Source organism: Lysobacter sp. BMK333-48F3 (assembly GCF_019733395.1).
In the GTDB taxonomy this organism is placed as follows: domain Bacteria; phylum Pseudomonadota; class Gammaproteobacteria; order Xanthomonadales; family Xanthomonadaceae; genus Lysobacter.
Map to the genome: position 1 here is coordinate 4337634 of NZ_JAIHOO010000001.1, position 57671 is coordinate 4395304.

Below are 57671 nucleotides of genomic sequence, written 5' to 3' on the forward strand. Positions count from 1 at the left end.
ACGTCCCCTGCCCTGCGATTCGCCGATCAGGCGGCCGTCGAGCAGCCAGCGCACCCGCGCGTCGCTGCCGAGCGCGCGCACCGACAGCCGCAGCGGCGCCTGGCTGCCGGGCGCGCGCGCCAGCGTGGCCTGGTCGTCGATGCCTTCGATGCGCAATTCCTCGACCGCGTCGCGGCCGTCGTCGCTGCAGTCCGGCGCCAGCGCCGGCAGCTGCGAGGCGCGGCGGGTCTGCGCCGGCAGCCAGGGCGAGGCCAGCGCCGGCCAGCGGGCGATTTCGCGCGCTTCGCGACGGTGCGGCCGCGCGCATTCGGCGGACAGGCGCAGGCCGCTGTCGGCGTCGGCTTCGAAACGCTCCACGCCCGCGCTCCACAGCCGCGCATCGCGTTCGGCGAAGGTCGGCGGCACCGAGCCGTCCAGGGTCCAGGCCTGCATCCGGCGCTGGCACAGCCCCGGCGCCTGCGGGTCCGGCGGCAGGCCCAGCGGCCAGCAGACTTCGATCTGCTCGACCCCGCGCGGCGGCGGGCGCAGTGCGGCATCGCCGCGCTGGCGCGGCAGGCTGTCGACCACTTCGAACAGCAACGGCAAAGCGGTGACCGCGCCGTACTGGCCCGGCAGCGGGGTGCCGTCCGGCCGCCCGACCCAGACCCCGACCGTGTAGTGGCGCGTGCTGCCCAGGGCCCAGGCGTCGCGGAAGCCGTAGCTGGTGCCGGTCTTCCACGCCACTCGCGGCCGGCCCTGCGGATCGAAGGTCTGCTCGACGCTGCCGGGGCGCGGATTGGCCTCGAGAATCTCGCGCACGATCCAGGCCGCGCCCGGCGACAGCAGGCGCCGGTCCAGACGCGGCGCATCGGCGCGATAACGCACCCGGCCGGCGACGCCGTTGCGGTTGAACGCGGCATAGGCGCCGACCAGGTCCTCCAGGCGCGCGCCGGTGCCGCCGAGGATCATCGCCAGGTTCGGCGCGGCGCCGCGCGGCCAGTGCAGGTCGATGCCGGCATGGGCCAGGCGCGCGGAAAAACGCGACGGCCCGACCCGTTCCAGCAGATCCACCGCCGGCACGTTCAAGGACAGGCGCAGCGCGGTCGCCGCGCCGACCGGGCCGTTGAAGGCGGCATCGAAATTGCCCGGGCGATAGCCGCCGAAGGCCTGCGGCGCGTCGACGAACAGGCTTTCGGAATGGATCAGTCCGTCGTCCAGGGCCAATCCGTAGAGGAACGGCTTCAGGGTCGAACCCGGCGAGCGCCAGGCCTGGACCATGTCGACGTGGCCCAGCCGCGCCGCGTCGCCGAAGGTCACCGAACCGACGTAGGCGCGCGCTTCCAGGCTGGCGTTGTCGACCACCAGCAGCGCCGCCGACGTGCGCTCGGGCAAGGTCGAGAAGTACGCCGACACCCGGTCCTCGAGGGTGCGCTGCAATTCCAGGTCGACGGTCGAGACGATCCGCGCCGCCTTCGGGTCCTGGCTGCGCAGGCGTTGCGCCAGCAGCGGCGCGTAGCGCGGCGGCTGCAGCGAACGCGCCACCACCGGCTCGACCCTCGCATCGGCGACCTGCGCCGGCGTCCACACGCGCAATGCGGCCATCCGCGCCAGCACCTTGTCGCGGGCGATGCGCGCGCGCTCGGGCTCGCGGTCCGGACGCAGCCGGCTCGGCGACTGCGGCAGCACGGTCAGCAGCGCCGCCTCGGCGTGCGACAGACGCGCCGAGGGCTTGCCCAGATAAGCCCAGCTCGCCGCCTCCACCCCTTCGACGGTGCCGCCGAACGGCGCCCGGTCCAGGTACAAGGCCAGGATCTCGCGCTTGGACAGGTGCGCTTCCAACTGCAGGGCGCGCAGCACCTGACGCAGCTTGGCGCCGAGGCTGCGCCGGCCCTCGCCAGGACGCGCGTCGAGAATGCGCGCGACCTGCATGGTCAGGGTCGAGCCGCCCGACACCACCCGTCCGCTGCGCAGCCACTGTCCGGCCGCGCGCAGCATCGCCAGCGGATTGATGCCCGGGTGCTTCCAGAACCAGCGGTCTTCGTAGTTCAGCAGCGCCTGCAGGTACAGCGGCGACACCTTCGAGGCCTCGACCGGATAGCGCCACACGCCGTCGCGGTCGGCGAACGCGCGCAACGGCGTGCCGTCGGCGGCGACCACCACCGCGCCGGCGTCGCGCGGCTGCGGCAGCGGCAAGGGAAACAGCAGGTCGAGCAGCATCGTCGCGGTCAGTAACGACAGCGCCAGCAACAGCGTCTGCAGCAAACGCCGGCGCAGCCGCGTGCGGCGCGGCACGGCGGCTGCGCAAGCGGTATCGACGGCGGAAGCGGACGGCGCGGACGGCATGGCGAGTACGGCTGGGAGACAGGTCGACAGAGGGCGCGAAGCGAAGCGTACCGCCGAGCGGGACGGCGCGGCGCGCAACGCACGCAGAGCGACGGATTCGATCCGGCGCATCCGTCGGGCGAACGCGCTGCGCAACGACGCTGGAGACGCCGGCCCGCCCTCAGCGCCGGCCGCGCTCTACGGCTGCGCGCCGCACGGCCCGCGGCGAGCGCGCTGGCGGCGGCGATGCCCTGCCGCCTCGCCTGCGCCGGCCGCGGCGCTCAGCCCGCGGTGTTGATCGCGACGATGTCCAGCTTGCCCTCGCTGAGCAACAGCACCAGGTTCTGGCCGCCGTCGCCCTGGCTCTGGGCCACGTCGACGCGGGCATCGATGATCCGGTCGCCATTGCCCTCTTCGCGGTCCTCGTCCGGGTCGAAGACGATGTTCAGGCTGTACTTCTCGCCGTCCGGCGCCGGCGTCACCACCCCGTGGCCGCCGGCGGAATCGCGCTTGAGCGGCTTGGCGACGGTGGCGGCGATCGCCGCGGCGTACAAGTTGGCGCGATCCTTCGGGAACAGATCCTGGTAGTGGGCCTGGGCCGTGGCGCGGTCGATCTTGCCGCCGGTCTTCTTCGCCACCGCCTCCAGCGGGGTGTCGTAGATCGGCCAATAGGTGACGTCGAGCGGGAAGCGCAGCGCGTCCAGCACCACGCCGCGGTCGCCGGACGCGAACGCCGCACCCAGCGGCTTGAGCAGCTTGACCACGCGCTGTTCGACGGTCTCGTGGCCGACCTGGGCCAGGCCCTTGCCGTCCCAGGCATAGACGTAATAGCCGACCGTCTTGGGCCGCGCGGCGCTGCAGATGTCGGGCTCTTCGACGTAGAGCTTGCCGTGTTCGATCTTGCGCGCGAACGCGCAGTAGTCCGGCAGGCCCGCCTGCGGCAGCAACTGCGCGCCCTGCGGACGCGACATCGCCACCGCCAGGCGCCAGTTCGCGGCCATGGTCGCGTCGGGCGTGCCCTCGCCGTAGCCGATCACGACATCGTCGATGCCGTCGCCGTCGAGGTCGCCGAGCAGATGGGTATGGCCCAGGCGTTGGAAATCCGGTTCGGTCTTGCGCAGCGCGGCGAAGGCGCGTTCGGCGATCTGCTGTTGGGTCAAAGCTGGCGCGGCGGCCGCAGCGCCGGTCGCCGTCGCCGCGGTCGCGTTGGCGGCCGCATCGGCTTGCGCCGGTGCGGCGGTCGCGGCCTGTCCGCCGCCCTCACAGGCGCCCAGGCCGAGGATCAGGGCCAATGTCGGAATCAGCGCGGGGGAATGTCGCATGTTCGCTCCTTGCGTTCGTTGCCTTCGTTGCCCGCTCGGGCCGCGGCGACTGGCCGCGGCACGGGCGAAGCGGGAGAAATCCTTACTCGCTTTCGCTGTCGAAACCGCTGTGGTCGAGCAGGTACAGCCGGCCCTGGATCAGCAGGAACCGGACCGAGTAGCCGACCCCGTCGCCCTGCGGCCATTCCAGCGTGGCGACTGCGTCGTTGACCGTGTCGCCGGCGCCGAGTTCGGCCAGTTCGCCTTCCGGTTTCAGGTTCACGTGCAGCTTGCGCTCGCCGCGCGCTCCGCCGGGCGACGCCAGCGCCCGGGTCGCCACGAGCTCGTTGTCGCCGGAGCGCCGGAAGCTCTGCTCCGACAGCGCCTCGACCGCGGCGATGAACTCGGCCCGGCGCGCAGCGTCGTCGAACAGCGGATCCGGCGCGCCCGGCGCTTCTCCGGCCGCGACCGGGCCCGGGCGCAGGAACGCGGCCGCGTCGGCGCTGCGGCCGCTGCGCAGCGCCTGGGCCAGTTCGCCCAACTGGGCCTGGATCTGCTCCTCGTTGGAGCGCTCGGCGACCAGGCGCAGCCCCTGCCCGGTCCATTCGTATTCGTAATGAGCGTCGGTGCGCGGGAACGGAATCATGCAGGCTTCCAGCGAATCGACCTGCAGCCGGCCGCGCTCGATGCCGCGTACGGCCGCGCAGTAGCGGAACAAATCCGGCTCGTCGCGCTGCAGTTCCAGGCCGGCGTCGCGCATCAGCAGCACCCGCACGTTGTTGGCGATGTGGCGCATCGCGCCTTCCTCGCCGATGCCGTATTCGACCGCGACGTCGTCGCGGCCGTCGCGGTCCAGGTCGCCGAAGGCGAACTGGGTGTAGTAGTCGTCGAAGTCCGGATCGTCCTGGCGCAACACCGCTTCGGCGGCCGCCTGCAGCGGCGGCACCGGCGCCGGAGCGACCGCTTCGGCCTGCGCCGGTCCGGGCTGCGGCGGATCGGCGGTGGCCACCGCCTCCGTGGGTTCTGCCGGCGGCGGCACCGGAGCGCTGCCGAGCGCACCGGCATCGGAGCGCGCGCAGGCGCTCAGCCCCAGCGACAAGGCCAACAGGCCGGCCGCGACGCACGCCTGCGGCGCGCGCGACGGCGCGACGGGAAGCGCGCGGCCTCCCGTCGCCGATTTCGCCGCGGTCACGGCTGGCGTACCGTCAGCGCCGACGGCACCGCCTTGCCGACCCCGCGCAGGTCGGGACGGTACATGTCCTCGACCAGCGACGGCGGCACCGTGTAGGTGCCCGGCGTCACCGCGCGCACCAGGTAGAACACCCGCGCGGTCTGGTTCTGCTCCAGCTTCAGCGCGGCCACATAGCGGTCGTCGCGGAACTCCTCGTGGCGCACTTCGGCGGCGCTGCCGCGCTCGGAGATTTCGATCCCGTCCACGACCACGCCGGCCCATTGCTTGGCGTCGCCGAGGTTGAAGTTCTCGATCTCCAGGCCTGCCGGCAGCAGGTCGGTCAGCAGCGCGTCGGGCATGGCGCGGTGGGCCTTGATCGTGACCTGGACGATCAAGGCCTCGCCCTCGACCAGGCTGCCGCCGCTCCAGTCCTTGCCCTCGGTGGTGTAGTACTTGCGCCCGACCTCGATCTGCGAGGCGTCGGGCGCCGGCGCGCTGCGCGGCACGCCGGCCACTTCCATGCTCGCGTACAGCGGCGGCTGGCCGGTCGGGGCGAAGCTGACCCCGCGCGCCAGGGCGGCGTAGTCGAACAGGCGCCCGATCAGCTTGCCCGGATCGGCGTCGGAGCCGACCTCGCCGACGTTCCAGCGGCCGCCGATCTGCTTGCCCTGGTCGGCCATCAAGGCCTTGCCCAGGCGCGCCAGCGCGACCTGCTCCTGGGTGCTCAGCCACAGCCAGCCGCTGTTGCGGCGGGCGTCGAGCTCGCGCCCCATCGCCACGCTGCGCGCGTCGTACTCCGGCCGCGCCAGCTTGTGCTCGTGGACCAGGGCGATCATCAGCGCGTCGTCGCGCAGGCGGCTGCCGTAGTCGCCCAGGTACTCCGGACGATCGCTGGCGTCGCGGGCGAAACCTTCCTTGATCGCCTTGGCGCCGCGGGTCTTGTCGCCCTGCAGGCTCAAAGCCAGGCCCAGGTGGACCAGCGGCAGGCCGGTCAGGCTGTTCTTGCGGTCGTTGTCGTACAGCGCACGCAAGGTGCCCAGCGGCGCCCGGTTGACCCGCGCCAGCACATAACCGGCCTGGGCCTGGTAGGCGAACTTGAGATGCTCGCGGCGATCGTAGCCGTAGAACGAGGCATTGCCCGAGAGCAGGTCCTCATTGAGCACCTTCAGCGCCTTCTGCAGCATGGTCTCCGGCACGGCGAAGCCGCCGTCGCGGGCGTCGAGCAGGAACTCGACGATGTACGGGGTCAGGCCCGGATTGACGTAGTCGCCGTCGCCCCACATCGAGAAGTGGCCGGAGCCGATCTGCATCGCCGCCAGGCGACCGAACGCGCCTTCCATGCGCGCGCGCCGCTGCTTGGCGTCCAGGCCCTTGGCGCCGAGCATCTTGGCTGTGGCTTCGTCGAGCTCGAGCGCGGCGTAACCCTTGCTGGTGGTCTGCTCGGCGCAGCCGTAGGGGTACTCCAGCGCGCCCTGCAGCGCGCTGGCGAACGGAATCGGCGGCAGCGCACTGACCACCATGCGGGCGTTGACCGAGTCCGGCATCAGGCCCTCGGCCAGGTCGGCGCCGAGCTGGACCGCGCCCAGCTCGTCCAGCACCCGGGTGCGCGAGCGCAGCACCGACGGCCAGGCCGGGCGCACCGGCACGTCGTAGCGGCGGTCGACCTGATAGCCGTTGCCGTCGACCCGCACCCGCACCTGGGCGGTGGTATAGCCCTCGCGGGCGACGACCGGGAAAGTCAGGGTCTTCTTCGCCTCGACCCCGAGAGTGAGCTTGCGTTCGCCCTCGCTCAGCGCCAGCGGACCGATGCCTTCGACCTTGACCGAGAACTCGCCCGGCTTGCCGGTGAAGTTCTGCACGTCCAGGGTCACGTTGCTCTTGTCGCCCGGCGCCAGCACCCGCGGCGTGCTCGCCTCGGCCAGCACCGGCGCGCGCACCACGGTTTCGGCGTCGCGGTTGCCGTAGCTGCCGCCGGCATAGACCAGCGCCGACACGCGCAAGGTGCCGTTGAAGTCGGGCACGCGCAGCTTGACCCGCGCGTTGCCCTTGGCGTCGAGCTTGACCGGCCCGGCGAACAGGTCGACGGTCTGCACCCGCGCGGTCGGACGCCGCGCCTGCGGCAAGGCAAGCAGGGCCATGTCGCCGCCGAAGCGGATCTTGGCGGTGTCGCCCTCGTAGCTTTCGATCACCCGGCCGTAGACGTCGTAGCTGTCGACGCCGAGGCGGCGCTGGGCGAAGAAATGCGCGGCCGCGTCCGGCACCGCGAAGCGGGTGATGTTGAGGATGCCCAGGTCGACCGCGGACACGGTGACGTAGGCGTCCTTGCCGGCCAGCTGCGGCGCGCTGACGGTGACCGGCAGGTCCTGCTCGGGCCGCATCAGCTTGGGCACGTTGAGGCCGACCGCGACCTTGCGCGCGCGCCGGTCCATCGGCACGTGGGCGACGCCGACCGCGCGCGCCGGGGTGATCTTGCTCGGCGCGCTGCCGCCGCGGAACACCAGCGCGGTGACGTAGACGTCGTGGCGCTCCCAGTCGGCGGTGACCGGAATCTCGAACTTGCTGCCGGCCTTGGCCTGGATCTCCTGCACGTACAGCATGCGGTCGGTTTCGACCATCAACAGGCCCGGGCCCTCGTGCGGCGGGGTCAGGGTCACCTGCAGGGTGTCGCCGGCCTGGTAGCCGGTCTTGTCCAGGGCCAGCTTGACCTTGTCCGGGCGCGCGTCGAGGCCGCGGTTCTGGTCGTCCCAGCTCCAGCCGGCGCGGAACGGATAGCGCGTGGTCAGGCGCGTCGCCGGGTCGTAGACGTCGAGCCGGTACTCGCCCCATTCGACCGGGAAATCGATCTTCTGCGGCGCGGCGCCGGCGTCGAGGGTGCGCACCTGCACATCCTCGTAGCGGCGGGTGAAGTCGTAGTCCCAGCCGCCGTCGTCGTCGTGGTTCCAGTGGTAATCGCGGTGCTCGCGTACCAGGGTCACGCGCAGGCCCTTGCCCGGGCGCGGCTTGCCGTCGCTGCCGACGCGGGCGATCTCGAAGCCGGCGTTGCTGTCGGTGGCGGCGCCGTCCTTGTCGTCGAACAGCGGGCGCACGCCGACCAGCGCATCGGCCGGCCACAGCACCCGCTTGAGGCTGCGGTTGACGCTGCGGCCGCCGGTCTCGTAGACGCTGCCGGTGACGATCGCGGCGATGGTGCTGACCGGCTTGGCCTCGTCCGGCAGGGCGATGTCCTGCTCCAGCTTGCCGTCCGCGCCGAGGGTGGTGTCGACCACGTCCTTGGCCTCCTTCGGCAGGCTCAGGGTCGGGTCGCCGAAGAAGTAGCCGGGCAGTTGTTCCAGCGGGTGCTGTTCGACCGTCACCGCGAGCTTGGCGGTGAAGCGGTTGCCGGCCGCGGGCGCGCCGTACAGATAGGCCGCATCGACGCCGAGCTTGAAAGGCTGGCCCGGGCGCAGCACCTCCGGCGCCTTCAGGTCGAGCTTGAGCCGCTCGGGCAGGAATTCCTCGATCCGCAGGGTCATGCCCTGCACCGCTTCCTTGCTCGCCGGGTCGGTGCGGAACTCGACCCGCCAGCGGCCGGTGGCGGCGTCGGCCGGAATCGCCTGGGCGTGACGCACATAGCCCTGCGGGTCGGGCTGCAGGCGGGTTTCCAGGAAGGTCTTGCCGTCCGGCTGGACGTAGCGCAGGAACACCGGCTGCAAGGGCTTGCCCTTGGTGTCGACCGGCTTGCCGTCCTGGTCGCGCAACAAGGCCGACAGGCGCACGGTCTCGCCGGGGCGATACAGGTCGCGCCCGGACCAGGCGAACACGTCGAACCAGGCCTGCTCGCGGCCGGCGACGGCGAACTCGGACAGGTCCAGCGCCGGCTGGTTGAACGGCAGCATCGACACGTCGCTGCCGCGCTGGGCGATCAGCACGTGGCCGGCATCAAGCCGGTAGCCGAGCATGGCGTTGCCGTTGCGGTCGGTCTCGCCCTTCAGCGCCGGCTCGCCCTGGGCGTTGAGCACTTTCAGCTCGACCCCGCCGACCGCCTTGCCGGTTTCCAGCGAGGCGACGTGGACGAACAGCTTGTCCTTGTAGGCGCGGGCGTGCAGGCCGAGGTCGCTGACGGTGAAGAACGCGGTCTCGAACTCGTCCTTGAACTGGCCGGCGCGCTTCATCACCGCGAAGTACAGGCCCGGCTCCTGCAGTTCCTTGATGTCCTGCAGCGGCAGGTAGGTCAGCACCCGCTCGTTGGGCTTGCCGCCGAGCACGAAGCGGTTGACGTAGACCGGTTCGGCCAGCTTGGACAGCGGCTTCTTGTCGTCCCAGTCGCGCTCCAGCTCCCAGCTGCCGCGGCGGCCGCCGCGCTGGTACTCGGCGAAGAACTTGGGCAGTTCCTTTTCCTTGACCCGCAGGAACTCGACGTCGACCTCGGGCACGTTGATCGACACCACCGGCAGGCCGCGGCTGTCGCGCGCCGGCAGCACGCTGCCCTGCGAGGCGAAACCGACCACCGGCTCCAGCGGCCCGGTGTAGACCTCCTTGCGAATTTCCTGGCCGATCCGGTCGCCGGCCGCGGCGGTCAGCCCGGCCTTGATCGTGACCACGTAGTCCTTGCTCGCCTCCACGTGCGGGAAGCGCAGGATCTTGCCGTCGTCGTCCAGCACCCAGCTGCCCTGCACCGCCGCGCCGTTCTTGTCGGCGACCGCGATCAGCTCGTCGAAGCTCTGGGTGCCGACCAGCGGCTGGCTGAATTCCAGGGCGATCGCCAGTTCGTCGCGCTTCTGGTCCGGATAGGCGGCGACCAGGCCGAAGCCCTTGACCGCTTCGCGCTTGGCCTGGATCGCCTCGCCGCTGGTTTCCGGCAACTGGCCGGCGCTGTCGCGCTTGCAGCCGGCGACCAGCGCGGTCGCGGCGATCAGCAGCGCGGCCAGGCCGCGGGTGGCGCAGCGCCAGGCGCTGCGGGGCGGCGTCGGCCGCGGGTAAGGTTGCATCGGGGATCCGTCCTGGCCGTGCGAGCGCATCGTGCGTGTCCTTGCAGAAACTGCGACGAGTATAGAGCGGGCTTGGTGATCGACAACCGTCGGCAGCCGTCCGCCCGAACGATCGCTGACGATCGGTTAAGGCCGTCGCGCCCGTTGTCGGTTCGACTGCCGTCACTGAACGCATTCGCGCCCGCACAACGGCCGCCGACTTGGCACCGGCGTCACTGCCGCTCCGATCCGCCCTGCCTAGACTGCGCGCCGTCTTGGCGACCCGGATCGACGTCGCCACCGGGATTCGCGACGCGCAAGGGATTGCCGTACTCGCCCGCTGCCTGTCTGCGAATGGATGCCCGCGCCTCGCGGGACTGCACCATCCACTCAAAGGGATACCACCCATGACCGGCACCACCGTCCGTCGTTCCCTGCACCGCAGCGCCCTCGCCGTCGCCACCGCCGGCGCCTTGTTCCTCAGTCTGCCCGCCGCCGCCGGCCAGGCCGACCTCAGCGGCCTTTCCTCCGGCGAGCGTTACGACCGCTTCATCGTCAAGTACCAGGACGGCGCCGCCGAGCGCCGCGACCCGGCCGCGCGCCAGCGCGGGCTCGACGCCGCCGCCGGATCGGTCGGCGCCAGCATCGGCCGCGGCGTGAAACTGCGTCATCAACGGCGGATGGCCCTGGACTACGACGTGGTCGGCAGCGACCTCGCCCTCGACAGCGTCCAGGCCGCCGCCCTGCTGCGCCGCCTGGCCGCCGACCCGCAGGTCGAATCGGTCCAGGTCGATGCGCGCATGCAGGCCTTCGCCACCCCGAACGACCCGCTCTACCCGCAGCAATGGCACTACCACCACGCCGTCGGCGGCCTGCGCCTGCCCGGCGCCTGGGACCACGCCAACGGCAACGGCGTGGTGGTGGCGGTGATCGACAGCGGCTCGATCAGCCATGGCGACCTCAGCGGCAACCTGGTCGGCGGCTACGACTTCATCACCTCCACCAGCACCGGCGCCGGCGGCTCCGGCGACGGCAACGGCCGCGATCCGGATCCGACCGACGTCTCCAACGTCCAGCACGGCAACCACGTCGCCGGTACCGTCGCGGCGGTCAGCAACAACGGCAACGGCGTCGCCGGCGTCGCCTACGGCGCCAAGGTGCAGCCGCTGCGGGTGCTCGGCAACGGCGGCTACGGCAGCCTGTCGGACATCGCCGACGCCATCGTCTGGGCCTCCGGCGGCGCGGTTCCGGGCGTGCCGGCCAACCCGACCCCGGCCAAGGTCATCAACCTCAGCCTGGGCGGCAGCGGCGTCTGCGACGCGGTCTATCAGAACGCGATCAACGGCGCGGTGTCGCGCGGCACCACGGTGGTGATCGCCGCCGGCAACAGCAACGGCAACGTGTCCGGCTTCCGTCCGGCCAACTGCGCCAACGTGGTCGCGGTCGCCTCCACCGACATCGGCGGCAATCGCGCGGTCTATTCGAACTACGGAGCCGGCATCGACGTCTCCGCGCCCGGCGGCGAGACCGCGGTCGCCAGCGAAGGCGTGCTGTCCACCGTCGGCGGCGGCGGTTACGCCTGGTACCAGGGCACCTCGATGGCCGCGCCGCACGTGGCCGGCGTCGCCGCGCTGATCCTCAGCCGCGCAAACAAGACCCCGGCCGAGATCGAGGCCATCCTCAAGAACACCGCCCGCCCCCTGCCCGGCTCCTGCAGCGGCGGTTGCGGCACCGGCATCGTCGACGCCGCCGCCGCGGTCGGCTCCACCCTGCCGCCGCCGACCTTCCCCGGTCCGACCGCCTGCGGCCGCCTGCTGCCCGGCCAGGGCATCAACAACAACACCTCGCTGGCCTCCTGCGACGGCCGCTTCAGCCTGGCCATGCAGAGCGACGGCAACCTGGTGATCTATACCCAGGGCGGCCAGGCCCTGTGGTCCTCGATCACCGCCGGCTACGGCCCGAGTTCGGCGATCCTGCAGACCGACGGCAACTTCGTCATCTACAACAGCACCCGCGCGACCTGGAGCAGCAACACCCACGGCCTGGCTTCGGCCCAGTTGCTGATGCAGAACGACGGCAACGTGGTGATCTACACCGCGGCCGGCGTGCCGCTGTGGCATACCGGCACCGGCGGCCACTAAGCCGGTCCGTTCCACCCTCGACCCGCGGCCTGCGCCGCGGGTCTTCTTTTTTGTGCCGACGCCGGCGGTACGAGCCGCCGGCGCGGACTCGCCCCCGCTGGCGCCCGGCTTTTCGCCCGCTCATGCCCAAAGATAATGATCGCGGCCTGCGAGGACGATTGCAGAATCGCCCGGACCCGCATCACAACCGCCCCTGGAAACTCGCTCGGATTCGGAAACTGCGACATCGCGCGAATCCGGCGCGCCCCCAGCCAAGCGTGCCTTGGTGCGGAAAACCGCGCAAAAACCGCACAAATCCGCTCGCGATCACATTCGAAAATCCGATCCGTTGCATAACCGGGCGCGCAGCGGACGCAATACATTGCTGCGGCGCAGCATATTATTCGAAACATTATTACACCCGCTTCGCGCGACAAAACCCAACCGCCAAACCGCGCAAAGCCGATGACAGAACGATTTCAGACGAAATCATGTTGCGGCGCAGCCCGCACAGGTCGCATTCGCTATGTGACCTCCGTAGCCGCCGTTGACGGCTTTTTCGCCCCGCCCCTAGCGTGCCGTCCGCCGCGCGACGCGTCAGCGCGGTATCCGCACGAGGTTCGCCAGCGCTGGCGCCAAGGCAGGGACTGCCATGCGCGTCGTCGCGCGACGGGCTACGGGGGAGCGGATGCACGAGCAATGAGAGCCGGCCGCGCCCGCGGCCTCCATCCAACTCGTTTCGGGGGTTACACCAGTGAATCGCTACGTATCGCCGAGCCTGCATGCCCTGTCCTTCGCCCTGTCGCTCGCTCTCGTCTCCGGCGCCGCCGGCGCGGCCCAGCGCGTGGACCTGCACAGCAAGGACGTCGCCAAGCTCAACCAGCAGTACCGTGCCGCCGTCGCCAAGTCCGGCGCCGCCGCCAAAGCCAACGTGCGCCACGCCGAACTGATCGCGCTCGACGCCGACTCCTCGCTGGTCCAGCTCAAGAGCAGCCAGGACGGCAACGGCGCGCGCAACTACCGCTATCAGCAGACCTTCCGCGGCGTGCCGGTGTTCGGCGAGCACGTGGTGGTCAGCGAAGACGCCCAGGGCAACGTGCGCACCCTGTTCGGCCGCTCGGTCGAAGGCCTGGCCGCCGAACTGCCGGCCACCGCGCCGAAGCTGAGCTCGGCCCAGGCGCTGAGCGTGGCCAAGAGCGCCGTGCTGGGCAAGCGCGCCTCGGCGCTGCAGACCCGCAACGAAAGCAGCCGTCAGATGATCTACATCGACGACAACGGCCGCGCCCACATGGCCTACGTGGTCAACTACTTCGCCGACGCCGCCAAGGGCGGCGAGCCGACCCGTCCGTTCGTCGTCGTCGACGCCAACAGCGGCAAGGTTCTCAAGCAGTGGGAAGGCCTGAACCACGCCCTGATCGGCACCGGCCCGGGCGGCAACCAGAAGACCGGCCAGTACGAATACGGCACCAACTACGGCTACAACGATGTCGCGCAGAGTGGCAGCACCTGCACGATGAACAACACCAACGTGAAGACCGTGAACCTCAATCACGGCACCAGCGGCAGCACGGCGTTCTCGTACACCTGCCCGCGCAACACGGTCAAGACCATCAACGGCGCCTACTCGCCGCTGAACGACGCGCATTACTTCGGCAAGGTCGTGTTCGACATGTACAACAGCTACGTCGGCCTGCCGCCGCTGACGTTCCAGCTGACCATGCGCGTGCACTACAGCAACAGCTACGAGAACGCGTTCTGGGACGGCTCGGCGATGACCTTCGGCGACGGCGCCACGCGCTTCTACCCGCTGGTCAGCCTGGACGTGTCGGCGCACGAAGTCTCGCACGGCTTCACCGAGCAGCAGTCGGGCCTGATCTACTCCGGCCAGTCGGGCGGCATCAACGAAGCCTTCTCCGACATCGCCGGCGAAGCGGCCGAGTTCTTCATGAAGGGCAGCAACGACTACCTGGTCGGCGCGCAGATCTTCAAGGCCACCGGCGCGCTGCGCTACATGGACGACCCGACCCGCGACGGCCGTTCGATCGGCCACGCCAGCAACTACACCAGCGGCATGGACGTGCATTACTCGTCCGGCGTGTACAACCGCGCGTTCTACCTGCTGTCGAAGAAGGCCGGCTGGGATACGCCGAAGGCGTTCAAGGCCTTCGCCAAGGCGAACAAGGACTACTGGACCCCGAGCACCGACTTCAACAACGGCGCCTGCGGCGTCGAGAAGGCGGCCACCGACCTGGGCTACACCGTGGCCGACGTCTCCGACGCGTTCCTGACCGTCGGCGTCGACTGCCCCGGCGGCCCGGGCCCGGGTCCGGGCACCACGTACACCAACGGCACCGACTACGCGATCAACGACAACGCCACCGTCGACAGCCCGATCACGGTCTCCGGCCGTACCGGCAACGCGCCGACCAACGCCTCGGTCTCGGTGAACATCATCCACACCTACCGCGGCGACCTGAAGGTCGACCTGGTGGCGCCGGACGGTTCGCTGTACAACATCACCAACCGCAGCGGCGGCAGCGCCGACAACGTCACCGGCACCTACACGTTCAACCTCTCCAGCGAACCGCTCAACGGCACCTGGAAGCTGCGCGTGAACGACAACGCCAACCTCGACACCGGCCGCATCGATACGTGGAGCATCACGTTCTGATCGCAGCAGGCGTTTAGCGACGCGAACCAAAAGAAACCCCGGCTTCGGCCGGGGTTTCTTTTCGGGATTCGGGATTCGGGATTCGGGATCAGGGATCAGGGATCAGGGATTGGGGCTGGGATCGAGGTTGGGGTTCTGCGCCTGGGAACTTCGCTGAATCACGAGCGCCCTCGCGCTTGCGCAAGCCCACGCTTCCCCCCTTTGAAAAAGGGGGGTCAGGGGGGATTTGCTCTTGCTCTTGCTCTTGCTGTTGCTCTTGCTCGCCCGCAAAAAACGAAGCGGCCGCAGCCCCTCGCCTCAGAACCGAACGATCGGCTTGAACCCGCCGAAAATCATCCGTTTCATGTCGAACGGCATCGCCTCCGGCGCCATCCCGTCCAGGCGCGGATCCTTCATCACCAGCGCATTGACCTTGTCGCGATGCTTGCGCGACTTGAACACGATCCATGAGAACGCCACCGTCTCGTCCGGCTTGAGCTTCACGCTCTGCGGAAACGAGGTGGTTTTTCCCGGCTTGACGTCGTCGGCGATCGTTTCGACGTACTGCAACGCGCCATGCTCCATCCAGATCTTGCCGGCCTTGCGCGCCAGCTTGCGGTAGGCCGCGACATTGGCCTTCGGCACCGGCAGGACATAACCATCGACGTAGCTCATCACTCCTCCGATCGGGGGCATCCCCGTAGTCAGGAACCGGACGGCGCCGCCGCATCGGGCGCCGCCGTGCATCGCCACCATAGCGCCATGCGCCGGTGCCGGCCGCGAACTGCGGCACAGCAACGCTGGTAAGGGTGGCTCGTCTCAACGACGAACCAAGCCGGCGAAATTCGACATGCCGTTGCCCCTATGGAAACGGTGTCCAGCGGGATTTCCTCCGGTCATGAGCGGCGACCGCCGCCGTGCGTGGCGAAAGCGCACCAGCCGAAGCCCGGAAACCGCATCGCTTCGGGCGGCCGGAGCCTACTGTCGGGTCTTCGGATGGTGCGCTTGCGACCGCTGCTGCGGCTGTCGCGGCTCTGACCGGAGGAAATCCCGCGGGACGCCGCTCCTACAAAGGCCGACGCGCCTCATAGCAAAACGCCGCCCGCAGGCGGCGTTTTCTGAATGCGCGAATCGCGGTTCATTCGCTGGTTTTCGCCTCGGCCTTCGCATCGGCTTTAGCCACCGCCTCGACCTGAATGCGCAGGGTCACGCCCATGTCGAAGCCCCAGTCCTTGCCCGCATCCATGCCGAACTGGTCGCGCTGGAACTGCGCGCTGGCGTCGGCGCCGCACAGCTCGCGCTTGAGCCTCGGATGCGGCATGCACTTGAACTTGTTGATCTTCAGTTCCACAGGCCTGGTCACCCCGCGCAGGGTCAACTCGCCGACCGCCTTGGTCGGCGCGCCGTTCTCGAAGCCGGCCAGCTTGCCCTTGTAGATCGCGGTCGGGAACTTGGCGGTATCGAACAGGTCCGGCTTGTTGGCGTGCTCGTTCATTCCGTCGTGGCCGAAGTCGATGCTGGCGGTGTCGACCACGATCTCGACCGTGCCGGTACCGGCCTGCTTGTCCAGCACCACGCTGCCCTTGGACTTGTTGAACTTGCCGCGCCACACCGACACGCCCATGTGGTCGGCTTCGAAGCTCGGATAGGTATGGCTGGGATCGATCTCGTAGGTCGTCGGCGCGGCCGTCGCGGCGCCGGCGGCGAAGACGAACGGGGTCGCAAGGCAAAGCGCGAGCTGGTTCATGGGGCAGTCCCGTGGCGGAAGTCGCAGCACGCTAGCACCGCGCCGACGCTCGCCGCAATCGCGCCTCACCGTAGGAGCGACGTACTACGGGATTTCCCTACGGTCATAAGCCGCGACAGCCAAAGCGCTTTACCCAGGCGCAAGATCCGAAGCCCGGATGCCCCGGATCATCGACGCCGTATGCATGACCTTCGGAAGCGACGCTCACGTAAACCGCTTCGGCTGTCGCGGCTCACGCCGCTCCTACAAGAGTTCGACCGCAACGAAAAACGCCGCCCGAAGGCGGCGTTTTTCGCGATCACGCTACGCCATCAGGCCTCCGGCGCCGGCGATTCCGCCGCCGGATGGGTCGCGGCTTCGTCCGCCGCGATCGCCGGCTCGCCCTCGCCGCCCTCTTCGGCCTCGTCCAGCGAGGCGTCGACGCGTTCGATGGTCTGCAGGCTCTCGCCTTCCGACAGCCGCATCAGGGTCACGCCCTGGGTGTTGCGGCCGACCTGCGAGATCTCGGCGGCGCGGGTGCGCACCAAGGTGCCGCCGTCGGAGATCATCAGCACTTCGTGATGATCGCTGAGCTGGATCGCGCCGACCAGGGCGCCGTTGCGCTCGGTGGTCTTCAACGCGATCACGCCCTGGGTGCCGCGGCCCTTGCGCGGGTATTCCTCGATCGCCGTGCGCTTGCCGTAACCGCGCTCGCTGGCGGTGAGGATGTCGCCGTCGCCGTCGACCACCACCAGGCTCACCACCACCGTGCCGCTGTCGTTCGGCGCGTCGGCGGCCTCGGCATCGCCCTCGGGCGCGGCCGCGTCGTCGGCGTCGGAGTCGCTGGCCGCGAGCAGGCGCATGCCGCGCACGCCGCCGGCAGTACGGCCCATCGGCCGCACGGTCGACTCGGCGAAGCGCGAGGCGCGGCCGTTGGAGGCGAACAGCATCACGTCGCGCGCGCCGTCGGTCAGGGCCACGTCGACCAGGGCGTCGCCCTCGTCGAGGTTGATCGCGATCTTGCCGCGGGCGAGCTTGAACGCGAACTCGGTCAGCGGGGTCTTCTTGACCCGGCCGTTGCGGGTGGCGAAGAACACGAAATGGTTTTCGTCGTAGCTGCGCACCGGCAGCACCGCCTGCACCTGCTCGCCGGCTTCCAGCGCCAGCCAGTTGATGATCGGGCGGCCGCGCGCGTTCGGCCCGGCTTCCGGCAGCTGGTGCACCGGCAGCCAGAACACCCGACCGGTGCTGGTGAAGGTCAGCAGCGTGTCGTGGGTGTTGACCAGCCACAGCTTGTCGATGAAATCCTCGTCCTTGGTCGCGGCGGCGTTGCGGCCCTTGCCGCCGCGCTTCTGCGCGCGGTAGGCGCTGACCGGCTGGCGCTTGGCGTAGCCGGCGTGGGACAGGGTCACCACCACGTCTTCCGGCGCGATCAGGTCGAGGATGTCGAGGTCTTCCTCGCTGGCGCGGATTTCGCTGCGGCGCTCGTCGCCGAATTCTTCCTTGAGGTTGCGCAGCTCGGTGCGGATGACGTCGAGCAGCACGTCCGGGTTCTCGAGGATCTCGATCAGGCCGCGGATCGCGTCGAGCAGCTGGCGGTACTCTTCGGTCAGCTTTTCCTGCTCCAACCCGGTCAGGCGGTGCAGGCGCATTTCCAGGATCTGGTTGGCCTGGACCTCGGTCAGCTGGTAGCGGCCGTCGGCGAAACCGACGCCCGGCGGCAGGTCTTCCGGACGCGAGGCCTCCGAACCGGCGGCGGCCAGCAGCGCGCCGACCAGGCCCGGTTCCCAGGTCTTGGCCAGCATGCGCTCGCGCGCTTCGTTCGGGTTCGCCGAGGTCTTGATCAGCTCGATCATCTCGTCGATGTTGGCGAGCGCGACCGTCAGGCCTTCCAAGATGTGCGCGCGCTGGCGCGCCTTGCGCAGTTCGAAGATGGTGCGGCGGGTCACCACCTCGCGGCGGTGGCGGACGAAGGCTTCCAGCACCTGCTTCAGGGTCAGCAGCTGCGGACGGCCGTCGACCAGGGCGACCATGTTGATGCCGAACACCGACTCCATCTGCGTCTGCTGATAGAGGTTGTTGAGCACCACTTCGGCCGACTCGCCGCGCTTGACCTCGATGAAGATGCGCATGCCGTCCTTGTCGGACTCGTCGCGCAGCTCGCTGATGCCTTCGAGCCTCTTCTCCTTGACCAGCTCGGCGATCTTCTCGATCAGGCGGGCCTTGTTGACCTGGTACGGGATCTCGGTGACGACGATCGCCTCGCGGCCGGTGTCCTGGTTGACCTCGATCTCGGCGCGCGCGCGCATGCGCACGCGGCCGCGGCCGGTGCGGTAGGCGGCGACGATGCCGGCGGTGCCGTTGATGATGCCCGCGGTCGGGAAGTCAGGGCCCGGGATGTGCGCCATCAGGCCGTCGACGTCGATCTCTGGCTCGTCGATCAGGGCAATGGTGGCGTTGACCACCTCGACCAGATTGTGCGGCGGGATGTTGGTCGCCATGCCGACCGCGATGCCGGCCGAGCCGTTGACCAGCAGGTTCGGCACCCGGGTCGGCAGGACCGTGGGCTCGAGTTCCTTTTCGTCGTAGTTGGGCTGGAAATCGACGGTTTCCTTGTCGATGTCGGCCAGCAACTCGTGGGTCAGGCGCGTCATCCGCGCCTCGGTGTATCGCATCGCCGCGGCGTCGTCGCCGTCGACCGAACCGAAGTTGCCCTGGCCGTCGACCAGCAGGTAGCGCAGCGAGAACGGCTGCGCCATGCGCACCAGAGTGTCGTACACCGACTGGTCGCCGTGCGGGTGGTACTTACCGATCACGTCGCCGACGATACGCGCCGACTTGAAGTGCGGCTTGTTGGCGTGCGTGCCGAGTTCGTTCATCGCGTACAGCACGCGACGATGCACCGGCTTGAGGCCGTCTCGCACGTCGGGGAGCGCGCGGCCGACGATCACGCTCATCGCGTAATCGAGGTAGCTGCGGCGCATCTCGTCTTCGAGATTGACCTGGATGATTTCCTTGGCGAGTTCGGCCATCAGGGTTCCGTTGCGGGCGGTGGTTCGACCGCCCCGCGCGGGCCTCGGCGTTCCGTGCGGAACGCCGAGGTGAAAGCCGAAAACAGCACCCCGGCGGGCCTGTCCTGCAGCTCGCTCGGGGCGGCATCAAAGAGACGGCAAATCATAGCACGAAACGCGGTCGCACAGGGGCGCGATTCCCACGCAGAAACAAGCACTTGGATGTGATTTTCAGCTGCGTTGCAGCATCGCGGCGCGGGCCGTGCGAAGCGGTGTCGTCCGAGCCTCGGCGAGGCGCGGCCGCACAGCCCGGCCGGGGTCGCTCCCGCGCAGGCAGGAACCCGGGCTTTAGCGAGGCATGGCGCTGAAGTCTCTGGATGCCCGCCTGCGCGGGCATGACGAGCCCAGGGGCCGCGACGAAACCCACCCGCCGTCGTTCCCGCGAACGCGGGAACCCAGGACTTCATCGAGGCAGGACGCTGAAGCTCTGGATGCCCGCGTGCGCGGGCATGACGGGTTTGGGCGAGAGCGCGACGAAACCCGCCTACCGTCGTTCCCGCGAACGCGGGAACCCAGGGCTTCATCGAGGCAGGACGCTGAAGTCGCTGGAAGCCCGCCTGCGCGGGCATGACGGGTTGGGGAGGAGCGCGGCGAAACCCGCCCGCCTCCGCTCCCGCGGGCGCGTCGGCTCAGCCGAAGGCGGCCTTCATCGCCGCCGCGTCCGGGCGCTCGATCACCCCGCGCTCGGTGACGATGGCGTCGATCAGCTCGTGCGGGGTGACGTCGAACACCGGATTCCAGGCGCCGACCCGTTCCGCCGCGGTGCGCTGGCCGCCGACCGCGAACAGTTCGCCGGGGTCGCGCTCTTCGATCTCGATCGCATCGCCGCTGGCGGTGTCCATGTCCACCGTCGACGACGGCGCGGCGACCATGAACTTGACCCCGTGGTGGCGGGCGGCGATCGCCAGCTGGTAGGTGCCGATCTTGTTGGCGGTGTCGCCGTTGGCGCAGATGCGGTCGGCGCCGACGATCACCCAGCGCACCTTGCCGCTCTTCATCAGGTGCGAGGCGGCGGCGTCGGCGATCAGGGTCGGGGCGATGCCGTCCTGCTCCAGCTCCCATACGGTCAGCCGCGCGCCCTGCAGCCAGGGCCGGGTCTCGCCGGCGAACACCTGCTCGATCCGGCCCTGGGCCACGCCGGCGCGGATCACGCCGAGCGCAGTGCCGAAGCCGGCGGTGGCCAGCGAGCCGGTGTTGCAATGAGTCAGCACGCCGCTGCCGGGCTCGATCAGCGCCGCGCCGAGCGCGCCCATGCGCCGGTTCGCGGCCAGGTCCTCGTCGGCGATGGCCTGGGCCTCGCGCTCCAGTAGCTCGCGCCAGTCGGCGCCGGCCGGCGCCAGCGCCCGGCGCATCCGCGCCAGCGCCCAGGCCAGATTGACCGCTGTCGGGCGCGCCGCATTGAGCCGCTGCATCGCCGGTTCGATCGCGGCCAAGGCTGCGGCGCCGTCGGTCGCGTCGATCGTGCGCGCCGCCAGCACCGTGCCCCAGGCAGCGGCGATGCCGATCGCCGGCGCGCCGCGCACGGTCAGGGCGTGGATCGCCGCGGCGACCGCGTCGCTGTCCTCGCAGCGCACGTATTCCACCGCGAACGGCAGCTTGCGCTGGTCGAGCAGTTCCAGGGCCTCGCCGGTCCAGCGGATCGGGCGGATGCGGTCGTAGCGGTCGAAATCGATGGCGTCGTTCATCCGGCTAGTTTAGCCGATGCGTGTTGCCGGCTTTAGCGAGGAGATGGCGGCTGGGAGGCAGCAGATGGGGACTGACGGAACCGAGCCGGCCGGAACCGAGCCGGCCGCAAACGACGACGCCCCCGCTGCGGGGCAGCGGAGGCGTCGCGGGCCGATCACGGGTGACCGGCTCAGTTGACCATAAAGCGGCCGCGGCAGCCGTTGGACACCCACACGCCGCTGCGGTCCCAACCCCAGGTCTGGCCTTCGATGCACGGCGAGCCGGAGTTCTGGCGCAGCAGGCGCACGTCGCGGCGCACGGTCATGTTGCAGCGGTTCTGGCGGTTGTTGTTCGACTCGCAGCTGATCTCCTGACCGCCGCCCCAACCGCCGCCGCCACCGCCCCAGCCGCCGCCACCGCCGTTCCAGCCGCCACCGCCACCGCCGCCGTTCCAACCGCCGCCGCCGCGCCCGGAGGCGAATTCGGCGCGGCAACCGTCGGTCACCCACACGCCATAGCGGTCGTAGCCCCAGGTACGGCCCTGGATGCAGGACGACTTGGACAGCTGGCGGACCAGTTGCACCCCGCCGCGCGTGTCGGCGTCGCAGCGCTGCTGGCGGTTGCCGTCGGATTCGCAGCGGAAGGTGCCGTTATCGCCGTAGTAGTCGTCGTACTGCGGCGCGGCTTGGACCGGCGCGGCCAGGCCGAGGCCCAGACCGACCAGCAGACCGAATCCGGAAACGATACGTGCGGACATGTGCGTGCTCCTTGTCAATGTGCCGAGGACTCTAGCTGAAGCCGCTTAACGTCAGCTCAAGATTTCCGTGACCGGCGATACGCTCAGGCAGGACGTTGCGGCTCCATTCACTCGCCGCCTAGTGTGCCGCCAATGGCGCACTGCGCCATGCGCCGTCGGTCGCAGAGCCGGAGGCCGATCCCAAGGCCGGCCGGCGGCATCGCTCAACCGCCGCCGCGGCGGTAATCCAGCTCGAATTCGGCGCGGCAGCCGTCCTCGACCCAGACTCCATGGGCGTCGTAGCCCCAGCTGCGGCCCTCGACGCATTCGGAATTCGACAACTGCTTGACCAGGCGCACCCCCTGGCCGGTGTCGCCGTCGCAACGGCGCGCGCGGCGGTCCTGGGACTCGCAGCGCAGCATGGCCTTGTGCGGCAGCGGCACCGCGGCCGCGGGCGCGGCCGCCTGCTCGCTGCCGATCAGGCGGAACTCCGCCCGGCAACCGCCGGCGACCCACACGCCCCGCTCGTCCGCGCCCCAGGTCTGGTTGCGCAGGCAGGGCTGCTTGGACAACTGCTGGGCCAGCGCCACGCCGTCGACGATGCGCGCCGGGCAATGGTTCCAGCGCCCGCCGCGCGATTCGCATTTGATCACCCGCGCGCCGGCGGTGCTGTCGCGACCGCTGCCGCCCTTGCCGAGCACGAAATCGGCGGCGCAGCCCTGGGTCACCCACACCCCGCCGCGGTCCGCGCCCCAACTGGTGCCTTCGACGCAGGGCTTGCCGGAGGTACGCCGCACCAGGCGCACGCCTTCGCGGGTATCGGCCGGGCAACGCACCACTTCCTCGCCACTGGAGGCGCAGCGCAACAGGCGCCCGCCGTACAAGCGTTCTCCGACCGGTTCGGCACGCGCCACGCCGGTCGCGCAGGCCAAGCCCGCGAACGCCAGCACATGGATCGCGGCTATCACACTACGCATGCATGGCCCCCCACACCTGATGCGTTCACTCTAACCGGGTTGGATTAACTTGCAATCAAAACGCGGCGTCGGCATGCAACGCGAACCTGCACGGTTCAGGGGGATTCATCGCCATCAAGCACGCGTGAAGTCGAACGCCAGCGCCTCGCCGATGCGGCCGGTGCCGAGCATCGCCATCAGCAGCCGGTCGACCCCGAGCGCGACCCCGGCGCAATCGGGAAACCCCGCCGCCAGCGCGTCGAGCAAGGCCTGGTCGCGCGGCGGCGCGGGCTCGCCGCGTTCGCCGCGCAGGGCGCGGTCGCGATCGAAACGGGCGCCCTGCTCGGCCGCGTCGGCCAGTTCGTGGTAGCCGTTGGCCAATTCCAGCGGCCCCAGATACAGCTCGAACCGCTCGGCCACGGGCTGGCCGTCGCCGTCGTCGCGCAAGCGCGCCAGCGCGCACTGCGAGGCCGGGTAGTCGCACACCGCCAGCAGGCGATCGGCGGCGAAGCCCGGTTGCAGGCGGTGGGTCATCAGCAGGTCGAGCCAATCGTCGCGAGTGAGTCCCTGCGGATCGATGACCACCTCGCCCAGCGCGGCGCGCAGTTCCCCTTCGTCGGCGACGAACGGATCCAGGCCGAGCCGGTCGCGGTACAGCTCGCGATAGCTGACCGTTTCCAGGCTCGCCTCGCGCCCGACCAGGGCCAGCGCGGCGCGCACCAGTTCGGCGGTCTCGCCGATCAGGCGGCGATGGTCCCAGCCGAGCCGGTACCACTCGAGCATGGTGAACTCGGGGTTGTGGCGGCCGCCGGCTTCGCCGTCGCGGAACACCCGCCCGAGTTCGTAGCAGTCGCCGAAACCGGCTGCGAGCAAGCGCTTGAGCGCGAACTCCGGCGAGGTGCGCAGCCAGCGGGTGCGCGGCGCGCCGTCGGTGCGGCCGCTGAACTGCAACGAGAACGAAGCGATGTTGGGGTCGGTGTTGCCGGCCATCGACATCACCGGGGTCTCGACCTCGGTCACGCCGCGCTCGGCGAAGAACGCGCGCAGCGCGGCGTTGAGGCGCGCGCGCAGACGCAGCGCCTCGAACGAGGCCGAAGGCCGCCACGATGCCGGCGTGCCGGTGGCGCTCATTCGTTTTCGGCCAGGAACGCCAGCAGGCGCGCTTCGTCCCAGACCTCGACGCCCAGTTCCTGGGCCTTGTCGAGCTTGGAACCGGCCGCCTCGCCGGCGACCACGAACGCGGTCTTCTTCGACACGCTGCCGGCGACCTTGGCGCCCAGCGCTTCCAACCGCACCTTGGCCTCGTCGCGGGTCAGCGCGGTCAGGGTGCCGGTCAGCACCGCGGTCTGGCCGTCGAGCGGTCCGCTCGCCGTCGCCGAGGCGGCCGGAGTCAGGGCATCCAGTTGCGCCAGCGCCTCGCCGACCCGGGTCAGCAACTGCGCGTTCTCGTCCACGCTCAACCACGAGGCCAGGGCCTGGGCGCTGTCGGCCGGAAGGCCGGCGGTGATGTAGGCGTGCTCGGGTGCGTCCAGCAGCTTGTGCGCGTCGCCGAACGCGGTGGCGAGCTGATCGGCGCGGATCTTGGTGACCTTGGGGATCTCCATGTCGACCAGCAGCGTGGCCAGGTTGAGGCCCTCGCGCAGCTTCGGCGTCGGCGGATGGGCGTCGCCGATCTTCACTTCGCGCTGCAGCAGATCGTCGATCACCTGCTGGTTGCCGGGCTGGTCGAAGAAATGGCCCAGCGAACGCGCGACTTCGCCGCCGATGTCGGGCACCCGCTTGAACAGCGGCCAGGGCAGACGGCGAACCAGTTCGAGCTCGCCGAACCACAGCGCCAGCGCTTTGGCCGTGCTCTCGCCGACGTGCTGGATGCCGAGCGCGAACAGGAAGCGCTCCAGGGTGGTGTTGCGGCTGTGATCGATGGCCTCGAGCAGGTTGTCGGCCCACTTGGTCGCGACCTTGCCGGCCTTGACCGTCTCCGGGGTGGTGCCGTCGCGCTCGTCGGCGCGGCGCTTCATTTCCAGCAGGTCGGCCAGTTCGAGCTTGTACAGGTCGGCCACCGACTGCAGATAGCCCAGGTCGGACAGGTCTTCGATGTAGCGGTCGCCCAGGCCCTCGATGTCCATCGCCCGGCGCGAGGCGAAATGGCGGATCGCTTCCTTGCGCTGCGCGGCGCAGGTCAGCTCGCCGGAGCAGCGCCACACCACTCCGTCCTCTTCGCGCACGATCTCCGAGCCGCACACCGGGCAGACTTCGGGCATGCGCCATTCCGGCGCGTGCGGGTCGCGGTACTCGGGCACCACCCGGACGATTTCCGGAATCACGTCGCCGGCGCGGCGCACGATCACGGTGTCGCCGATGCGCACGTCGAGGCGGGCGATCTGGTCGGCGTTGTGCAGGGTCGCATTGGTCACCACCACCCCGGCGACCTGCACCGGGCGCAGCCGCGCCACCGGGGTCGCCGCGCCGGTGCGACCGATCTGGATGTCGATGCCTTCCAGCACCGTCGATTGCTCCTGGGCCGGGAACTTGTGCGCGATCGCCCAGCGCGGCGCGCGCGAAACGAAGCCCATCTCGCGCTGGCCGGCGTAATCGTCGAGCTTGTAGACCACGCCGTCGATGTCGAACGGCAGCGCGTCGCGCTTGGCGCCCATCTGCCGGTAATAGCCGAGCAGGCCTTCGGTGCCGGCGACCACGCCGCTTTCGGCGCTGACCGGGAAGCCCCATTCGCGCAACTGCTGCAGGGTCGCCGAATGGCTGGGCGGCAGCTCGTAGCCTTCGACCACGCCGACGGCGTAGGCGTAGAACGCCAGCGGCCGCTGCGCGGTGATGCGCGGGTCGAGCTGGCGCAGCGAGCCGGCGGCGCCGTTGCGCGGGTTGGCCAGGACTTTGCCGCCGTCGCGCAGCGCTTTCTCGTTGTAGGCCTTGAACGCGGCCAGCGGCATGTAGACCTCGCCGCGGACTTCCAGCACCGGCGGCCAGCCTTCGCCGCGCAGCTTCATCGGGATCGCCTTGACCGTGCGCAGGTTGGCGGTGACGTCCTCGCCGGTGGCGCCGTCGCCGCGGGTCGCGCCCTGGACGAAGTGGCCGCCCTCGTAGCGCAGGCTGATCGCCAGGCCGTCGAGCTTGGGCTCGACCGAGAACTCGGGCGCTTCCACGTCCAGGCGCTCGACGATCTTGCGCACGAAGTCGGCCACTTCCTCGTCGCTGAAGGCGTTGCCCAGCGACAGCATCGGCACCGCGTGGCGGACCTCGTCGAACTGGCCCGAAGGCGAGCTGCCGACGCGCTGGGTCGGCGAATCGACCGAGGCCAGCTCGGGGTGCGCGGCCTCCAGCGCCTCCAGCTCGCGCAGCAGACGGTCGTAATCGGCGTCGGCCAGGGTCGGGTCGTCGAGGACGTAGTAGCGGTAGTTGGCGTCTTCGAGCTGGGCGCGCAATGCGGCGGCGCGCTGCGCGGCTTGGTCCGCGGTCTTGTTCGGGGTCACGGGTCGGCGTCCTGGCACGGCCTTGGCGGCGGGGCGGGTGGCATTTTGAACGGGAAACGCGCCATTGTGGGCGATGGGCGTCGCTGCGGGCGCGACGGTGGGCAAAGGCAAAGGCAAAGGCAGAGGCAGAGGCAGAGGCAGAAGCAAATCCCCCCTGCCCCCCTTTTTCAAAGGGGGGAGGCTTGCTGGTTGGGGCGCGGCGAACGTGGGGATGCAGCAGGATCGGCGTCCCTGCTCTTGTAGGAGCGGCGTCCCAAGGGATTTCCTCCGGTCATGAGCCGCGACAGCCGCCGCGATGGACTACCACGCCGCACCCCGCAGCTCTGGCAACGCAAAGAAGCCTGAGGGCCCGGACCGGAGTGCTGAGGCCGGCCTCGCTACGATTGCCACGGCCTGTCTCGGGGTGACTGCCTAATCGAAATGTTCGACCACCAATAGCCACCACAATCCTCGCGCGACCTCCCCCACCAGGTACGAACAGCAGAGTGACTCGCGAGCCATCTCGCACCAGTCGCCATCCAGGCGGTAAGCGAAAATTTGGTCGAAAGGGTGCGGGAACAAGACTTCCAGCGCCTCCCCAATTGCCTGCCATGCGGTCGCAGCCGATTGCGCACTTCGCTTTCGATCAACCAAGAGGCCTACCAGCGAGCCTTGGAACTCGTAGTGCCCCAATCGAACTGCCTCAAGCTTGGTGAGGTCGATCCACCCCAGATCGGCGCACGCGGCACGGACACAGGATTGAGTCAAAAACGCCTCAGGAAACTGCGCGTCGCAAGGACTCAGCGTGCTGAAACGGAGCTTGAAGAATGCCGAGAATGTCTCGCGAACAACTTCGGCCGAATCAAACAAAGAACTCAGAGCCGGGCTGTACCGCGGATTACTGTACTCAGCGATGCCGTCGCAGTCTTTTGTCACCAGCGCGTGGGCTTGCTCAGCGGAGGAGCTTCGCGTTGCCGGTCGTAGGCGCGCAGTTCGTCGCGCAGGTGGGCGATGCGCTGGCGGCCCAGGGCGTTGCGCTGTTCGTCCAGGACCACGGCGTCGAGCAGCTCGGCCATGCGCTGGGCGGTCGGCAGCATGGTTTCCCAGGCGTCCAGCGCCGGCACCGGCGCCGGCAGGGTCAGGAAGAAGGCGATTGCCGGGGTTTCCAGCGCCTGGATCGCGGCCATGTCGAAGCTGCCGGGCTTCATGATGTTGGCGACGCTGAACACCGGGCCGCGCTCGGGGTGGCCTTCGACCAGGCGGTGATAGACGCCCATGTGGCCGTAGACCAGGCCGGCCTTCTCCGCCGCGACCACGATGTCGGGGCCGTGCAGCTTCTGTCCGGCGCGCGCGGCCAGGTACAGGGTGACGATCTTGTCGAACTCGTCGCTGACCCGGCGGCCGAGTTCGCTGTTGGCGCCGCCCTCCAGGGTGCGGTCGAACAGCTCCAGTTCGGCCTGGGTGGTGGCCTCGCCGGGCACGCCGGCGCTCTGGCCGAGCTCGTTCTCGAGCTGTTCGCCCAGGGTCGGTTCCTGGCGCGAGGACTTGCCGGCGCGGGCGTCCTCTTCGCGGGCGATGCGCTTGCCCTGCCCCGGTTTGCGCGGGCGGCCGAAGAACACGATCGCGCCGATCAGGATCAGGCCGGCGATGAAGATGCCGATGCGCATCAGGGTCAGGTCGGACATCGGGGGCTCCTAGTGCTGCTTGCGTCGGTGGCGGGGGTTCGGGCCGGGCGCCTCGGCGGCGCCGCGCTTGCCTGGTTTCCGCTGCGACTGCGTGGATTCGGTTGGAACGAGGGTGGCTGCAACGACGGTCGGTCCATTCGGGCGCTGCCGCGCAACGCCCGCCGGCCTCAGGCCGCGCCCGCCAGGCGGGTCGCTTCGGCCAGATCGACCGAGACCAGGCGGCTCACGCCGGGTTCGCGCATGGTCACGCCGGACAGCTGGTTGGCCACTTCCATCGTCGCCTTGTTGTGGGTGACGAACAGGAACTGTACCTGTTCGCTCATCTCGTTGACCATCGTCGCCAATCGGCCGACGTTGGCTTCGTCGAGCGGCGCGTCGACTTCGTCGAGCAGACAGAACGGCGCCGGGTTCAAGCGGAAGATCGCGAACACCAGCGCCACCGCGGTCATCGCCTTCTCGCCGCCGGACAGCAGCGAGATGTTCGACACGCGCTTGCCCGGCGGCCGCGCCATGATCGACACGCCGGTGTCGAGCAGATCCTCGCCGGTCAGTTCCAGGTAGGCGTGGCCGCCGCCGAACAGGCGCGGATACAGCTCCTGCACGCCGGAATTGACCCGGTCGAAGGTGTCCTTGAAGCGGCCGCGGGTCTCGCGGTCGATCTTGCGGATCGCCTCTTCCAGGGTGTCCAGCGCGGTGGTCAGGTCGCCGTGCTGGGCGTCCAGGTAGTCCTTGCGCTGCGCGGCTTCGGCGTGTTCGGCGATCGCCGCCAGGTTGACCGGCTCGAGCCGGCGCAGCTTGTTGTCCAGTTCGGCGACGGTGCGCTCCCAGGTCGGCGCGTCGGCGTTTTCGTCCAGGCCGTTGACCACGTCCTCGAGCACCGCGCCGGCCTCGGCGATCGCCGTGGTCAGGGTCTCGGCCTTGAGCACCAGGGCCTGCTGCTCCAGCCGGCGCTGGCCGATCGCCTCGCGCTGCTGCAGCGCCTGCTCGTCGCGCTGCTGGCGGGTCTGCTCGAACTTGCGCAGGTCGTTGTCGATGCCGTCCAGCGCGGTGCGCGCGCCGGTCAGGTCCTGCTCGGCGATCACCCGCTGTTCCAGCGCGACCTGGCGCTGTTCCTCCAGCGCGACCACCGGCTCGTCGCCGTCGTCGAGCTGGGACGACAGTTCGCTCAGGCGCGAATCGAGCTGGCCGCGCTGGCCGCCCATCCGCTCCAGGGTCTGGCTGAGGCCGGCGATCTGCGCGCGCTGGGTCTCCAGGCTCAGCACCAGCGCATGCGCGGCGTCGCGCGATTCGCGCGCGGCGTTGCGCGCCGCCTCGCGCGCCTCCGACAGGCTGCGGCGCTCGGATTCCAGGCGCAGGCGCGCGTCTTCCAGTTCGCCCATGCGCTCGACCGCGGTCTCCTGGCGCAGGCGCGCTTCGCGCGATTGCTCGCGCGCGCCGTCCAGGCCGATCAGCAGTTGCTCCAGGTCGGCGTCGATCTTCTCGATCCGGTTGCGCGCCGAGTCCAGCCGGCCCTGATGGCTCTGCAACTGGCCGGCCAGTTCGGACACGCCGCGGTGGGCCATGTACAGGCTGCGCTGGGCGTCTTCGCGGTGCTGCTCGGCGGCCAGCGAGCGGTCGCGCAGTTGGATCTGGTTGTGCTCCAGTTCGCGCTCGCGCTCCTGCAGGGTTTCGATCTCGATCCGCAGGCTCTGGATCTCGCGTTCGCGCAGCAGCGCACCCTGCTTGGCCGCACCGGAGCGCAGCACCCGCACCCAGCCGGCGCCGAAGCGCTCGCCGTTGCGGGTGATCACGGTCTCTTCGGCGCCCAGCGTGGCCTGCAGCGCGCGCGCCGCAGCCAGGTCGTCGGCGCCGTGCAGGCGCGCCAGCAGGCGCCGGATCGCCGCCGGGCCCTGGACCTTGGCCGCCAGCGAGGTCGGCGGATAGACCGTGCCGTCGCGTTCGGGCGAGACCAGGGTCAGGCGGCCTTCGCCGAGTTCGCCGATCGCGTCGACCAGGGTTTCCGGCGCCTCGACCAGCACGCCTTCGATCAGTTGGCCGAGCGCGCTTTCGACCGCGTTTTCCCAGCCGGCTTCGACCTCGAGGGTCTCGCCGACGCGCTGCGCCGAATCCAGCCCGCGCGCCTGCAGCCAGCTCAGGGCCGCGCCCTGCTCCTGGCCGAGCGCGGCGTGCTGCAGGGTCTCCAGCGAGGACAGCCGGCCGCGCGAGGTCTGCGCCTGCTTGCGCACCTCGGCCAGCTGGTTCTGGGTCGCGCGCTGCTGCTCCTGCAGGTCGGACACCGCGGCCTTGCGCGTTTCCAACTCCTCGCTGAGGCTGTCCAGCGATTCCTTCTGCAGTTCGTGCTGGCTTTGCAGTTGTTCGAACGCGTCGGCCAGGGCGGCGACGTCCAGGCCGGTGCGCTCGGCGCTCAGCGACTCGCGGCGGCGGTCGGCGTCGAGGATCTGCCGGTCCAGGCCTTCGATGCGGGTGCGCTCGACGTCGGCCGCGCGCGCGGATTCGGATTGCTCGCGGCTGTGCGCGTCCCAGCGCTGCTGCCAGTCGTTGAGCCGGGTCTCGGCGTCGCGCAGCGCGTCCTGGCGCGCCTCGTCGTCCTCGCGCAGGGCTTCGATGCGCGGCTCGGCGTCGGCGACCGCGGCCAGCAGCACGTCCAGGCGGGCCTGGTCGTTGCCGATGTGCGCGCCGATCTCGGCCAGTTGCGCCTTCGCCTCCTCGCGCGCCTTGTGCAGGCGGCTGGACAGTTCGCGCTGGTGCTGGATCTGTTGTTCGATCCGGGCCAGGGCGCCGCCGACTTCGTAGCTGGCCGCCTGGGCCTTGTTCAGCGCCTCGGCGGCCTCTTCGCGGCGGACCCTGCCGGTCTCCAGCTCGCGCTCGGCTTCGCGCTGTTCGGCGATCAACTGCTGCAGGCGGGTTTCCTGCTGCGACAGCTTCTCGCGCTGGGTCTGCAGCTTCTGGTCTAGGGCGCGGTATTCCAGCGCCTTCCACTCCACGTCCTTGACCTTGCGTTCGGCCTGGATCGCCTGGTACTGCTCGGCCTGGCGCGCCTGCCGGCGCAGATGCTCGAGCTGCTTGCCGACTTCCTCGCGCAAGTCGTTGAGGCGGTCGAGGTTCTCGCGGGTGTGGCGGATCCGGGTTTCGGTTTCGCGGCGGCGTTCCTTGTACTTGGAAATGCCGGCGGCTTCTTCCAGGTAGACGCGCAGGTCCTCGGGCCGGGCCTCGATGATCTGGCTGATCATGCCCTGCTCGATGATCGAGTAGCTGCGCGGGCCCAGGCCGGTGCCGAGGAACAGGTCGGTGATGTCGCGGCGGCGGCATTTGCCGCCGTTGAGGTAGTACTGGCTGGTGCCGTCGCGGCTGACCGTGCGCTTGACCGAGATCTCGTTGAACGCAGCGTATTCGCCGGTGATGGTGTGGTCGGAGTTGTCGAAGATCAGCTCCACCATCGCCTGCGAAACCGGCTTGCGCGCCGAGGAGCCGGCGAAGATCACGTCGGTCAGCGAGTCGCCGCGCAGGCGGCTGGCCGAGCTCTCGCCCATCACCCAGCGCACCGCGTCGATGATGTTCGACTTGCCGCACCCGTTCGGACCGACCACGCCGGTCATGTTGGTGGGCAGGTGCAGCGTGGTCGGATCGACGAAGGACTTGAAACCGGACAGCTTGATCGTGGACAGACGCATGCGGCGGTGTGGCCTCGTCGCCGCGGCGGCCGCGGCCGTGAAATTAGGTTAGGCAGTGCGGCCAAGCGATTGAATTCACTGGACCAGATGCAGTTCTAGCTTGCAACTGTTCCCGAGTATAGCGGGCCCGGGCCGAGCCCGCCGTCGACAGCCGACCGGCGTCGCGGCGCGATCGCCGGTGCCGTCGCCGGCGACGCCGCCGCAACGCGGCCGAGCCGCGGCCGGCGATCTACTAATTCGATAGTTGACACTGCCTCCGAGCGCATGCTCCCATGCATCAACTAATTAACCAGTAGCTGGCCATGGCCCGCCCCGCCTCGCCCACCCCGACCCCCTCCGAGCAGGCCATCCTGGAAGTGCTGTGGGACCGGGGCGAAGCCTCGGTGCGCGAAGTCGCCGACGAGTTGTCGCGCCAGCGCCCGATCGCCTACACCACCGTGCTGACCATGTTCAACGTGCTCGGCAAGAAAGGCTTCGTCAGCCACCGCCAGGAAGGCCGCGCCTTCATCTATCGCGCCGCGATCAGCCGCGAGCAGGCGCGCAGCCAGGCATTGGGGCAGCTGCTGCAGCAGTTCTTCGAGGGCTCGCCGGATCTGCTGGCGCAACACCTGCTCGACCGGCAGGACATCGACCGCGAGCGCTTGCAGGCGCTGCGCGACAAGGTCGCCGCCGCCAAGACCCGCGGAGACGCCTGATGGCCGGCCTGATCGACGCGCTGCCCGGGTTCGTCGCCCTGCACCTGCTGCAAAGCGCCGTGCTGCTCGCGCTGGCGCTCGGATTCGTGCGCCTGCGCGGGCTCTCGGCGGAACGACGCTCGTGGCTGCTGGCGGCGGCGTTCGCCTTGGCGACGCTGTCGCCGCTGGCGAGCCTGCTGCCGGGGCCGCCGTCGCCGCTGTTCGCGGTCGCCGCGCCGGTGCCGACGCCGCAGCCGCAGGAAGGTCCGGCCCTGGACGAGGCGGTGTACGAAGCGGGCCAGCAGCCGGACGTGATGTACCTGGAGATCCCGCGCTCGCTGCCGAGCGCGCTGGCGCTGATCTGGGCGCTGGGCGCGTTATGGCAACTCATGCGCTTGAGCGAAGGCGCGCGCCAGGCGGGCCGCTTGCGCCGCAGCGCCCGCCCGGCGCCGGCCTTGGAGGCCGCGTTGGCCGAAGAGCTGCCGCGCGGCGCACGCATCGCCCTCACCGCCGTCGACGGTCCGATGGTGGTCGGCCTGCTGCGCCCCACGGTGCTGGTCCCGCGGGCCTTGGCCGGCCAACTGGACCCCGCCGCGCTGCGCGACGTGCTGCGCCATGAGATCGCCCACATCCGCCGTGGCGACCTGTGGCTGACCGCGGCGGTGCGGCTGGCGCGGGCGGCGTTCTGGTGGAATCCGTTCCTGGCCGCCCTGCAGGCGCGATTGGACCTGGCGCGGGAAATGGCCTGCGACGCGCGCGCCGCGCGCGGCGGAGCCCGCGCCGACTATGCCGGCTCCCTGCTCAGCAGCGCCGAAGCCCTGGCCGAGCTGGACCCTCGGCCGCCGTCGCTGGCGGTGGGCATGCTCGAACGACGCAGCCATCTGGAGCTGCGCATCGATGGCCTGATCCAGCCCGATGCCGCGGGCGCGGCGCGCGGCCGTCTGGCCGTCGCGCTGTGCCTGTCGGCGCTGGCCGTAGTCGCCGCGACCTCGATCGCCGGCTCGCCGCGGCTGGCGCTGCCGGCCGCCGGCGCGGCCGAACCCAGCGAGCAGACCCTGGCCCTGCTCGCGGCCGCGCGCGCTGGCGACAGCGCCGGCATACGCCGGCTGGCCGACGCGGGCGCCGACCTCGACGCGCGCGTGCTCGGCGAAGGCACTGCGCTGATCCAGGCCGTGCGCGGACGCCATCCCGACACGGTCGATACCTTGTTGCGGCTGGGCGCCGACCCTAACCGCGCCGCGCTGGGCGAAGGCAATCCGCTGATCGTCGCCGCCGGGCTCGGCGCGCAGCCGATCGTCGAACGCCTGATCGCCGCCGGCGCAGACGTCGACCGGGTGGTGACCTACGACGAGACCCCGCTGATCAACGCCGCCCGCGCCGGTCATCTGGCGACCGTCGACTACCTGGTCGCCCACGGCGCCGACGTCAACCTGGGCGTGGTCGCCGACGGTTGGCTGGGACGCTGGCGATCGCCGCTGAACCAGACCCGCGACCCGGCGGTGCGCGCCTATCTGCTCGAACGGGGTGCGGTCGCCGGCCGCCCCTGACCGGCGCGCCGGCGCCCCCGGCCATCCCGCTCCGCTCCACCCCTGCAGCGTCGGCTCTGCCGTGCGCACGGACGCGCCTGCGCCCGCGTCGGCCTTGGCCCGCGCGATCTCTGATTCAAAGCATCACTGATTCGAAGCACCGCTCATCCAAAGCATCACTCACTCAAAGGAAGACCGAGATGACCCGCCACCTGATGGCTTGCGCCCTGATCGCCTGCCTGCTCGCCGCTCCGGCCCGCGCGCAAGCGCCCACCGATCCCGAGCTGCGACGGCTGGCGGCGGCGATCGAGAACGGCCTGCGGCCCAGCGTGGCCAAGCCGGGCGTAGAAGTTCCGAGCTGGACCCTGCAGCAGCGCATGGCCCACTACAAAGTGCCCGGCGTCGCCATCGCCATCGTCAAGGACGGACGCCTGGCCTATGCCGCCGGCTATGGCGTGCGCGAAGCCGGCGGCGCCGACGCGGTGGACGCCGACACCCTGTTCTCGGTCGGCTCGGTCAGCAAGATGATCACCGCTGCGACCAGTCTGCGATTGGTGGCGCAAGGCAGGCTCGAACTCGACCGCGACGTCAACGGCTACCTGAAATCCTGGCGCATTCCGCAGGCGCCCGGCATCGCCGATCCCAAGGTCAGTCTGCGCATGCTGCTGTCGCACACCTCCGGCCTCAGCGTGCACGGCTTCGAGGACTATCTTCCCGGCGAGCCCCTGCCCAGCCTGGTGCAGACCCTGGACGGCGTCGCCCCGGCGAAAAACCAGCCGATCCGCTTGCAGCGCACGCCCGGCGCGCGCAGCGAGTACTCCGGCGGCGGCATCATGGTCGCGCAGCAGTTGATCGAAGACGTCGCCGGGCAGCCGCTGGACGCGGTCGCACGCGGCCAGGTGTTCGAGCCGCTGGGCATGCGCCGCAGCACCTTCCAGGATCCGCTGCAGGCAGGTCGCGACAACATCGCCAAGGCTCATGACCGCAACGGCGCGCTTGCCGCTCTGCCGCGCGGCTGGGAGTCGTTTCCCGAGCAGGCCGCCTCGGGCCTGTGGACCAGCGCCCACGACCTGGGCGCCTTCGTCGGCGCGCTGATCCGCAGCTACCGCGGCGAGGGTGGACTGCTGCCGCAGAGCCTCACGATCGAAATGATGACCGAGGTATCGCCGGGCACACGCGGCCTGGGGCCGGAACTGCTCGGCAGCGGCCGCGCGCGCCGGTTCACCCACAACGGCGACAACGAGAACTATCACGCGGTGATCGAGGGCTATCCCGAAACCGGCTACGGCTTCGCCATCCTCACCAACGGCAAGAACGCCAAGGGGCTGCGCGGAGAAATCCGCAACGCCATCTCCGATGCGCTCGCCGACGGGGTCAAGCCCTTGATCCGTCCGATCGCGCTGGAGCTCGGCGCGCCGGTCCAGGCCGCTTACGCCGGCAGCTATCGTCTCGACCCGGCGCTGCCGATGGACGTGCGCGGCGCGCTCGCCGACGGATTCGACTACCCGTCGCTGCAGGTGCGGGTCGCCGACGGCACCCTGGTCGTCGATCTGCCCGGAGGGCCGACCGCGGCGAGCCTGCTGCCGTTGAGCCCGAGCCGGTTCGCAGCTCCGGGCTTGAACGTCGAACTGGAGTTCCATCGCAACGCTCACGGGGCCGTGCACGCGGTCAGCGCGAGCGTCGGCAGCGCGCGCGCCTACTACCGCCGTGAGACCGCGTCCGCCGCTTCGCTCGGCCGCGGCCTGTAGCGGCCGCGACGCCGCTTGCGCGCATCCGCGGCCGGGCGGATGCGCGCGCGACTGCGCGCGTCGTACCTGCAGCTTGCCCCGCCGCGTGGTAAATAGGTTCGGCCCGACCGTTGTCGCGACCCTGAACGATTCGCCCGCATGAGCCGACCGCGTGCTTCCCAACCGACCCGCAAGGCCGGCGAGCCCCTGACCATGGCCGATCTGGCCGAACTGGCCGGGGTCTCGGCGATCACTGTCTCGCGCGCCTTGCGCGACAGTCCGCTGGTCAATCCCGAGACCCGTGCCCGGATCAAGCAATTGGCCGAGCAACAGGGCTACCAGTTCAACATCAGCGCGCGCAACCTGCGCCTGCGTCGCAGCATGACCGTGGCGGTGGTGGTGGAAATGAAGCCGACCGTGGAACGGCAGATGTCCGGCTCCTATCCGCTGGACCTGCTCGGCGGCATCAGCCAGGAGCTGACCTCGGCCGGCTACAGCGTGCTGCTGACCTCGCTGCAGGGCGGCTCGCTGCCCAGCGTACAGGCGGCCGACGGAGTGATCCTGCTCGGCCAGGGCGCGCACGAGGACGCCATGCACGAGGTCCAGCGCTGGGGTCGGCCGATGGTGGTGTGGGGCGCGGTCAGCCGCCACGAGACCCAGGTCGTGGTCGGCAGCGACAACCTGCGCGGCGGCAAGCTCGCCGCCGAGCGTTTCCTGGCCCTGGGCCGGCGCCGGCCGGTGTTCCTCGGCGACAGCGCCCACGGCGAGTTCGCCGAACGCCTGGAGGGCTTCGGTTCGACCCTGGCCGAGCACGGGATCGTGCCGCTGACCCCGCAAGTGGCCAATTTCACCGTCAGCGCCGGCGCCCAGGCGGTGCACAGCCTGCTCGACGAGCAGCCGCAGTTCGACGCCCTGTTCGCCGCCAGCGACCTGCTCGCGATCGGCGCGATCCGGGCCCTGATCGAGCGCGGCCGGCGCGTGCCCGAGGACGTGTCGGTGATCGGCTACGACGACACCCCGCTGGGCGCGACCTATCTGCCGCCGTTGACCTCGATCCACCAGAACTTCGTCGACGCCGGGGTGTTGCTGGCTCGCAAGATCCTGGCCTTGATCGAAGGCCGCCCGGCGCAGTCGGAGATCCTGCCGACCCACCTGGTCGCGCGGGTCACCTGAGCCGCGGCGGCGGCGCGCCGCGATGCGCGCCGGTCTCGCGCAGGGCGTGCGCTGGGTCATGCTGCGTCGCAGCGTGCACACTGCAATGCGACAGTCCGCATGCTGCGCAGCAGCATCGCGCTAAGCGATTGATCCGATTCGTCGGCATGCGCAGCGACGGCGCCCGCGCCGGGCTCGCTGCGCGCGTCGAAAGCACATTGAATCACAAGGTTGTTATCGATAACTTGACATCGATAACAGACGCTCTCTAGGGTCCGCGCAACGCCGCTCAAGGACCCGCCCCGCGTGACCCAGCCCCAAGCCCTGCCGTCCTCCCCCGACGCCGCCGCCGACGCCTGGCTGTTGCGCCAGCGCGGATTCGATCCGGCCCGGCGCCGCCGCGACGAGACCCTGTTCGCGCTCGCCAACGGTTCGCTGGGCGTGCGCGGCGGATTCGAGGAAGCCGACGGCGGCAGCGACGGCAGCTTCCTGGCCTCGGTCTACGAGAAGCACCCGATCCACTATCACGAACGCTTCCCCGGCTTCGCCCGCAATACCGACACCCGCCTGCCGGTCGCCGACGGCCAGCGCATCGCGGTCTGGCTCGGCGCCCAGCGCCTGGAGCCGGATCGGGCGCAATGGCTGGAGTTCGAACGCAGCCTCGACCTGCGCCGCGGCCGCAGCGCGCGCCGCCTGCGCCTGCGCACCGCGCAGGGCCAGACCGTGCAGATCCACGCCGAGCGCGTGCTGCCGTTCGACAGCGGCCACGAGGGCGTCGACCTGCTGGCGATCCGCTACCGGGTCGAATCGATCGACTACACCGGTCCGCTGAGCCTGGTCTCGGCGATCGAATGCGGCCACCAGGCCGCCGAACAGGGCGACGATCCGCGCATCGGCGTGGCTTCCGCGGAAGGCTTGAAGCTGCTCTCGGCGCATGCCGACACGCACGGCGCGCACGTGCTGCAATCGACCCGGCGCAGCAATCTGCGGGTGGTCTGCGCCCAGGGCCACCGCAGCGGCGCCGGACTCGACGCGGCCCAGGCCGAGGTCGACGGCGACGCGGTGCGGCAGCGCTACGAGGCGCAGTTGCAGCCGGGCCAGAGCGCGAGCCTGGAGAAGTTCGTCGCCTACCTCAGCCACAACGACGAAACCGGCCTGGTGCAGCGCGCCCAGCGCGCGCTCGAGGACGCGGCCGCGCTCGGCTTCGACGCCCTCGCCGCGCGCCAGGCCGCGGCGCTGGCGCGGTTCTGGGGCGGTGCCGAGCTGTCGATCGACGGCGACGCGGCGGCCGAGCAGGCGCTGCGCTTCAACCTGTTCCACCTGTTGCAGTCGGCCGGCCGCGACGGCATCAACGGCACCGCCGCCAAGGGCCTGACCGGCGAAGGCTACGAAGGCCATTATTTCTGGGACACCGAAGCCTTCATGCTGCCGGTGATGGTCTACACCGCCCCGGAAGTGGCGCGCGCCATGCTGCACGCGCGCTACCAGGCGCTGGAGCCGGCGCGCCGGCATGCGCGCGAGATGAACCACGCCCACGGCGCGCTGTTCCCCTGGCGCACCATCACCGGCGGCGAATGCTCGGCGCACTACCCCTCGGGCTCGGCCGCGTACCACATCAACGCCGCGGTCGCCTACGCGATCGGGCTGTACTTCGACGCCACCGAAGAACTGGACTTCCTGCTCGAAAGCGGCGCCGAGATCCTGTTCGAGACCGCGCGCATCTGGCCGCAGATCGGCCATTTCGACGCCCGCCGCGGCGGCGCGTTCTGCATCCACGAGGTCACCGGCCCGGACGAGTACACCGCCCTGGTCGACAACAATTTCTACACCAACCGCATGGCCCAGCAGCACCTGCTGCGCGCCGCGCAGGTCTGGCGGCTGCTGCAGGAGCAGCGCCCGCAACAGGCCCAGGCGCTGGCCGCGCGGCTGCGCCTGCAGCCGCACGAGGCGGCGCTGTGGCAACGCGCCGGCGAGGCGATGTTCCTGCACTACGACCAGGCGCTGGGCGTCTACGCCCAGGACGACACCTTCCTGAGCAAGCCGCGCTGGCCGTTCCCGCGCCGCGAAGGCGAGCACCGCCCGCTGTTGCTGGATTTCCATCCGCTGACCCTGTACCGGCACCAGATCTGCAAGCAGGCCGACGTGGTCATGGCCCTGGTCCTGGCCGGCCACGACCTCCCGGCCGACGCCAAACGGCGCAGCTACGACTACTACGAAGCCGTCACCACCCACGACTCGACCCTGTCGGCATCGGTGTTCGGCATCCTCGCCAGCGAAGTCGGCCATGCCGCGCAGGCCGAGCGTTTCTTCAACGACAACCTGCGCGTCGACCTGGACGATCTGCACGGCAACACCGACCACGGCGTGCACATGGCCGCGCTGGCCGGCACCTGGCTCGGCCTGGGCGCCGGTTTCGCCGGCCTACGCAGCCACGAGGGCACGCTGCGCTTCGCCCCCACCCTGCCCGCCGGCTGGCGCGGCTACGGCTTCGGCCTGCGCTGGCGCGGCCGCCGCCTGCGCCTGCGGGTCGAGCGCGACGGGGTCGAATACCGCCTGCTCGACGGCGAGCCGCTGAGCATCGAGCACCAGGGCAGGCGCCTGGAACTGCGCGTCGAGCAGCCGCAGCGCGCCGAGCTGGCCGCGCCCGGCGGCCCGGTGCGGCAGGCCTTCCCGCGCCCCGCGCAGGCGTTGATCTTCGATCTCGACGGCGTCCTCACCGACACCGCCCAGACCCATTACCGGGCCTGGAAGCGCATGGCCGACGAGGAAGGCCTGCCGTTCGACCAGCACGTCAACGAACAACTCAAGGGCGTCGACCGGATGGCGTCGCTGGAAATCATCCTGCGCCATGCCGGGCGGGTGCTCGGCGCCGAGGCCAAGCGCGCGCTGGCCGAGCGCAAGAACGCCTACTACGTCGAAGCGATCGCCTCGGTGACCCCGGCCGACCTGTTCCCCGGCGTCGCCGCGCTGCTGCAACGGGCGCGCGCGCGCGGGCTCAAGCTCGGCCTGGCTTCGGCCAGCCGCAACGCCGCCGCGCTGCTGGAACGGCTCGGCATCGCCCAGCGCTTCGATTACGTCGCCGACTCGGCGCGGATCGCCCGCGCCAAGCCCGAGCCCGACATCTTCCTCGACGTCGCCGCCGCGCTCGGCGTGGCGCCGGCGCAATGCATCGGCATCGAGGATGCCGCCGCCGGCGTGGTCGCGATCAAGCGCGCCGGCATGGCCGCGGTCGGCATCGGCGACCCGGCCAGCCTGACCGACGCCGACGCCTGTCTCGGCGAGATCGCCGCCTTCGACCTGGACGCCTTCGTTTCGCCCTGACCGCGCGCGGCACGCACCGCCGCGGCAGATCCGACCGCCAACCGCAATCCGAGCAAGAGAACTTTCAGATGAGTGGGGAGAACACCATGCAACGCGCATCGTCCAAGCAAGCTCGCCTGATCCGTTACGCCCTGTCCGCGGCGATCGCCGCCGCCCTGGCGCCGGGCGCCGTCCTGGCCCAGGAGCCGGCCGCGCCGGCGCCCACCGCGCAGGAACCCGCGCCGGCGGCGCCCGCCGCAGCGTCCGACAGCAAGGAAGCGGCCACCACCCTCGACGCGATCGTGGTCAGCGGCACCGCGCGCTTCAAGGGCCTGCGCAAGCGCGACGCCAGCTTCTCGATCACCACCGCCTCGCTGGAGCAGATCCAGGAAGCGGTGCCGCTGAGCACCGCCGACGCGCTCAAGGTCGTGCCCGGCGTGTGGGCCGAATCGGCCGGCGGCAGCACCGGCGCCAACATCTTCGTCCGCGGCATGCCTTCGGAAGGCGATGCCCCGTTCGTGACCGTGCAGATGGACGGCGCGCCGCTGTACCCGCCGCCGACCCTGTCGTTCCTGGAGAACTCGACCCTGTTCCGGATGGACGACACGGTCGAACGGATGGAAGTGCTGCGCGGCGGCCCGAGCCCGATCTTCTCCAACGGCCAGCCCGGCGCGACGGTCAACTTCATCCAGAAGAAGGGCGGCGAAGAACCCGCCGGCAGCGTCCGCATCGGCCTGGGCAGCGACAACTTCCGCCGGGTCGACCTGTTCAACAGCGGCAAGCTCGGCGAAGGCTGGTACTACAGCGTCGGCGGCTTCTACCGGGTCACCGACGGCGTGCGCGACACCCAGTTCCCGGCCGACAAGGGCGGCCAGCTCAGCGCCACCCTGACCCACAGCTGGGACAGCGGCGAGGTCACCGTCTACGCCCGCCACACCGACGACAAGAACGCCTTCTTCACCCCGATCCCGCTGTTGTCGCGCAACAACGGCAGCAGCCTGTCGAGCTTCCCCGGCCTGGACGCGCAGACCGGCACCCTGCTCGGCAACGACTTCCGCCACGTCGAGATCCCGACCGGCCGCGGCACCAGCATCCGCCGCGACCTGGCCGAAGGCCGCGGCATCAACCTCGACGTGTTCGGCGCCTCGATGGACTTCTACGCCGGCGACTGGACCATCAGCGACCGGGTCAACTACGTCAGCGGCAGCGCCCCGACCAACGGCCTGTTCACCGGCGCCAGCCCCAAGCGCATGGCCGACTACATCGCCGGCTTCAACAGCGCCGGCACCGCCACCTACGTCAACGGCGGCGGCGCGGTCGACCCCAACCAGCAGGTGCTGACCGCCGGCTTCTGGGTGGTCGACAAGGAACTCGAATCCTTCACCAACGACCTGCGCTTCAGCCGCGACCTGTTCGAGGGCAACACCTTCACCGCCGGCGTCTACTACGCGCGCTACTCGTCCAAGGACACCTGGTACCTCGGCAACAACATGCTGCTGACCGCGCAGAACAACGCGCGCCGGATCAACCTGACCCTGGCCGACGGCCGCCAGGTCACCCGCGACGGTTTCGTCGGCACCTCGTTCTTCTCCCTGCGCGGCGACTACGACGGCCAGAACACCGCGGTGTTCCTCGCCGACGAATGGCAGATCAACGACCGCCTGCGTCTGGACGGCGGCGTGCGCTACGAGTGGCAGCAGGTCGACGGCACCGTGCACGACGTGGCCACGGTCGACCTGGACGGCAACCCGAACACCCTCTACGACAACGCCACCTCGATCTCGCTGCCGAGCAGCCGCCGGATCGACCAGGACGACCACCACTTCTCCTGGACCCTGGGCCTGAACTACAAGCTCAACGACACCAGCAGCGTGTTCGCCCGCGCCAACTCGGGCTACAAGCTGCCGGCGTTCGACAACCTGCGCGACGGCAACACCAAGATCCAGGAAATCGACCAGTACGAGCTCGGCTTCAAGTCCGGCAACAACGTCTACGACCTGTACCTGACCGCGTTCTACAACAAGTTCACCAACTCGCCGTTCCAGGCCTTCCTCGACGACGGCACCAACTTCACCACCGTCGGCGACTCGCGCGCCTACGGCGTGGAAGTGGAAGGCGCGGTGCGGCCGATCGGCGGCCTGGAGCTGGCCCTGACCGGGATCTGGCTGGACGCGCAGTACGAGAACTACCGCGAGTTCACCGGCAACCAGGTGATGCGCCAGCCCAAGCAGCAGTTCCGCTTCACCCCCAGCTATTTCTGGAACCTGCCGTTCGGCGACCTGAAGATCTTCGCCACCTACTCGCACATCGGCGACCGCTACGCCGACCTGGCCAACACCCAGAAGCTGCCGTCCTACGACACCCTGGACGTGGGCGCCAACCTGCACGTCGGCGAGAACTGGGAGTTCGCCTTCACCGGCAGCAACGTCACCAACGAGCTGGGCCTGACCGAAGGCAACGTGCGCGTGCCCGGCGCGGCCACCGGCGGCGTGTTCATGGGCCGTCCGCTGGCCGGGCGTTCCTACCTGTTCTCGGCCGCCTACCGCTGGTGATCCGGCGTCCGCGCCGCCGCTCGGCGGCGCGGCGCTAGCGGGGCCGCCGCGCGCGGCCCCGGCCCCCGGCTTACCTCACCGTTCGCGACGGCCGGCGCTCGTGGCTGCCGCCCTCCCCCTCTCTCCGGCGTCCGCACTTGGCAAGCCGCCGCGAACGGTCTTTTATTAGCTCGCTCCGGCCCCGCGCCGGAGCGCTCACCGGAGCCACGCCCGCATGAACCGAGGCCGCATGATCCTGGCGATGATCCTCACCTACATGGTGTTCGGGATCCTGCTCAACAGCGTCGGCACGGTGATCCTGCAGTCGATCCAGGGCTTCGGCATCGACAAGGGCCAGGCCAGCATCCTGGAAGCGTTCAAGGACCTGCCGATCGCGATCGTGTCGTTCCTGACCGCGGCGCTGATGCCGCGGCTGGGCTACCGCCGGGCGATGATGCTCGGCCTGGCCCTGGTCGGCGCGGCCTGCGCGCTGATGCCGCTGCTGGCCTCGTTCTGGATGACCAAGCTGCTGTTCGCCGCGACCGGCATGGCCTTCGCCCTGGTCAAGGTCTCGGTGTATTCCTCGATCGGCCTGCTGACCGAGGGCAAGCAACAGCACGCCAGCCTGACCAGCACCATCGAGGGCTGGTTCATGGTCGGCGTGCTCGCCGGCTACTGGATCTTCGCCTGGTTCATCGATCCGCAATCGCCCGGCGATCCGGTCTGGCTGCGGGTGTACTGGCTGCTGGCGGCGGTATGCGCGGCGATCGTGCTGCTGCTGGCCGGCTCGCACCTGGACGAACGCGCCGCGCGCGACGGCCATGCCGCCGGCGACTCCTTCCTCGACATGTTCCGCCTGGTCGCCCAGCCGCTGGTCGCGGTGTTCCTGGCTTCGGCCTTCCTGTACGTGCTGATCGAGCAGAGCGTCGGCACCTGGCTGCCGACCTTCAACCGCGAAATCCTGCACCTGCCGACCACGATGAGCGTGCAGGCGGCGAGCATCTTCGCCGTGTCGCTGGCGCTGGGCCGGCTCGGCGCCGGCCTGGCCCTGCGCCGGGTGCCCTGGCACTGGCTGCTGATGACCTGCGTGGCGGCGATGGCGGCGCTGGTGGTGGTGGCCCTGCCGCTGGCCGGCGACGCGCGGCCGAACCCGGCCATGACCTGGGCGCACGCGCCGCTGGCGGCCTATGTGTTCCCGCTGATCGGCCTGTTCATGGCGCCGATTTATCCGGCGATCAACTCGGTGGTGCTGAGTTCACTGCCGAAGTCGCGGCATGCGGCGATGACCGGCCTGATCGTGGTGTTCTCCGCCCTCGGCGGCACCACCGGCTCGTTCATCACCGGACAATTGTTCGCCCGCATCGGCGGCGGCACCGCGTTCTACTTGTCGCTGCTGCCGATGGCGCTGCTGCTGTTGGCGATCGCCTTGCTCAAGCGGCAGAGCGGGCGCGCCGAAGCCGCGGTCGCGGCGGCGGCTTGAACGACGGCCGCCTCTGCGGCGCGGCCGACCGCCCCTTGTTCGTCATGCCCGCGAAGGCGGGCATCCAGAGGCTTCAGAGTCATGCTGCGGTGAAGCGCTCAGAGGCTTCAAAGTCCTCTCGCGATGCAGCCCTGGATCCCCGCGTTCGCGGGGATGACGGCAGGTGGGTTTCGCCGCGGGCTGCCAAGCCGTCGTGCCCGCGATGGCGGGCCTCGGCTCCAGCCGGATCGGGCTTACTCTTCCAGCAGCACGTAGTCGCCCTTCGTGCCCCAGCGCTTGCCGACCCGCGCGCACAGCTTGCCGTCGCAACGGGTCAAGGCGCCCGTGCGCGAGGCTTCCAGGATGTCGGCGCCGAACTTGGCGCGTTCGATCTCGCGCATGGATTTGCGGGCGAAATAGACGCTGGCGCCGACCGCCAGCACCGAACCGACCAGCAGCGCGACCACGCCCTTGTACAGCAGGTGCTGCTGCGAGCGCAGCAGCGACTTGCGCTGTTCTTCCAGCGCCTGCGCCGCGCGCTGGGCGGTCTCCGCGCTTTCGCGCAACTGCGCGCCGATCGGGGCGAAGGTCTGTTCGGCGCCGCGGCCGATGGCTTCCTGGGTCTGGGCGCGCACGGCCTGGGCGATCTGCTGCCCCAGCAATTCGGCGCCGGCGCCCATGCCTTGCGCGGTGCGTTGCAACTCGTCGGCGCTGCGGTCGACGTGCTGGACCGCACGTTCGCTTTGTTCCTGCAGATGCTGGGCGAAAATCGCCAGGTCGGCGGCGAGGCGTTTCAGGTCTTGCGCGTCCTGCACGAGGATCTCCGTAAGCGTGCTTTTGAAAACATGATCTTGAAAACGTGCTTCTGAAAAACGTGCCTTTGAAAAGCTCGCTCTTCAAAAACGTGATGTTGAAAAACGTGATGTTGAGAAACGTGTCGGCGAAAACGCGATCTTAAAACGTTTGCTTGAGAACGTGCCGACTGAAGAATCGTGTCGAAGAACCCGTCCCCTACGGCCCCGGCAAGCGCGGCGCGGGCGGCGCCGGAGACTGCGCGGCTTGCTGGGTCGGCGCGGGCGCCGGCTGGACCTCCGGCGCCGGCGCCCGTTCGGCGCTACGGGCCTGGGCGTTCTGATCCTGCTGGCGCTGCTGCTCCTGTTGCTGCCGATACTGCTCGCGGCCGCCCTGCAGCCAGGCCTGGCCGGATTCGGACTGGGCGTAATCCTGGGTCGCAGCGCGGAAGCCGGCATTGTCGCGGTTGCGCGCGGCTTCGACCATCCGCTCGAAGCTGCGCTCGACCTCGTCGCCGCCCTGCGCGCGAGCGCCCGGAGCCTGGCCGCCTTGCACTTGAATGGGCTGGCCGGCGTCCAGCGCGCCCAGCCGCACCGGCGCGGCGCCGATCGGCACTCCGCGACGCTCGAAACGCACGTCCAGCTCGGGATCGATCGGTTCCTTGCGGTAAGGATCGGCCACCGAACCGTCCTTGTGCTGCTGCTTGCTCGCGACCAGGTCGACCCGGTCGCGTTCGCCGTCGCGGAAGTCGCGGGTGGTGTAGAAGAACTGGTGCTTGTCCGAACGATGGACGACGTTGAACGAGGGGTCGTCCGGCTCGACCCGCTTGGCCAGCAACGGCCGGTCGCTGAGGCTGTTGAGGTAGTCGGTCATCAGGTTGCCGCTGCGGATCGACAGGCCGTTGAGCTCGTAGCTGCCGCCGATGTTGCTGTGCGCGCCGCCGACGGTGACGTTGAGGAAGCGCGATTCCTCGGTGAAGCCGGGCCGCAGCAGGCTGGTCGACTTGAACTGGTCGCGGCGCTCGTCCTCGGCGGTGATCTGGAAGCCGGACACCACCGACGGCGGCAGGCGCCGATCGTGCAGGCGCGGCTCGCCGGTGCCGACCGGATCGAACAGCCCTACCGCCTGCGCCACCTGGCCCGGCGGCACCAGCGGCGGCTTGGTGTATTCGACGCCGACGATGTTGCCGTCGCCGTCCTGACGGTACTTGGCGCCGCTCGGATCCTGGATGCCGCGCTCGTGGACCAGGCGCGCGAACGCCGCTTCCTGCTCGGCGCCGCGGCTGAAACCGATCCCGGCGACGCTGATCCGCGCCTGCGGGTCTTCGCGCAGCCATTGCTTGGACTGCTCGGCGAACTGGCGGTACATCTGCTCCACGCGCGGCTCGAAGGTATGGCCGGTGGCCATGTCGCGGGTGCTCTTGAACCAGCCGTCCTGGGTGCCGGGGCCCTCGACATAGCCGTAGCCGACGTTGCGGTGCAGGCCGGCTTCGAGCTGCTGGACCACGTTGGCGACGTTGGTGTGGTTCTTGGGGTCGTCCTTGTACATGCTGTTGCCGGTGCCGTCGAACGCGGCCACGAACAAACGCGCATGCGGGTCTTTCGAATCCAGCAGCAACGGCGACTGCAGCCGCGCCAGTTCGGCGCTGGCCTCGCGGTAACTGTCCAGGTCGTGCCGGTCGGCGGGATAGGTCTTGACCCCGTCCGGATGCTTTCCACCGCCCATCGCAAACTCTCCTTAGTTCTGCGGCCCGCGAGGGCGGTCAGTAGCTGCGGCTGAACACCTTGATCAGGTCGGCGCGGTAGTCGCTGTGCGGATTGGCCGGGTCCTGCGGCCGCCTCAGCGGAATGAAGCAACGGCTGTAGACGTTGATGGTGCGATCGTCGACTTCCAGGATGATCTCCGGCTCGCCGATGCTGGCGCCGTCGGCGATGTCCTCGCGGGGCACCTCATGCCGGACCAGTTGGTCGCCGAAGATCTCGGCGATGTCGATCCGCGCCTGCAGTTCGGTCTTGTCCTTGGCCCGCCAACGCACCTCGGCCGGGCCGGGGAAGTTGCGGATGTCCAGGTGCCCGCCCTTCATCCGCTCGCGCAGGTCGGCGCCGTAGGACGCGGCCGAGGGGCTCAGCGCCTCGGGCTCGGGCCGGCCGTGCGGGAAGCCGTTGTAGAGGATCTGGCAGCCCCAGGTGTCGAAGCAGTAGGCGCCGAAGCGATGGCGCTGGAAGCGCAACGGCCATTCGCTCGAGGAACCGGCGGCCGAAGAACCGGCGGCGGCCGAAGCGGCGGAGCTGGAGGCGGCGGAACTGGACATGGCGGTTTGACATCCTGTGGCGGCGAATAGGACCAGCGCCAAGGCCACGGCTCGGGCGGCGCGGCGCGTCGGCGCGGCGGGCGCGGTACGGCGGCGACAGCGGCCGGTCGCGGGCAGACGATCCATCGGGTCCCTCCTGGAAGCTGAACGTTATCACTCCCCGCCCCGACCCGCCCACTGTACGGATCGGCGGCGGGGCGTATCGACACACGCGAGCCGCCAGCGCCGAGCGCGCCTCGGGCCACGCGTTGCGCAGCAGCAAGAACCGGGCCGTGTCGAGAAAAAAACGGACCGGCTTCGCGGCCGATTCCGCGGCAACCGTTGCAGATTCCGACATTGGCGGCCGCGACCGCGCCAGACAGTGCGCGCCGCCGCGATTTCACCGCGTGGCGCCGTGCCACATACGCCAACGTCTGTTGGAACGGCCGTTTGAAAGCAACGCTCAAACCGCCGCTCCAAACCGGGCTTGAAACCCGCGTCTGAAAGTACCGTCTCAAGCTGCCGCTTCAAGCTGCCGTCTCAAGCCGTCCTTCGATGCCGAACCAAGTGCGCGTCCGACCGACTGCCGCGTCGCGCCCCGCCCACGAGCGCCGATGAACACTCGCCCGCTGCTGCCCGGCAACACCAAGGCCCGCCTGCTCGAGGCGGCCGAGGCCTTGTTCATCGAGCACGGCTACGAAGCCATGTCGCTGCGCCAGATCACCGGCCGCGCGGTGACCAACCTGGCCGCGGTCAACTACCACTTCGGCAGCAAGGAGGCGCTGATCCAGGAACTGCTGCAGGAGCGTTTCGACCGGCTCAACCAGGAACGCCTGCGCCTGCTCGACGTGTGCGAGCAACGCTACGGCACCGAGGCCATGGACGCCGCCGCGGTGCTCAGCGCGCTGTTCGTGCCGGCGCTGCGCATGGGCCGCAACCGCGCCAACGGCCCGGCCTTCGTGCGCCTGCTCGGCCGCGTCTACAGCGATCCCTCGCCGTTCATCCGCGACTATCTGCGCGAACACTACCAGCCGATCTTCGGCCGCTTCTTCGGCGCGTTCGCCCGCGCCCTGCCCTATCTGTCGCGCAACGAATTGGGCATGCGCCTGCACCTGTGCCTGAAGGCGCTGGCCGGGGTGCTGGCCGGCGAGAACATGGACGAGCTGATCGCCGCGCTGTGCATGGGCGAGGAAGTCAGCGACTCGCTGGTGCTGGCGCGCTTGATCACCTTCATTTCGCCGACCCTGACCGAACCGTTCGGCAACGCCGAACAGATCGGCAAGGTCGAGCGCGTGGTGCTGCTCGCCGACGCCGCGGCCCAGGCCGCCGATGCGCAGGCGGCAGCGCGCAAGCCTTCGGGAATCCTGCCGCCGTGGGCGGTCGAGGTGGTGGAGACATGACCCCCCCGGGCCGCGCTCCGCCCTCGCCGCCGCGGCGATAGCGACCAACGAATCGCGCCGGCCCAGGACCGGCGCCGTGCGGACCACCGGGCGATGCCACGCGGGCATCGCGACGCTCCCGGCGCTCCGCCCCAGCCTCCGCCGCATGCGTCGCGGCGCGGCCGTCCTGACCCGTCGCGGCACAGCGGCCGCGGCGCAACGGTGCATTGCACCTCACCTTTCCAGCCTGTTTGGAGACTAGACCATGTCCGCAATCCGAACTTTCGCGTGGGTTTCCCTGATCGCTGTCGGTGCGTTCGCGGCAAGTGCGGCGTCGGCGGCTTCGCTGACCCCGGTCAACAGCGGCTTCAGCGCCAGCGGCCCGACCAACCTCACCGGTCCCGGCGGCGTCGGCGGGCCGTGCACGTCGACCTTCTACGGCAGCATCGACGCTTTCGGCAACGGCACCATCAACGGGCCGGCCTCGACCTTCGTCGGCAGCTCGCTGATCTGCAGCGTGATCAAGGGCCAGAACACCTGGCAGTTGGTGCCGACCTCGCCGACCACCGGCGAGCTGCGCAACGTGCGCGTGGTCGCGCTGGGCCTGATCGCCTGCCAGGGCACGGTGCGCGGCACCCTGGTCGGCGGCGTGTTCACCTTCGACACCGTCCTGCCGGGCAATTGCCGGGTCAGCGGCACCCTGACCACGTGGCCCACCGTGGGCATCGCCTGGCCGTAAGCCTGCGCGGTTGCGCAAGGCTCCGGACCTTGCGCAGCCGCTCGCCGCCGCCGGCCGCGATCCAGGGGAACGCAGGCCGCGCGTCCGTCGCCCACCCACCGCTCACCCATTGCCAGGCCATCCAGCGCAGGCCGGCCGATCGCGAACGCCGCCGCGCGCCATTCCACGAGGGGGATATCCGATGCCGTCGAGTCATCCACGTTCGCCCACCGCGCCGCGGCGCCGCGCCTTGCTGCTGGCCCTGCTGTCCGGCCTGGCGGCGCAGGCCGTTGCTCAGCAGTCCGTTGCTCAGCAAGCCGCCGCCCAGGACGGCGCATCGGCGGCCGCGGCCGCCGATGCGACCACGCTGGACGCGGTCATCGTCACCGCGCAAAAGCGCGCCGAACGCATCCAGGACGTGCCGATCGCGCTGTCGGTGTTCAGCGCCCAATCCCTGGACGAACTCAAGATCGAAGGCGGCGCCGAGCTGTTGCGGGCGACCCCGAACGTGAACTTCTCCAAGAGCAATTTCGCCAGCTACAACTTCTCGATCCGCGGCGTCGGCACCAAGGCCTTGTCGGTGACCACCGACCCCGGCGTGGCGGTGAGCTTCAACAGCACCCCGCTGATCCGCAATCGCCTGTTCGAGCAGGAGTACTTCGACGTCGACCGGATCGAGGTGCTGCGCGGCCCGCAAGGCACCTTGTACGGCCGCAACGCCACCGGCGGCGTGGTCAACATGATTCCCAACCTGCCCAGCCTCGACGGCTTCGAGGCCAATCTCAAGGGCGAGGTCGGCAACTACGACAGCCGCCGCGTCGCCGGCATGCTCAACCTGCCGGCCGGCGACAGCCTGGCGTTCCGCCTGGCCGGCGCCTGGACCCGCCGCGACGGCTACGACTACAACACCGTCACCCGCCGCGACGTCAACGACCGCGACCTGTGGTCGGCGCGCGGCTCGGTACTATGGACGCCGAACGAGCGGGTGCGCGCCAGCCTGGTCTGGGAGCATTTCGAAGAAGACGACCGCCGCTCGCGCACCGGCAAGCAGCTGTGCCACCGCGATCCCGGCCCGGAACGGGTCGGCGCGAGCGCGACCGACGCGCCGTTCTACCGCGAATACCTGAGCCAGGCCTGCCTGCCCGGCTCGCTCTACGACGACGACGCCTTCGGCACGCCCAACGGCGCCAGCCTGCCGCAGATGCTGGTCGCGCCGGGCTTCGTCAAGCTCGGCTGGCTGCCGGATTTCAGCGATTTCGTTTACGCGCTGCGCGGCGGCGTGACCGCGCCGATCGATCCGTTCGGCAACGCGCGCCAGTCGCGCGACCTGCGCGAGATCGCGACCAGCTACGACCCGCGCTTCAAGGCCGAGAACGACGTGGTCCAGCTCAATTTCGATTTCGACCTCGGCAACGGCCTGAGCCTGGTCTCGCAAAGCGCGTACTCCAAGGACGACTACTACTCGACCCAGGATTACGGCCGCTTCGCTTCGGTGCCGATCTTCAGCGATTCCGACGGCGCGGTCGACGACGAGGGCAATCCGGCCTTCGCGCTGACCCCGGGCGGCGTCTACACCGACCCGCAGCTCGGCCCCTCGACCGGCTATCTGGCGGTCGACCTGAGCCGCGCGCGCAGCAAGCAGTGGTCGCAGGAGCTGCGCCTGCAGTCGGACTTCGACGGCCGCTTCAATTTCAACGTCGGCGCCAACTACCTGGACTTCGAGATCGACGAGGACTACTACGTCTTCAACAACATCTTCTCCCTGCTCGCCCAAGGCTTCTACAACCAGGACGCGCTGCGCGGCATCGCCGGCTACCCGCCGCTGGACTGCCCGCAGAATCTAGACCCGAGCCTGCCGTTCTACCTGCAGTGCGTGTACATCGACCCGAACCCGATCGACCGCATCGACGGCAAGGGCCACAACTATTTCCGCAGCCGCAACATCGCCCGCACCCGCTCCTGGGCGGTGTTCGGCGAGGGCTATTGGCAGCTGTCGGACACGGTCAAGCTGACCGCCGGCCTGCGCTACACCGACGACACCAAGATCACCACGCCGGTGCCGAGCCAGCTGCTGCTGGCGCCGGGACTGCGCGGCGGCGGCCTGGTCAACAGCGGCTACCCGACCCTGCCCGACGTGCGCCAGAGCTGGGGCAAGTTCACCGGCCGCCTGGTGCTGGACTGGAAACCGGACCTGGCCTACACCGACGACACCCTGGTCTACGCCTCGCTGGCGCGCGGCTACAAGGCCGGCGGCACCAATTCGCCGGGCATCGGCGCCGACCCGGAATTCCTCGGCTTCATCCCGCGCGACGCCACCTTCGCCCCGGAGTACGTCAACGCCTTCGAGATCGGCACCAAGAACAGCTTCGCCGGCGGCAAGCTGCAGTTCAACGCCTCGGCGTTCTATTACGACTACCGCGATTACCAGGTCTCGCAGATCGTCGACCGCAGCGCGTTCAACGAGAACTTCGACGCGACCTCCTACGGCCTGGAGCTGGAACTGGCCTGGAAGCCGACCGACCGGCTGCGCCTGGACGCGAACCTGGGCTGGCTCAAGACCCGCATCGCCGACGGCGAGCGCTCGATCGACGTGATGAACCGCACCCAGGGCGACCCGGACTGGGTGGTGGTGCGGCCGTGGCTGCAGCAGGCATCCAACTGCGTCGCGCCCAAGGACTACGTCGAGCGCATCCTCGCCGTGGCCGGCGACTACAACATCGCCCCGACCATCCTCAACAACTTCTGCAGCCCCAAGTTCTTCCTCGGCGGCGACCTGTTGCCGGGCGGGTTCTACGAATCGCTATTGGGCTTCAGCTACGACCCGCGCACGGACGGCCCCAACGGCGGCCAGGGCTTCTACGCCGACCTCGGCGGCAACGAGTTGCCGAACGCGCCGCGGCTGACCTTCAACCTGGGCGCGCAATACACCTTCCTGCTCGGCGACAGCTGGGACCTGACCGTGCGCGGCGATTACTACCGGCAGAGCAAGAGCTATGCGCGGGTCTACAACACGGTCAACGACCGGCTGCGCTCGTGGAGCAACGCCAATTTCTCCCTGACCCTGAACCGCCCGCAGTCGGACCTGAGCGTGCAGTTGTACGTCAAGAACGCGTTCGACAAGACCCCGATCACCGACGCCTTCGTCAACAGCGACGACAGCGGCCTGACCACCAACGTGTTCACCCTCGACCCGCGCATCGTCGGGCTGAGCGTGCGCAAGGGGTTCTACTGAGCGGCGGTTCCGGGGGCGCATCGAATCGGTTTCGCGGCCTGCGCCGTGCCCGTCTCCCCTCTCCTGCGGGCACGGCGCGGGTCGTTTTCCCGGGCAAGGGTAGGAGCGGCGCAAGCCGCGACCGCGCAACCTGCGGATCGCGACGCGGCGACATGCACGCCCGCGGTCGCGGCTCGCGCCGCTCCTACCCCAAACCGCCCAATCCCCAATCCCCAATCCCTAATCCCGCGCCAAAGCCGCCTCACTGCCCGGATCGAAGAAATGCATGCGCTCGGCCTCGTACGCCAGGTGCAGTTCGTCGCCGACCTTGGGCAGGTCGTAGGGCGGCAGGCGCACGACCAGTTCGTCGCCGCCGCAGCGCAGGTTGAGGAAGGCTTCGTTGCCGACCGGCTCGACCACTTCGACCCGGGTCGCCAGCGTGTCCGCGCCGGCCGCGGCCGGACGCAGGTGTTCGGGACGCAGGCCGACGATCAGCTCGCGCCCGAGATAGCCGCGCACGGCCTCGGCCGCCTTACCCGCCGGGCGCAGCGGCAGTTCGACGCCGTCGGCGACGCGCAGGACCAGGCCGTCGCCGCGCTCGCCGACCACGCCGCTCAGGGTGTTCATCTTCGGGCTGCCGAGGAAGGTGGCCACGAACAGGTTCACCGGGCGCTCGTACAGCGCCATCGGCGTGTCGATCTGCTGCACGTGGCCCTGCTTCATCACCACGATCCGATGGCCCAGGGTCATCGCTTCGATCTGATCGTGGGTGACGTAGATCATGGTCGTGCCGAGCTGGCGGTGCAGGCGCGCGATCTCGACCCGCATGCCCATGCGCAGCTTGGCGTCGAGGTTGGACAACGGCTCGTCGAGCAGGAACACCTGCGGCTGCCGCACCAGGGCCCGGCCCAGCGCGACGCGCTGGCGCTGGCCGCCGGACAGCGCCGCCGGCTTGCGCTGCAGCAGCGGCTCCAGCTCCAGCATCGCCGCGGCCGCGCCGACCCGCTCGGCGATCTCGGCCTTGCCGGCGCCGCGCAGCTTGAGCCCGAAGCCGAGGTTCTCGGCCACGCTCATATGCGGATACAGCGCGTAGCTCTGGAACACCATGGCGATGTCGCGGTCCTTCGGCGGCACATCGTTGACCCGGCGCTCGCCGATGCGCAGTTCGCCCTCGCTGATCGTTTCCAGGCCGGCGACCATGCGCAGCAGGGTCGACTTGCCGCAGCCCGAGGGCCCGACCAGCACCAGCAGCTCGCCGTCCTCGATCTGGAAACTGGCATCGGCCACGCCGACATAACCGTTCGGATAAACCTTGCGCAGACGATCCAGGGTGACCTTGGCCATGAACTCTCCGACGAAAACGAGCGCGGCGGTGCATTCGGCGCCGCCCTCGGCTATTCTGCCATGTAACCGTTTACATGCACGCCCTTCCGGTGTGCCGCGACACGGAACCGCCTCTTGCCCGAGCCTCGCTGCCGCCGCCTCCACCGTACCCTCGCGCAGGGTGGGCCGTGAACCCGGCGCCCGTCCCTGTCCGCGCATCGTCGGCGGCCGGGCCGCGGCGACGCGCACGCGTCCGCGACGGCCGGCACCGTGGCCGCGATCGGGTCGCCTGCGCCCACCGTCGCGCACGAGTGTGCCGGCAAGAATGCGCCATCCGCGCCGCCATCGCGCGCATCGCGACACGCGGCATCGCCGCGTCCGGCCGCTATGTCGCCGGACGCCCCCGCGGCGATATGCTTGACCCCGCCTCGGCGTCCGCGCGCGCATCGGCTCGAAAGCCGGCCGCGATCGCCCGAGTTTCCCCCTTCCCCCTTTGGTCCGCGCGTTCCATGCACGACACCCTGCTGTTGTTCGGCGCCACCGGCGATCTCTCCCAGCGTTACCTGTTTCCGTCCCTGGTCCATCTGTGGCGCGACCGCCTGTTGCCGCCGGGCTTCCGCATCGTCGCGGTCGGCCGGCAGGAACTGAGCGACGAAGAATTCCGCGCCTGGCTGCGCGAGCGCATGGCGGCCGAGGCCGCCGACGACGCCGGCGTGGTCGAAGACCTGCTGGCGCGGATCGCCTATGTCTCGGTCGACCTGCGCGACGAGACCGCGATCGCGCAGGCGCTGTCGGCCTACGCCGACCGCCCCAGCGTCAGCTACCTGGCCACCCCGCCGGACCTGTTCGTGCCCTGCGCCCAGGGCCTGAAGGCCGCCGGCCTGCTCGACGGCGAATCGCGCCTGGTCCTGGAAAAACCGATCGGCCGCGACCTAGCCTCGGCGCGCGCGATCAACGCCGCACTCAAGGCCTGCCTGGACGAAACCCGGATCTTCCGCATCGACCATTACCTGGGCAAGGCGGCGGTGCAGAACCTGCTCGCCCTGCGCTTCGGCAACACCTTGCTGGAAGCGGTGTGGCAGCACCGCTGGATCGAGTCGGTCGACATCCTGGTCGGCGAGACCGCCGGCGTCGACGGCCGCGAAGGCTATTACGCCGACTACGGCGCGCTGCGCGACATGGTCCAGAACCACATGCTGCAACTGCTGGCGCTGATCGCGATGGAGCCGCCGTCGGCGCTGGACGCCGACAGCATCCGCGACGAGAAGCGCAAGGTGCTGCGCGCGCTGCGGCCGATGAGCGAGGCCGACGTGGCCGAGCACACCGTGCGCGGCCGCTACGGCGCCGGCGTGGTCGAAGGCCGCGCGGTCAAGGGCTTCGTCCACGACCAGCCGGTGGAAACCTTCGTCGCGGTGCAGACCTGGATCGACAACTGGCGCTGGGCCGGGGTGCCGTTCCGGCTGGTCACCGGCAAGCGCCTGGCCGAACGCGCGACCGAAGTGGTGGTCTCGTTCCGCCCGGTCGCGCACTGGCTGTTCGACCGGCCCAAGCGCGGCCGCGAACGTCCCAACCACCTGCGCATGCGCCTGCAGCCGGACGAGACCATCGAGCTCGGCCTGATGGGCAGCCTGGCCGCGCCGGAATGGGGCGCGCTGGAACTGCGGCCGATGTCGCTGGACTTGTCGATGTCGTCCTCGCCGCAGCGGCGCATCGCCTACGAGCGGCTGCTGGTCGACGCGCTGCGCGGCAACCAGACCCTGTTCGTGCGCGACGACGAAATCGAAGCGGCCTGGCAGTGGATCGACAGCATCGAACAGGCCTGGAGCCGCAACCGCCAGCCGGTGCTGGAGTACCCTGCCGGCTCCTGGGGCCCGGCCGAAGCCGAGGCTTTCCTGCCGCCGCTGAACGGCCAACGCGGAGGCCGCGCATGAGCGGCGCCCTGCTCGCGGACATCGGCGGCACCAACGCCCGCTTCGCCCTGTCGAAGACCGACGGCGCGCGCCCGCAGTTGTGCGCGGACAGCGTGCAGGTTTTCGCCGTCGCCGACTTCCCCTCGCTGGCCGATGCGGCCCGCCACTACCTCGACCGCAGCGGCGCCACGCCCACCCATGGCGTGTTCGCGGTGGCCGGACGGGTCGACGGCGACGAGGCGCGGATCACCAATCACCCCTGGGTGATTTCGGCCGAACGCACCCGCCTGGCGCTGGGGCTGAGCCGGATCGACCTGGTCAACGATTTCGCCGCGCAGGCGATGGCGGTGTCGCTGCTGCAGCCGACCGATGTGGTGCCGATCGGCGGCGCGCGCTGGAACGGCTGGGACGACGAGCGCGACCGCACCTACGCCATCATCGGCCCCGGCACCGGCCTCGGCGTCGGCGGCCTGCTGCGCCGCGACGGCCGCTACTACCCGCTGCAGACCGAAGGCGGCCACGTCAGCTTCGCCCCGGGCACGCCGGAGGAGATCGAGGTGCTGCAGCGCCTGTCGGGCGAGTTCGGCCGGGTCTCCAACGAGCGCCTGATCAGCGGCAGCGGCCTGGTCAACCTGCACCGCGCGCTGAGCCAGATCGCCGGCGAAGACCCCGGCCCGCTGCAGCCGGCCGACATCACCGCGATGGCGCGCGAAGGCGACGCCCGCTGCCTGCGCGCGATCGACCTGTTCTGCGCGGTGTTCGGCGCCGCCGCCGGCGACCTGGTGCTGACCCTGGGCGCCTGGGACGGCGTGTTCCTGCCCGGCGGCCTGGTGCCCAAGCTGATGCCGTGGCTGGCCCATTCCGGCTTCCGCCAGCGCTTCGAGCACAAGGGCCGGTTCTCGCCGACCATGGCGCGGATCCCGACCCTGGCGGTGACCCACCCGCAGCCCGGTCTGCTCGGCGCCGCGGCGCTGGCGGCGCAGCGCGTGCCGGCGTAGGCTCCGTAGCGGGCCATCGCAGTCACCGTCGCGCCGTCACCGGCGCGCGACGACCGAGCGAACGGCCGGACCTTGCGTCCGGCCGTTCGTGCATCCGGGCCCCGGCCCGCTCGGCGGCGCCCGCGCAAACGCCGTTTTAAAGCGCGTCGTGCGAAGATCGGCGCATGCTCGAGGACTCCCTGCCCGTGCCGCACGACCCGGCCCAGACCGTGGCCGCGCCGTACCGTTGGCACGAACACCGCAGCATCGATCACTGGACCTGGGCCTGCGCGGTGGCGATCGCCGCCGAACTGCGGCGCGAACTGCAGCGCCGCTCGCGCGCGCGGCTGCTGCTGTCCGGCGGCACCACCCCGGCGCCGGTGTATCGCGCCCTGGCGCGCGCGCCGCTGGACTGGGCCCGGGTCGACGTGGCCCTGGTCGACGAGCGCTGGCTGCAGCCCGGCGATCCCGACAGCAACGCCTGGCTGGTGCGCCAGCACCTGCTGCGCGACAACGCCGCCGCGGCGCGCTTCGAATCCCTGACCCGGCCCGGCCAACGCATCGAAGAAGCGGTCGCCGCCGCCAATGCGCACGCGCTGCAGCCGGCCGGCGCGGTGGTGCTGGGCATGGGCGAAGACGGCCACACTGCCTCGCTGTTCCCCGGCATGGCCGGCCTGGAACGGGCCCTGGCCTCGCGCCAGGCCTATGTCGCGGTCGACGCCCAAGGCTGCCCCGGCGCGCGCGACTGGCCGCGCCGGATCAGCCTGACCCCGCGCGGCCTGGCCCAGGCGCAGGCGCGCTACCTGCTGATCCACGGCGCCGGCAAACGCGACGCGTTCCTGCAGGCGCTGGCCAGCGGCGACCTGCAGCGCTGGCCGGTGCTGATCGGCCTGCAAGGCCCGGCGCCGCTGGACGTGCACTGGTACCCCTGAGCGCGATCCTTCGTGCAGCGACGCACCGGTCTGGAGGCAACGCGGTCGCGGCTTACGCCGCTCCTACCAACGGCGATGCCACGCGACCCCGCTTGTGCAGGAGCGGGGTAAGCCGCGACAGGGAACGCGCAGAACCCCAACGTCGTCGCCAATGATCGACACCGAACACTGCCGCCAAGCCGTGGCAGCGGCGTCATCTGCCGTACGATCCGCGTACACGCCTCAACGCAGCTCGACCACCACCTCCGCCGGCGCGCGCTCCAGCTTCAACTCGTCGCCGTTCCACACCGCGATCTTGCCGTCCACC

The 57671-nt window shown here is 70.0% G+C and carries 35 protein-coding genes (2 of these 35 cut by a window edge); 15 read left to right on the plus strand and 20 right to left on the minus strand.

Annotated features, from left to right (window positions below; translation table 11 throughout):
- From pbpC to K4L06_RS18730, 4 genes are all read right to left on the minus strand, one after another.
- On the minus strand, nt 1-2322 hold the 5' portion of the coding sequence (gene pbpC / locus K4L06_RS18715) for a penicillin-binding protein 1C (RefSeq protein WP_221672835.1). 96 nt of this gene lie to the left of the window's left edge; the window shows 2322 of its 2418 coding nt (coding positions 1-2322); it begins with the start codon at nt 2320-2322; its stop codon lies beyond the left edge, outside the window.
- 260 nt (nt 2323-2582) lie between these two features.
- Nucleotides 2583-3623, minus strand: a complete 1041-nt coding sequence (locus tag K4L06_RS18720; protein WP_221672836.1) for a hypothetical protein — start codon at nt 3621-3623, stop codon at nt 2583-2585.
- Nucleotides 3624-3705: 82 nt separating this feature from the next.
- Complete coding sequence (locus K4L06_RS18725) at nt 3706-4707, minus strand: hypothetical protein (RefSeq protein ID WP_221672837.1); 1002 nt, start codon at nt 4705-4707, stop codon at nt 3706-3708.
- An 83-nt stretch (nt 4708-4790) separates the two neighbouring features.
- Nucleotides 4791-9740 (minus strand): alpha-2-macroglobulin, encoded by a 4950-nt coding sequence (locus K4L06_RS18730; protein WP_221672838.1) that lies wholly within the window; start codon nt 9738-9740, stop codon nt 4791-4793.
- Nucleotides 9741-10126: 386 nt separating this feature from the next.
- Between K4L06_RS18730 and K4L06_RS18735 the strand changes: the two genes are divergently transcribed.
- Nucleotides 10127-11860, plus strand: a complete 1734-nt coding sequence (locus K4L06_RS18735) for a S8 family serine peptidase (RefSeq protein WP_221672839.1) — start codon at nt 10127-10129, stop codon at nt 11858-11860.
- 733 nt (nt 11861-12593) lie between these two features.
- On the plus strand, nt 12594-14510 hold the full coding sequence (locus tag K4L06_RS18740) for a M4 family metallopeptidase (RefSeq protein ID WP_221672840.1): 1917 nt from the start codon (nt 12594-12596) through the stop codon (nt 14508-14510).
- A gap of 297 nt (nt 14511-14807) precedes the next feature.
- On the opposite strand, the gene K4L06_RS18745 is transcribed toward K4L06_RS18740, so the two are convergent.
- From K4L06_RS18745 to smc, 11 genes are all read right to left on the minus strand, one after another.
- Nucleotides 14808-15164 carry a DUF1428 domain-containing protein gene (locus tag K4L06_RS18745; protein ID WP_221673687.1) on the minus strand — a complete coding sequence of 119 codons (357 nt, stop codon included), beginning with the start codon at nt 15162-15164 and terminating at the stop codon, nt 14808-14810.
- Nucleotides 15165-15627: 463 nt separating this feature from the next.
- Nucleotides 15628-16236, minus strand: coding sequence for a YceI family protein (locus tag K4L06_RS18750; RefSeq protein ID WP_221672841.1), 609 nt, complete (start codon nt 16234-16236; stop codon nt 15628-15630).
- A gap of 311 nt (nt 16237-16547) precedes the next feature.
- The gene (gene gyrA, locus K4L06_RS18755; RefSeq protein ID WP_221672842.1) at nt 16548-19247 is read right to left on the minus strand and encodes a DNA gyrase subunit A; all 2700 of its coding nucleotides are present in this window, start codon (nt 19245-19247) and stop codon (nt 16548-16550) included.
- A 668-nt stretch (nt 19248-19915) separates the two neighbouring features.
- Nucleotides 19916-20971 carry an S-methyl-5-thioribose-1-phosphate isomerase gene (gene mtnA / locus K4L06_RS18760; protein WP_221672843.1) on the minus strand — a complete coding sequence of 352 codons (1056 nt, stop codon included), beginning with the start codon at nt 20969-20971 and terminating at the stop codon, nt 19916-19918.
- A gap of 170 nt (nt 20972-21141) precedes the next feature.
- Entirely contained in the window at nt 21142-21708 is a 567-nt protein-coding gene (locus K4L06_RS18765) for a DUF3011 domain-containing protein (RefSeq protein WP_221672844.1), read from the minus strand.
- A 203-nt stretch (nt 21709-21911) separates the two neighbouring features.
- Complete coding sequence (locus K4L06_RS18770) at nt 21912-22664, minus strand: DUF3011 domain-containing protein (RefSeq protein WP_221672845.1); 753 nt, start codon at nt 22662-22664, stop codon at nt 21912-21914.
- Nucleotides 22665-22778: 114 nt separating this feature from the next.
- Nucleotides 22779-23774, minus strand: a complete 996-nt coding sequence (epmA, locus tag K4L06_RS18775; protein WP_221672846.1) for an EF-P lysine aminoacylase EpmA — start codon at nt 23772-23774, stop codon at nt 22779-22781.
- Nucleotides 23771-26128: an NAD-dependent DNA ligase LigA gene (gene ligA, locus K4L06_RS18780; RefSeq protein WP_221672847.1), complete on the minus strand. Its 2358-nt coding sequence runs from the start codon at nt 26126-26128 to the stop codon at nt 23771-23773. Before ligA ends, epmA begins: the two co-directional genes overlap by 4 nt.
- Nucleotides 26129-26539: 411 nt before the next feature.
- Entirely contained in the window at nt 26540-26977 is a 438-nt protein-coding gene (locus tag K4L06_RS18785) for a hypothetical protein (protein ID WP_221672848.1), read from the minus strand.
- A gap of 62 nt (nt 26978-27039) precedes the next feature.
- Nucleotides 27040-27792: a cell division protein ZipA gene (gene zipA, locus K4L06_RS18790; protein ID WP_221672849.1), complete on the minus strand. Its 753-nt coding sequence runs from the start codon at nt 27790-27792 to the stop codon at nt 27040-27042.
- Between the two features lie 167 nt (nt 27793-27959).
- The gene (smc, locus tag K4L06_RS18795) at nt 27960-31463 is read right to left on the minus strand and encodes a chromosome segregation protein SMC (protein ID WP_221672850.1); all 3504 of its coding nucleotides are present in this window, start codon (nt 31461-31463) and stop codon (nt 27960-27962) included.
- Between the two features lie 302 nt (nt 31464-31765).
- Between smc and K4L06_RS18800 the strand changes: the two genes are divergently transcribed.
- From K4L06_RS18800 to K4L06_RS18830, 7 genes are all read left to right on the plus strand, one after another.
- Nucleotides 31766-32158, plus strand: a complete 393-nt coding sequence (locus K4L06_RS18800) for a BlaI/MecI/CopY family transcriptional regulator (protein ID WP_221672851.1) — start codon at nt 31766-31768, stop codon at nt 32156-32158.
- Entirely contained in the window at nt 32158-33684 is a 1527-nt protein-coding gene (locus K4L06_RS18805; RefSeq protein ID WP_221672852.1) for a M56 family metallopeptidase, read from the plus strand. Before K4L06_RS18800 ends, K4L06_RS18805 begins: the two co-directional genes overlap by 1 nt.
- A gap of 179 nt (nt 33685-33863) precedes the next feature.
- Entirely contained in the window at nt 33864-35411 is a 1548-nt protein-coding gene (locus K4L06_RS18810; RefSeq protein WP_221672853.1) for a serine hydrolase domain-containing protein, read from the plus strand.
- Between the two features lie 138 nt (nt 35412-35549).
- Nucleotides 35550-36563 (plus strand): LacI family DNA-binding transcriptional regulator, encoded by a 1014-nt coding sequence (locus K4L06_RS18815; protein WP_255595247.1) that lies wholly within the window; start codon nt 35550-35552, stop codon nt 36561-36563.
- A gap of 285 nt (nt 36564-36848) precedes the next feature.
- Complete coding sequence (gene pgmB, locus K4L06_RS18820) at nt 36849-39863, plus strand: beta-phosphoglucomutase (RefSeq protein WP_221672854.1); 3015 nt, start codon at nt 36849-36851, stop codon at nt 39861-39863.
- Between the two features lie 86 nt (nt 39864-39949).
- Nucleotides 39950-42394, plus strand: coding sequence for a TonB-dependent receptor (locus K4L06_RS18825; protein ID WP_221672855.1), 2445 nt, complete (start codon nt 39950-39952; stop codon nt 42392-42394).
- A gap of 214 nt (nt 42395-42608) precedes the next feature.
- On the plus strand, nt 42609-43853 hold the full coding sequence (locus tag K4L06_RS18830; RefSeq protein ID WP_255595249.1) for an MFS transporter: 1245 nt from the start codon (nt 42609-42611) through the stop codon (nt 43851-43853).
- Between the two features lie 233 nt (nt 43854-44086).
- Here the strand turns inward: K4L06_RS18830 and K4L06_RS18835 are convergent, their stop codons facing one another.
- From K4L06_RS18835 to K4L06_RS18845, 3 genes are all read right to left on the minus strand, one after another.
- On the minus strand, nt 44087-44647 hold the full coding sequence (locus K4L06_RS18835; RefSeq protein ID WP_221672856.1) for a hypothetical protein: 561 nt from the start codon (nt 44645-44647) through the stop codon (nt 44087-44089).
- Between the two features lie 196 nt (nt 44648-44843).
- Entirely contained in the window at nt 44844-46349 is a 1506-nt protein-coding gene (locus tag K4L06_RS18840) for a DUF2235 domain-containing protein (protein ID WP_221672857.1), read from the minus strand.
- A gap of 37 nt (nt 46350-46386) precedes the next feature.
- Nucleotides 46387-46935, minus strand: coding sequence for a hypothetical protein (locus K4L06_RS18845; RefSeq protein WP_221672858.1), 549 nt, complete (start codon nt 46933-46935; stop codon nt 46387-46389).
- A 593-nt stretch (nt 46936-47528) separates the two neighbouring features.
- Here K4L06_RS18845 and K4L06_RS18850 point away from each other — a divergent pair.
- From K4L06_RS18850 to K4L06_RS18860, 3 genes are all read left to right on the plus strand, one after another.
- Nucleotides 47529-48314, plus strand: coding sequence for a TetR/AcrR family transcriptional regulator (locus tag K4L06_RS18850; RefSeq protein WP_221672859.1), 786 nt, complete (start codon nt 47529-47531; stop codon nt 48312-48314).
- 244 nt (nt 48315-48558) lie between these two features.
- The gene (locus tag K4L06_RS18855; protein WP_221672860.1) at nt 48559-49032 is read left to right on the plus strand and encodes a hypothetical protein; all 474 of its coding nucleotides are present in this window, start codon (nt 48559-48561) and stop codon (nt 49030-49032) included.
- A 181-nt stretch (nt 49033-49213) separates the two neighbouring features.
- Nucleotides 49214-52243, plus strand: a complete 3030-nt coding sequence (locus tag K4L06_RS18860) for a TonB-dependent receptor (protein WP_221672861.1) — start codon at nt 49214-49216, stop codon at nt 52241-52243.
- Nucleotides 52244-52462: 219 nt separating this feature from the next.
- On the opposite strand, the gene ugpC is transcribed toward K4L06_RS18860, so the two are convergent.
- The gene (gene ugpC, locus K4L06_RS18865; protein ID WP_221672862.1) at nt 52463-53566 is read right to left on the minus strand and encodes a sn-glycerol-3-phosphate ABC transporter ATP-binding protein UgpC; all 1104 of its coding nucleotides are present in this window, start codon (nt 53564-53566) and stop codon (nt 52463-52465) included.
- Nucleotides 53567-54054: 488 nt separating this feature from the next.
- Between ugpC and zwf the strand changes: the two genes are divergently transcribed.
- From zwf to pgl, 3 genes are all read left to right on the plus strand, one after another.
- Nucleotides 54055-55476, plus strand: a complete 1422-nt coding sequence (gene zwf / locus K4L06_RS18870; RefSeq protein ID WP_221672863.1) for a glucose-6-phosphate dehydrogenase — start codon at nt 54055-54057, stop codon at nt 55474-55476.
- The gene (gene glk / locus K4L06_RS18875) at nt 55473-56453 is read left to right on the plus strand and encodes a glucokinase (RefSeq protein WP_221672864.1); all 981 of its coding nucleotides are present in this window, start codon (nt 55473-55475) and stop codon (nt 56451-56453) included. Before zwf ends, glk begins: the two co-directional genes overlap by 4 nt.
- 164 nt (nt 56454-56617) lie before the next feature.
- Nucleotides 56618-57364, plus strand: a complete 747-nt coding sequence (pgl, locus tag K4L06_RS18880; protein WP_221672865.1) for a 6-phosphogluconolactonase — start codon at nt 56618-56620, stop codon at nt 57362-57364.
- 222 nt (nt 57365-57586) lie between these two features.
- Here the strand turns inward: pgl and K4L06_RS18885 are convergent, their stop codons facing one another.
- Nucleotides 57587-57671 carry the 3' portion of a discoidin domain-containing protein gene (locus K4L06_RS18885; RefSeq protein ID WP_221673690.1) on the minus strand. The gene runs 3185 nt beyond the window's last position, so 85 of the gene's 3270 nt are visible here — the last part of the coding sequence; its start codon lies beyond the right edge, outside the window — the gene reads right to left on this strand; it ends in the stop codon at nt 57587-57589.

Coding starts and splice junctions, on each gene's coding strand:
- K4L06_RS18825 (WP_221672855.1), top strand. CDS start 39,950: ATGCAACGCGCATCGTCCAAGCAAGCTCGCCTGATCCGTTACGCCCTG.
- K4L06_RS18840 (WP_221672857.1), bottom strand. CDS start 46,349: ATGGGCGGTGGAAAGCATCCGGACGGGGTCAAGACCTATCCCGCCGAC.
- K4L06_RS18765 (WP_221672844.1), bottom strand. CDS start 21,708: ATGTCCGCACGTATCGTTTCCGGATTCGGTCTGCTGGTCGGTCTGGGC.
- pgl (WP_221672865.1), top strand. CDS start 56,618: ATGCTCGAGGACTCCCTGCCCGTGCCGCACGACCCGGCCCAGACCGTG.
- K4L06_RS18770 (WP_221672845.1), bottom strand. CDS start 22,664: ATGCGTAGTGTGATAGCCGCGATCCATGTGCTGGCGTTCGCGGGCTTG.
- epmA (WP_221672846.1), bottom strand. CDS start 23,774: ATGAGCGCCACCGGCACGCCGGCATCGTGGCGGCCTTCGGCCTCGTTC.
- zwf (WP_221672863.1), top strand. CDS start 54,055: ATGCACGACACCCTGCTGTTGTTCGGCGCCACCGGCGATCTCTCCCAG.
- K4L06_RS18810 (WP_221672853.1), top strand. CDS start 33,864: ATGACCCGCCACCTGATGGCTTGCGCCCTGATCGCCTGCCTGCTCGCC.
- K4L06_RS18850 (WP_221672859.1), top strand. CDS start 47,529: ATGAACACTCGCCCGCTGCTGCCCGGCAACACCAAGGCCCGCCTGCTC.
- K4L06_RS18735 (WP_221672839.1), top strand. CDS start 10,127: ATGACCGGCACCACCGTCCGTCGTTCCCTGCACCGCAGCGCCCTCGCC.
- K4L06_RS18745 (WP_221673687.1), bottom strand. CDS start 15,164: ATGAGCTACGTCGATGGTTATGTCCTGCCGGTGCCGAAGGCCAATGTC.
- K4L06_RS18800 (WP_221672851.1), top strand. CDS start 31,766: ATGGCCCGCCCCGCCTCGCCCACCCCGACCCCCTCCGAGCAGGCCATC.
- K4L06_RS18830 (WP_255595249.1), top strand. CDS start 42,609: ATGAACCGAGGCCGCATGATCCTGGCGATGATCCTCACCTACATGGTG.
- K4L06_RS18855 (WP_221672860.1), top strand. CDS start 48,559: ATGTCCGCAATCCGAACTTTCGCGTGGGTTTCCCTGATCGCTGTCGGT.
- K4L06_RS18845 (WP_221672858.1), bottom strand. CDS start 46,935: ATGTCCAGTTCCGCCGCCTCCAGCTCCGCCGCTTCGGCCGCCGCCGGT.
- ugpC (WP_221672862.1), bottom strand. CDS start 53,566: ATGGCCAAGGTCACCCTGGATCGTCTGCGCAAGGTTTATCCGAACGGT.
- K4L06_RS18730 (WP_221672838.1), bottom strand. CDS start 9,740: ATGCAACCTTACCCGCGGCCGACGCCGCCCCGCAGCGCCTGGCGCTGC.
- K4L06_RS18750 (WP_221672841.1), bottom strand. CDS start 16,236: ATGAACCAGCTCGCGCTTTGCCTTGCGACCCCGTTCGTCTTCGCCGCC.
- smc (WP_221672850.1), bottom strand. CDS start 31,463: ATGCGTCTGTCCACGATCAAGCTGTCCGGTTTCAAGTCCTTCGTCGAT.
- mtnA (WP_221672843.1), bottom strand. CDS start 20,971: ATGAACGACGCCATCGATTTCGACCGCTACGACCGCATCCGCCCGATC.
- K4L06_RS18860 (WP_221672861.1), top strand. CDS start 49,214: ATGCCGTCGAGTCATCCACGTTCGCCCACCGCGCCGCGGCGCCGCGCC.
- K4L06_RS18815 (WP_255595247.1), top strand. CDS start 35,550: ATGAGCCGACCGCGTGCTTCCCAACCGACCCGCAAGGCCGGCGAGCCC.
- K4L06_RS18805 (WP_221672852.1), top strand. CDS start 32,158: ATGGCCGGCCTGATCGACGCGCTGCCCGGGTTCGTCGCCCTGCACCTG.
- zipA (WP_221672849.1), bottom strand. CDS start 27,792: ATGTCCGACCTGACCCTGATGCGCATCGGCATCTTCATCGCCGGCCTG.
- K4L06_RS18720 (WP_221672836.1), bottom strand. CDS start 3,623: ATGCGACATTCCCCCGCGCTGATTCCGACATTGGCCCTGATCCTCGGC.
- glk (WP_221672864.1), top strand. CDS start 55,473: ATGAGCGGCGCCCTGCTCGCGGACATCGGCGGCACCAACGCCCGCTTC.
- gyrA (WP_221672842.1), bottom strand. CDS start 19,247: ATGGCCGAACTCGCCAAGGAAATCATCCAGGTCAATCTCGAAGACGAG.